The organism is Streptomyces sp. NPDC055239 (assembly GCF_053606205.1).
This window is the reverse complement of the sequence record NZ_JBSGRD010000010.1, coordinates 57,672-113,332: the sequence shown is the minus strand read 5'-3', so window position 1 is coordinate 113,332 and position 55,661 is coordinate 57,672. Positions and strand designations below refer to the sequence as shown.

Genomic DNA, 55,661 nt, shown 5'->3' with positions numbered 1-55,661 from the left:
ATGGCACTGTTCGGCAACGCGCACACGATCAATCCGGCGACCGCACAGCAGGACTACGCACGCCTGTTGGGCCACGGCGAACAGGTGCAGGCCGCTTTTCTGCTGATCCGCGACACCATGATCTTCACCGACCGCCGTCTCCTCCTCATCGACAAGCAGGGGATAACCGGCAAGAAGGTCGAGTACCACTCCATTCCGTACCGCAGCATCTCGCACTTCTCGGTGGAGACCGCCGGGCACTTCGACCTCGACGCCGAGCTCAAGATCTGGATCTCCAGCGCCCAGGAGCCGATCCAGAAGACCTTCACCAAGGGCGTCGACATCTACGAAGTACAGGCGATCCTCACGCAGTACGTGGCGCGCTGAGCGATTACGTCTGAGGTGACGCGAGGCCGGAAGCACTCCCCGGTGTCTTCTCACGCGCGTGCGTCTGTGCTTGCCTTGGGGCCGCTCGGGGGGCCGTGAGGCCTCTCTCGGTCGCCCGGACGGGAGTTGGCGTATGCGCAAGTCGTGGGTCGGGGGAGTGCTGGGCGCCGCGCTGCTCCTCGGGGCGTGCGGCGACCCCGGCTCGTCCGAGGCCGCCCCGGCCCCCGCCCCGGGCCCCTCCACGACCAGCGCCACCGCCACCGCCACCCCACCCCCCTCGCCGCGCTCGTCGACGGTTCGCCCCCGCGTTGCGGAAAAGTCCCGGACAAAAGCCCCAAAGGTCCTCTATCTCGGGGACTCTCTCGCAATGGAGAACCAGACCGCCCTCGGCGACCAGCTCCGCTCCGACCTCGGCGCCCGCTACACCAGCGCCCCCTACTCCGGCACCACCCTCTGCGACTACCTCGACGGCACCGGCGAGGACTCCCTCGTACCGGACAAGGACAAGGCCGCCGCGCTTGTGCGTGCGGAGCGGCCGGATGTCGTGGTGCTCCAGTTCTGGGGCAACGCGTGGGGCTATACGCCGTGCATGGACGGCATCACGTACGACAAGGCGCGGGCGAAGTACTTCGACCGGTACGCCGCCGACGCGAAGGCGCTGACCTCGCAGATCGACGAAGCCGCGGGCGGGGCGGGCCGGACGCGCGTCGTGTGGGTGCTGCAGGGACCCGACCCGATCACGCCCGATCGCGTACGGCGCGTCAACGGCATCTACGAGACGCAGGCCCGGACATCGGGCGGGATCGTCGCCGACGCGGGCCGCACGGTCGCCCCGGCGTCGGACCGGCACACCTGGGTCGAGAAGCTGCCGTGCACCACGTACGAACGGAACCATCCCGCGTACTGCACCGAGCCGGGCCGTGGCCGCACCGCCCTGCATCGCGGCGACGACTACCTGCACTTCTGCCTGGCGCCCACCACCGCCAAGTCCCGCCCCTGCCCGACCCGTTCGCCCGGCATCCGGCGGATGGCGGCGGAGATCACCCGGGCTGTCGCCGACGCGCGCCAGTGATGCTGTCGCTGACGCGCGGGCAATGCTTCGGGACGCGCCCGAGTGATTCCGGGCGCCGAGGGTGAAGTCATCCCCATTCGGCCTAATACCGCTCGCGCACCCCCGGAGAGCTGTCACACGCTGTGAACCCCGTCGACAGAAAAGAGGGGCCATGAGCAGCAGCGGTGACAGCGGCAGCAGTAGCAGTAGCAGCGGCGGTACGAGCAACGCCCCCAGCGGCGAGAGTCTCTGGGCATCCGGCGGCACGATGTTCGCGGGTGTCCTGATGCTGGTCAACGGCATTCTCGGCATCCTCGAAGGCATCGCGGGCATCGCGAAGGACGACGTCTACGCGCGCATCGGGGACTACGTCTACAAGCTCAACCTCACCGCGTGGGGCTGGCTGCACCTGATCCTCGGCATCCTCGTCGCGATCACCGGCTACGGCATCCTCAAGGGCGCGGCCTGGGGCCGGGTGAGCGGTATCGCGCTTGCGTCGCTGGCCGTGGTCCTGCAGTTCCTGTGGCTGCCGTACCAGCCGATCTGGGCGCTGATCTCGATCGCCATCGGCGTCTTCGTCATCTGGGCGCTCTGCACGGACCACCCGGACCGTCACCGGGACCGTGACCGTGGCGTTCCGTCGGGCGGCACGGCGGCGGGCGGCTGGGACCCCAGGCCCACCTCCAGCGGCCCCGGCCCGTTCGCCGAGGGCTCCGGTGGCTCGGGTAGCCCCGCTGGTACCGGCCCCACGCCTCCTCCCACCGCCCACTGACCGGACGCGAGGCAGAGGTGGGCGCGAAGAGGCCCATGACACCGCAGGCCCGCGCCCTGCTCCCGCTCGTCGTGCCCGCCCTGCTCGTCGGTGTCGGGTCCAGCCTGCTCCTGCTGCTGCTCAGCCTGGTCGCCGAGCGGTTGCAGGATCTGCTGTGGGACACGTTGCCGGACGCGGCCGGGGTGTCAGGGACGTCAGTGGGGTGGATCTTCGGCGTGCTCACCGCGGCGGGGTTCGTCGTCGGTCTGATCGTGTGGAAGGTCCCCGGGCACGCCGGGCCCGATCCCGCGGCACTCGGCCTCGTCGATCCGCCGCTGCCCGTGCGGGTGCTCCCCGGTATCGCGCTCGCCGTCATCGTGGGGCTCGCGGGCGGCGTCAGCCTCGGCCCGGAGAACCCGATCACGGCGATCAACATCGCCCTCGCCTACGCACTCGGCATGAAAGCCATGCCCCGCACGCCCGCGAGCGACTGGGTCGCACTCGCCGCCGCGGGGACCATCGGCGCCCTCTTCGGTACGCCGGTGGCGGCGGCGCTCGTCCTCTCCGAGACCGTCACCGCTCAAGGGGGCGACCCGCGCCCCCTGTGGGACCGGCTGTTCGCGCCGCTCGTCGCGGCGGGCGCGGGGGCGCTGACCACCGTCCTCATCGCGCACCCGTCGTTCCAGATCGACGTCGAGGCGTACGGCGGGCCGCGCTGGATCGACGCACTCTCCGCCATGGTCATCAGCACGGGGGCGGCCGCGATCGGGCTGTGCGCCGTGTACGCCTTCCCCTACCTCCACCGCGCCTTCCGCCAGCTCGGGCACCCCGTGCTGATGCTGACCATGGGCGGTCTCGTGCTCGGCGCCCTGGGTGCGCTCGGCGGCCCGCTGACCCTCTTCAAGGGCCTGGACGAGATGAAGGAGCTGACCACGCACGCGTCCGACCACGACGCGGGCAACCTGCTGCTGCTCGCCGTGGTCAAACTGCTCGCGCTCTGCGTGGCCGCGACCTGCGGATTCCGGGGCGGGCGGATCTTCCCGGCGGTCTTCGTGGGCGTGGCACTCGGCATGTTCGCGCACGCCCTGGTCGACGCCGTACCGCCCTCCCTGGCGATCACGTGCGCCATCCTCGGCATCCTGCTCGCCACGACCCGGCAGGGCTGGCTGAGCCTGTTCACGGCGGCCGTGGTGGTGATGGACCTCGAACTGCTTCCCGTCCTGTGCCTCGCGGCCCTGCCCGCCTGGCTGTTGGTGACGGGACGCCCGGACATGCTGATCAAGGAGGAGGAAGAGGTCCACCCAACGGCCTCATGAGCAGGTCAAGCAGGTCAGGGGCGGTTCAGGCCCGGCACCCCCAGCGCCCCGAGCCCGTCGAGGACCAGGTCCACGCCGACCGCCGCGAGGAGCAGGCCGAGCAGCCTGCCGAAGAGCTCGATCGTGGCGTGATGTGTGTTGCGCAGGACGCGCGCGAGGAGGACCACGCAGACCAGATCCAGGGCGACCACGGTCACGTACGCGCCGACGACGGTGGAACGCCAGGTCCAGGTGTCGCGGGCCGCCGCCTCGATCAGTACGGCGGTCATGGCGAGCGGGCTCACGATGTACGGCATCAGCAGTTCGCGTACGCCGCTGACGAGATCGGGGGCGTCCTGGTTCGCGTGGTCCGAGCCGAGGTGGACGCCGAGTACGAGCCCGACGGCGTAGATGAAGAAGATGACACCGCCCGCGAGTTGCAGAGCGGGGGTGGAGATGTGGAAGAGCTCGAGGAGCCAGGGCGCGGTGATGCCCGCGATCAGGCCCACCACGACGGCCGCCCCGGACGAGACGAGGGCGATCGTGCGCAGCTCGCGGACCGGGTGGTTCTGCGCGAGGCCGCCGAAGGCGAGCAGCACCTTGGGCGGGCCGACGACGGAGAAGAAGGTGATGAAGGCGGCGGAATAGGTCAGGGCAGCGGTCACGCACGGCATCCTGTACCGCGCGGCGCCTAGAACGCTGCGGGTCCGCCGTTCGCCGCGACCGTGTCGCGCACCGCGCGGACGAAAGCGTCCAGGCGCGGGGTGCCCGCGGCGGCCGTACGCGAGATGAGCGCGACATCGGCCGACGGAACGCCGTCCAGGGGTACGAAGGTGATGTCCGGCCGTGAGTAGTACTTCTCCACGGACGCGACGACCGGCGAAACCCCCTGCCCCGTGGCGACCAGCGTCATCAGCTCCTGGAAGCCGGCGACGGACCGGCCGCGGCGGATCGGGAGGCCGCTGGGCGTGCGGGGCGGGATGTGGAAGTCCCACCAGTAGGCGGGCGCACCGTTGACGACGCCGAAGAAGGTCTCGCCCGCGCACTCTTCGAGGGACACGCTGTCGCGACCGGCGAAACGGTGGCCGAGGGGCACGGCCAGCATGCGGGGTTCGTTGATGACAACGGGCCCGACGGTGAGGTCGGGCTCCTCGACGGGCAGGCAGGTGAACAGCGCGTCGGCCTCGCCGCTGCGGAGCGCGCCGAGCGGATCCCCGTACTGGGTCTCCCGCATCCGGACGTCGCAGCGCGGGCAGCGCGCGCGGAACGTCTCCAGGATCGCGGAGGTGAGCGAGCCCGCGCCCGACCCGAGGAAGGCGACGGTCAGCTCGCCGTCGACACCGCGCGCCGTGTCCTTGGCGCGGGCGACCGCGGCCTCCATCCTCAGGTGCAGCGGCGCGAGATCGTCGTACAGCTGACGGCCCAGCGGGGACATCTCCACCTTGCGGCTCGTGCGCTCGAAGAGCGGGGCGCCGATCTTGCGCTCCAGCTTCTTCACGGTCTGGCTGACGCGCGCCTGGGAGAAGAGGAGGCGTTCGGCGGTGCGGCCGAAGTGGAGTTCTTCGGCGAGGGTCAGAAAGGTCTCGAGCTCTTGCCGTTCCATGCTTCTCCCCCACCTTGTACGGCTGTGACCTGCATCGATAAGCCTGAGCGTGGCGATCGTTTCACGGATCGCCGTTGATCGGGGGGTGGCGGGGGCGGATCTTGGAGGAGTCAGGTCCGCCGGTCCGGTCCACGGACGGCGTCGCTTCTCCAGAATTCCTCCAACTCCCCGGAGACTCACATGCTTTCGCGCACTCGTACTCGTACTTCCGCTGTCGCCGCCGCTGCCGCGCTCGCTCTGACGGCCGGTGTAGCCGTCACGGGGGCCCACGCATCGGGCGCCGAGTCGTCGCCCGGCCAGACCTGGACCGCCGCCTGGGCGGCCTCGCCGCAGCGCGCAAGTACGGGGTTCAAGCCCAACTGGTCGGAGGACGGATTCTCAGGCCAGACCCTGCGCCAGGTCGTACGCGTCACGCAGGGCGGCGACAGAGCCCGCATACGGCTCTCCAACGCGTACGGCACATCGCCGCTGCACATCGCGGGCGCGACCATCGCGCGTACGGAGAAGGGGGCCGCCGTCGAGGAGGGCTCGGTGCGGCGGCTCACGTTCGAGGGGAGGCGGTCGGTCTCGATCCCGGCGCACGGCCAACTCTCCAGTGACGAGGCGGGCTTGAACCTCAAGCCCTTCGAGTCGGTCACCGTCACCCTGCACCTCGCCCGCACGACGGGCCCCGCCACGTTCCACGCGCAGTCGTTCGCGACGAGTTACCGGGCGGAGGGCGATCATGTCGGGGACTCCGGGGCGGGGGCGTTCGACGAGTCGACGGAGTCCTGGTACTTCCTGTCGGGCGTGGACGTGAGTGGCCATCTCCGTGGTGACCGCGCTCGCCGGAACGACGGCGTCGTCCTCTTCGGCGACTCCATCACCGACGGTTTCGCCTCCTCCACCGACCTCAACCGCCGCTGGTCCGACGCCCTCGCCGAACGCCTCGCCAAGGCGGGCACGCCCCGTCCGGTGCTCAACGCCGGCATCGGCGGGAACCTCGTTCTCAACGACTCGGCCTGGTACGGCGAGAGGGGTACGGCCCGGTTCGGGCGGGACGCGCTCGACCTGCCGGGGGTGGGGACGGTCGTCGTCCTCGAGGGCCTGAACGACATCGGCTTCAGCGAGAGCGATACGCCCACGTACAAGCCCGCGCCGAAGGTGAGCGCGGATGAACTCATCGCGGGCCACCGGAAGTTGATCCGGGCCGCACACGCGAAGGGGGTCAAGGTGGTGGGGGCTACGTTGCTGCCGTTGGGGGGCTCTGATCACTATGGGGAGCGGGCGGCGAAGGTGAGCGACGAGTTCAATGAGTGGGTGCGGTCTTCGGGGGAGTACGACTCGTATGTCGACTTCGACAGGGCGCTTGCGGATCCTGCGGACGGGGAGCGGATCGCCCCCCAGTACGACAGTGGGGATCACCTGCATCCGAATGACGCGGGGTATCTGGCGATGGCTCGGGCGGTGAACCTGAAAGAGCTCTAGTCCCCAACCCCGCCCCTTCCCGAGAACCCGCTGGCGCGGGGGCCTTGGTGGGCGTTGATCACCGGCTACGCCGAGTTCGTCCTCAATCGCCGGACGGGCTGGAAACTCCAGCCCGTCCGGCGATTGAGGACATCTTGTCGTGGGTCACCCCCGCGGCGAAGCAATCGCCCGCGCAGCGACCACCTCCTGCCGAAGCTGCTCCAGAACACTCCCCTCGGGCCCGATGGTGAACGAGATCGGGACCTCCTCGAGGGTCTCGGAGTCCCTCAACCCCGCAGCCAGCTCACGGAGTTGCCGAGCGACCTCCCCCACCTCGGTCAGCGTCGGCTCCCCCGCCCCGTGCCCGATCCGCACCCGCGCAGCGGTGGTCGCGTCGACGATCCGCTCGACGGCGATCACCAGCGGCCACCACGCCGCGGCCCGAGCCCCCATCGGGGGCGGCTCGGTCAGCGCACGCTGGAACTCCGTCCGGACGACGGACAGATCCCGGTAAAGACCGCGCCGCATCCGCGCCCGAGCGGCCGCGTCCACGGCCGTGCCGAACGCGCTCTCGACGTACGACGCCGTATCGGCGACCGCGTCCGCGAGCCGGTCGCCGATCCGGGTGTGCCAGCTCTCCGGCCAGAGCAAGTACCCCGCCACCAGCGAGATCCCGCAGCCGATCAGGCTGTCGAGCAAGCGCGGGGCGACGAGGCCGAAGCCCTGGTGGTTCAGGACGTCGGAGAGCAGCAGGATCACCGGAGTGATCGCCGCCGTCTGGTACCCGTACCCCCTCGGCGTGAACGCCGGGATCAGCGCCGCGAGGACCATCATCACCGGCACGTCCCACCAGCCCCGGGGCACCTGGGACAGCACGGCCGCCGCCACCACGAGCCCGGCGGCCGTGCCGAGCGCCCGCAGCACCGCCCGTGAGAAGACCGAGCCGAAGTCGGGCTTGAGGACGAAGGTGACGGTGAGCGCCACCCAGTACGAGCGGGGCACGTCGATCAGCGACACCAGGGACTGGGCGATCCCGATGCAGAGGGCGAGCCGCAGGCCGTAGCGCCAGGACGCGCTGGAGAGCATGACGTTGCGGGCGGCTCGGCGGGCTCGTACGCGCAGGACCGCGGGGCGGCCCAAGCCGTCGGTGTCGGCCCCGGTGTCGGCCCCGCTGTCGGCCTTGATGTGCACGATGCCGTGCGGGTCGGAGTCGTTGAGGAGTTCGGCGACGTGCCGCAGGGCGTGGTCGACGGCGTCCGTCGAAGGGTCGGGGGGCGGGGGCAGGTCAGGGCCGGCGATCGGGGTCGCGGCGCGGCCCGCCACCGCGTCCGCGAGGCGCCGCACCTCCGCGGGGAACTCCGGCGGCATCGGAACCCCGCACTGGTGCGCGGCGGGCGCGGCCTCGATGACCGGCGTGATCGCGTTCAACTGGGCGACCAGGCGCACCAGATCGGGGTTGCGGCCGTGCGCCCGTGTGCGCCGGGCGAGGACGAGGTCGTACGACTGGTTCAGGGATGTGGTGACGGCCGCGCGCGCGTCGTCGTAACGGTCGGTGCCCGCGGCTTCGAGCAGCGCGGCGACGCTGCGGTAGGTCGCCGCGACGGCGGCCCGTTCCGGGATGCCGGACCGCAGCGGCCAGGCGAGGAGGGCGAGGGTGAGGACGAGGAGACCGCCGCCGGTCATGAGGGCGGGGGCCAGCCACCACTCGCCCGGCATCGGAAGCCCCGCGCCCACCACGGAGTTGAGCAGCAGGAGCAGCCCTGACACGGAGGCCACGGCGCCGATCGTGGACATCATCCCGGAGACGAGGGCGACGAGCGTGACGACGCCGACCGCCACCCAGCCGTGCCCGAAGACGAGCGAGCCGATGGTGACGCCGATCGCGCCGAAGAGCTGCGGTACCGCGATGTTGAGGATCCGCATGCGGTACGCGTCGGCGGTGTCGCCGATGACTCCGGAGAGGGCGCCCATGGAGGCGAGCGCTCCGTACGCGGGCTGCCCCGCCGCCAGGCCCACGAGGAGCGGCAGCGCCAGGGCGATGGACGCGCGCGCCACCGCGGCCCAGGGGATCGGCGCGGCCTGCGGCTTGAGTGTCCTGACCAGCCAGGGGGGTGGGGCGAGGCCGCTCAGAGAGCGAGGGCCCGGTACCGGTGGTGCGGGAGGGTCCGGTGGTGCGGGTGAGTCGCGGCGGCGCATGCGGCCATTTTTACCGGTCCCCTCCGTGCAGCGTCAGATCCACCACCAGGGCCCGGTGGTCCGTGTCGCCGATCTCCAGGAAGCGGGCGTCGCGCGCCGAGAAGTCCGGGGTGGCCAGGACGTGGTCGATCTGGGTGCCAAGGGGGGACATCAGGTCGGCGGGCCAGCTGGGGGTGCGGGCTGACCCGGCGAGGCGGGCGGCGTCGCGTACTCCGCCGGTGTCCAGGATGTCGCGGAACGCCGCGTGGTCCTGGGTGGCGTTGAAGTCGCCCGCGATGATCGTGGACCGGTTCGCGCGCTTGCCCTTGGCGGCGTAGTCGCGGATCTCGGCGAGTTCGGTGCGCCAGGTGCCGAGTTGCTTGGGCAGCGGCGGCATCGGGTGGGCGAGCTGTATGCGGACCTGCTGGCCGTCCTCGAGATCGGCCACGGCGCCGGGCATGCCGAGCGTCCCCGCGAGGCCGCTCGCCTTCTTCAGGGGCAGCTTGCTGACGATCACCGAGCCCTCGGCGCCGCCTGCCTCGCTCGCGGTGCGGTAGGGGTAGTCGGCGCGGGGCAGTTCGTCGCGCAGGGTGTCCGAGCAGGTGTAGTCGCACTCCGGGACGAAGAGGAGGTCGGGTTTCTCCTTGCGGACCGCCTTGAGCAGGCCGTGGGTGGCCTGGCCGAACTGCACGTTCGACGCCATGACGCGGATCTCGGCGACGGCAGGGCCTTTGGGGTCGTCCGTCTTGCCGTACGGCTCGAGGAACCAGGCGACGCCGCCGAGCACGATGACGCCCCAGACGAGGCCGACACGCCAACGGGCGAGCGCCGCGAGCAGCAGGGCGACGATCGCCGGGGCGAGGAGGAACGGCAGGAAGGCGAGGATCTGCGGTACGGGGGTGACGCCGTCGGAGTCGGCGATGCGGAAGCCGAGGATGGCGCTCACGCCTGCCAGGAGGAGGGCGGCCAGCCATGCGGCGGGCCGTCGCCCGGGTCGCCTCTTCGCCTGCGGCTCGGGCCAGTCGTCCTGGGAGGCCGTCCTCGCTGCCGTTGCGCTGTCCAAGGCCGGCCTCTCCGCTCTGGGGTCCTGGGCGAATCTAGCTCTAGAGACGGCGGGGGGTGCGGGAGGGTTGCATCTCCCCGACCACGCCCCGGACTCCGCTCCTCAAACGCCGGAAGGGCTGGACCTGCCGCCTGATCCGCGGCGCCCCAGCAGCCACGCGGCCAGCGCGACCGCGATACCCACCCCCAGAATCACCCACGCCGCCACACTCAGGGAAGACGTCAGCGCGTCGTACACCGCCTCCGCCGCCGGGCGGGAGACATCCTTCGGCAGGTCGTCCAGGGTCAGGCCCCGGCCCACCGCGATCGCGACGGCGAGTACCGCCCCGCCGAGGGCCGCGCCGAGCGCCGTGCGGATGATCGCGCGGCGGCGGCGCACCGCCAGGAAGATGCCGGCCACGGCGAGGAGCACCGCGGCGACCGGGAGCCAGAGGCCCGCCACCTGGAGCATGTGGAATCCCTTCCCGAAGGGACCGAGGTCCGAGGACTGCATGAGCGTCACTTCGGTGTGCTCGACCGGGATGCGGTCCGCGAACGGCACGTCGTCGTCGGCCAGTTGTTTCTTGACCTGCTCGGTGATCGGTGCGAGGTCGATGGTGACGGCGCCCCCGTCGGCCTCGTCGGTGAGGGCGTCCTGCACCGCGGCGTGCGCCTCGCGGTTCGCCGACTTCCAGGCCGTCTTGAACGCCGCTGTCCCGGTGAAGGACCGCACCGCGTCCCGTACGAACGACTCGACCGTGCCCTGCAGCGGTCCGACGTCGATCTCCTTCATCACCCCGTCCGTGACCGCGTCGGCCACCGCGTCCCGCACCGCGGGGTCGGAGGCGAGCGGCGCCATCGTGGCGACGTACTGATCGGCGTCCTGGATCTCGTACTTCGCCCAGGTGGAGAGCGCGCCGAGCGGCACGAGGACACAGGCGAGCACGAGCAGCAGGGCGGACAGCGGACGTCTGAGCATGAGCACGTCTCAAGCCGAAGCCCCGGTCACGCCTGGCGCGACCGGGGCGGGTGCAGATGGGGCAAGGAACTCCTACTTGCGGTTGTAGAGCCGCATCGTCACCGGCCCGAACACCGCCACGAGCAGCACCACCCAGCCCAGCGCCCACGCGAGCGACGAACCCGGCGCCGCGCCCGCCATCAGCTCGCGGACCGCCGACGCGAGATGCGTGATGGGGTTGTTGTTGACGAAGGCCTGCAGCCAGCCCGGCATCGTCTCGGGCTTCACGAAGATGTCGCTCAGGAACGTCAGCGGGAAGATCACCATCATGCTGACCCCCATCACCGACTTCTCGGTGCGCAGCAGCAGACCGAACATCGTCCACACCCAGGAGAAGGCGAAGGAGAAGACGAGCAGGAGCAGTACGCCGCCCACCACGCCGAGTACGCCGCCGTCGGGGCGGAAGCCCAGGATGATGCCGACGGTCAGCATGACCACGGACGCGATCGCGTAGCGCAGGGCGTCGCCCAGGAGGTAGCCGACCATCACCGACGGGCGCCAGATCGGCAGCGTACGGAAGCGGTCGAAGACGCCCTTCTCGATGTCGGTGTTGACCGAGACGCCCGTGTACATCGTGATCATGACGACGGACATCACGAGGATGCCGGGCAGCAGGTACTGGATGTACTCGCGCGGCGATCCGGCGAGCGCACCCCCGAAGAGGTACGTGTACATCAGCACCATCATGATCGGGAACGCCGTCACGTCGAAGAGCTGCTCCGGCACGTGCTTGATCTTGAGCATGGCCCGCCAGCCGAACGTCAGGGACGCGGAGATCGCACTGGGGCGCGGCGGCCGGTCACCGGCGACGAGCAGTTCGGCGAGGGACTCGGTCCTTACGGGCGCCAGGTCCTGGGCCTCGGATGTGGTGGTCGCGGTGCTCATGCCTTCGCCTCTTCCTTCGCCTCTTCCTTCGTCTCTTCCTTCGCCGTGCCCGATGCGTGTGAGTGCTGGGGAGCGCCGGTCAGGGCGAGGAAGACCTCGTCCAGGCTGGGCTGGCCCAGGGAGAAGTTGTCGACGGTGATCCCGGCGCGGGCGAGCTCCGCCAGGGCCCGGGACGCCTTCTCGGCGGCGCCCACGCCGTCACGCTCGCCGTCGCGTTCGCCGTCCCGCTCGCCATCGCCGACGCGTGCGGTGAGGGCGACCGGATCGGGCTCGAGCTGGACCTCCGCGTCGAGCGCGAGCCGCAGCAGCGACGCGGCGTCGGCCCGCTGCCCCGGGTCCCGGAGCCGCACGTGCACCGAGCCCGCGCCGACCGACGACTTCAGCTCGCCCTTGGTGCCCTCGGCGATGACCTTGCCGTCGTCGATGACGGCGATGCGGGACGCGAGGTGGTCGGCCTCGTCCAGGTACTGCGTGGTCAGCAGGACCGTCGTGCCGTGGGCGACGACCGCGCGGACGATGTCCCACACCTGGTTGCGGCTGCGCGGGTCGAGGCCTGTCGTCGGTTCGTCGAGAAAGAGCAGGTCAGGGGTGTTGAGGATGGACGCGGCGATGTCGATGCGGCGGCGCATGCCGCCGGAGTAGTTCTTCACCTGGCGGGCAGCTGCGTCGCTAAGACCGAAGGCTTCCAGAAGCTGTCCGGCCCGTCCGTACGCCGCCTTCTTGCCGTGTCCGGTGAGGCGGGCGAGGAGCACCAGATTCTCGGTGCCCGTCAGGTCCTCGTCGACCGAGGCGTACTGACCGGTGAGACTGACCTTGCTGCGTACGGCGTCGGCCTCGCGCACGACGTCGTGGCCGAAGACGTGGGCGTCGCCGCCGTCCGGGCGCAGCAGGGTGGCGAGCATCTTCACGGTCGTGGTCTTGCCCGCGCCGTTCGGCCCGAGCAGGCCGTAGACCGTACCGGCCGGGATGGTGAGGTCCACGCCGTCGACGGCGCGGTTGTCGCCGAAGGTCTTCACCAGGCCCGCGGTCTCGATGGCCACGCTGTTCATGTCGTACGCCCTCTCCACGTCAGTGGTTCGTCACGAAGGCAGACCGCCCCTGAGGCACAAACTCATCGTCCGGTGGAGCGTTCGCCCGAACGGGTGTTTGCTGGAAGGTGAGAAAAGAGGGACAGGGGGACAGGGGGAACGAGGAGGTCGATCATGCGGACCACTCCGGCCCTGAGAACCACTCCGGCCGCCCTGGGAACTCTCGCCGCCGCACTCATGACCGCGGGTGCGCTCTCCCTCGGAGGTGCCTCGTCGGCATCCGCCTCGGCGCCACCCGCGCACAACGACCACGAGGTGGTCTGGGGGACGATCGTCGCCCCCGTCGACCTGAAGATCCGGGACATGCCGTCCACCAGCGCCACGATCGTCGCGAGACTGCCTGCGGAGAGCCAGGACCGCGTCGAGTGCGAGACGCAGGGCACGAGCGTCTGGGGCGAGACGTCCTGGTACTGGCTCGGCGGGGTGCAGGGCTGGGCCAGCGCCGCGTACGTCGATATCGGCGGCCAGCATGTGCCCAGCTGCGGGTCCGCGGGTCCCTGCAAGGAGTACAAGCCGTGCTGGGACACGTGCCAGGGCGGCTACAACCGTTACCACTGAATCCGCCGAGTCGGAGGAATCGTCATGGCTCATGTGGCACCCACCTCATCAGTACCCCACGTGCTCGGCGGCTCCGCCGTCACAAGGATCGCGACGGCCGCCGTGCTCCTGGGCCTCGTCTACGGCGTCTGGGCGGCGGGAATGGCGCGCGACGCGGGGCCCATCACCACCGGCAACGTTCTCCTCGGCGTCGTCGCCGGAGTCGTCGTCGCCGCGGTCTTCATGGGCCTGCGCAGGATCGCGCCGGGTCTGCCGCGCGAGCTGCGCGCGGCGGCCTGGGCGGGCTTCGCCGGAATCGCGTTCGGCTACCTGTACAGCCTGAGCGACGCGACCGTCCTGCGGTCCACGGTCATGGCGCTCGCGGTGGCGGCCGGGGTCTTCGCGGTGTGAGTGAGTGAGGGCTCAGGGCCGCTCCCAGAACCCCTGAACACCACTGTGCCCGTCAGCGCCGAGCGCGCTGACGGGCACAGTGAGGGGCAGGCAGGTAGGGCAGGTTCAGCGGGTCAAGCGGGGGAGGCCCGGACTCAGCCGACCTTCTCCGCTCTGTCCAGCTGCTTCATCGCCTTGGCGAGACCGTTGGCCCACAACTGGTTGACCTGGGCCTTCTCGTTCGCGTCCGGCTGCGAGTTGGTGCACGAGGTGCCGGGACCGCCGCCGGACATCAGCTCACTGCACGGGCCTTCGTAGTGGTCCGGAAGGCCGAGGACGTGCCCCGTCTCGTGCGCCGTCACGCGCGTCGAGTCGTACTGCTGGTTCTGGGCGTAGTCCAGGAAGACGTACCCGTTGCCGTGGCCGTCCGTGCTCGCGTACGAGCCGCGCGAGTCGTTGCCCTCGCGGTACTCGAAGCTCGCACCGCTGCTCCCCGCCTGGAGCTTCACGTTGGACACCGCGCTGTTCCAGATGGAGGTGCTGCTGGCTATCTGCTGCGCGAAGGTCGGGGCACCGGAGGCGTCGTACACCACCGTGACCTGCTTCGTGCCGGGGTTGGCGGCACGCTTCTCGGCGACCGACTTCACGACGGCCTCGAAGAACGCCTTGTTGGCCGCGGCTTCCTCGCCGGAGCCCGCGTACTTGGCGTACGAGGCGGTGGTGGACGGCGCGGTGGGGGTCGCGGCCGTCGCGGTCGTCGAACCGAGACCTGCGGCGGCAAGGCCGAGGACGGCGACGGCGGACAGGTAACGCTTGTTCATGTGGGGGGCTCCCTACTCGTTCTGTGAAAGGTGAACGGTTCGGTAACGGGAGTGTCAGGTAGCCGTGGGCGTCTGCGGATGATGGCAAGTGGCGATAGCGCCGAGCTATCACCCGCCTTCCGGCCCACTTCCCGGGCGCTTCCCCCTGTGCCCAAATCAGCCGGTTCCCATGGGGTTTGTGAGTCTGGTGCGGCGCCGCCCACCGCTCTACGCTCACAGCCATGGAGCTCGAGGTGAGGCACCTCCGCGCGCTGTGCGCCATCGCCGATACCGGCAGCCTGCACAAGGCTGCACGTCAACTCGGCATGAGCCAACCCTCGTTGACGACTCAGCTGCGCCGCATCGAGCAGGAGATCGGCGGCCAGCTCTTCGCCCGCGAGCGCACCGGCTGCCGCCCGACCCCGCTCGGCCGCGTCGCCCTCAGCCGCGCCCGCCCCCTCGTCAGCGAGATGCGGGCCCTTGTCAGCGAGACCAAGGCCGCCGCCGCCCGCGCCTCCGAGGGCCCGCAGCTACGCATCGGCTCCACGGCGAACGTCGCCATACCGGGCTGGCTGCGCCGCCTCCGCGTACGCCTGCCCGCCACCGAGACCTCGCTCCAGATGGACGTCTCCGCGAACGCGCTGCTGCGGATGGTCGCGGGCGGCCAGCTCGACGTGGCCTTCGTGCACGAGGTGGAGGGGAGTCCGCTGCGGCTTCCGGAAGGGCTGCGGCGGCGCGTACTTGTCGAGCGGGAGCCGCAGTTCGTCTTCCTCTCCGCCGATCACCCGGCGGCGGCACAGCCCGTCGTCCACCTCACCGACCTCGCCGCCGACCGCTGGATGGTGGACCCGACGGTGGACGGCGAGTGGGACGGGCTGCTCCGGGTCCTTCGCGAGGCCGGTCTCAACCCCCGTGTCCTGCACGGCGATTACCTCACCGCGTCCTCCCTCGTCGCCACCGGCGAGGTCGTCACGGTCTGCCAGCCGACCTCGCGCGCGAGACCCGACATGGTGGTCCGGCCGTTGCACGGCGACCCGCTCGGCGTACGACTGCTCGTGACCGCCCGTACGGAGAAGGAGCTCGACGCGGTGTACGGGGAACTGGAGGCCGCGTACTGGGAGGCGGCACGCCAGGCGCCCGCGTACGGGGAGTGGCTCGCGGGGCAGGCGGCAGCGGCGTGATCCCGGCGCCCGAACCGGGTGACCCAGCCAGGTGACCCAGCCGAGCGACCTAGCCGGGTGACCTAGGTCCCTGCCAACTGATGGCCTTCGTCCACACCACCCCTGACCTGCACTTTCACCACCTTCACAGTTCCGCGTGACCGTGTGCGGCCGGTTGTTACGTTCCCTACGGATGACGCACACACGGCGCCCGTAGCTTCATGCCTGTCGCCGCCGCAAAGAGGCATAAAGACGGACAGTTCGACCGACCAGTCATAAGGGATTCGCTATGCGCGCCACCCGCCGTACCTTCCGCACCGCCGCCGTCGCCACCGGAGCGATCGCCGCCCTCGCCGTCCCGACGACAGCGGCCTTCGCCGCCGACACCCCGCCGAACCCGCAGGGCCAGATCACCCCGGACGACGGAACAGGCGCCACGGACCAGGACCAGACGGGTCAAGACCAGACGGGTCAGGACCAGGACAAGCCCGTCCCCGGCGGCTGGGTCTCCAAGGGCACGACCGACCTCGGCAAGGGCTGGACCGCGAAGATCGACGTGAACGCCTCCACCCGCAGCGCCAAGGCCGAGATCAGCCACGACGACTCCGTCAAGGGCTCCCTGAAGGCGTACATCAACCCGTCTAAGACCAAGATCGACGGCAGCACCTTCACGCTCTCCGCCGACGGCACCATCACCCGGACGGGCGCCAAGCCGCAGCCCGACGGCAAGCGAGCCTACGTCCGCACCGCCAAGCTGGCCGACGGCTCCACAGCCAAGATCTACAAGCTCGGCCAGAACCACTACCAGGCCGACATCTACGCCAAGGGCGTCAAGCTCGACACCCTCGACGCCAACGGCAAGTCCGCGACCGGCCAGAACAACGGTCTGCACGTGGTCCTCAACCCCGACGGCACCATCAAGTCCTGGGTCGACGGCAAGACCGGCTCCGGTTCCACGGTCGTCCCCAAGGGCGGCGTCAAGGCCGGTGCCGAAGGCGTGCACCCGGCAGGCGAGAGCACCCCACTGATTGCGGCGGGCGGCGGCATGGCGGCGCTCGGGGCGGCGGGTCTCGGGTTCGCGCTGTACCGCCGCAAGCAGGACAACTGAGCTAGCGGGAGCGGCGGTACGGCGGCGGGGCACCCCCTGGGGAGAGGGTGCCCCGCCGCCGTACGCGTACCGCTACCGCTACCGCGCTACCGCTCAGACGCCGATGTCGCTGCCGTCCTTGCGCCAGACGGAGACGACCGAAGGACGGACGATCTTGCCCGCCCCGTCGGGCCACGCGCTCGCGGGCTTCTCGACGGACGCGCCGTCGACCTCGCCCGGGTGCTGCACGGAGACGAGTACGCGGCGGTCCTGGACCAGCGGGCCGCAGGTCTCCGCGCCGGTCGGCATGGTCAGGAACTGCTTGAGCTCACCGCGCCGGTCACCCTTGGTCGCGACACCGAACAGGCCGTCGTGCGAACCCAGTTGGTTGCCGTCCGTCGAGATCCACAGGTTGCCGTGCGGGTCGAAGGCGACGTTGTCCGGGCAGGAGATCGGGCTGACCTTGTCCTTGGGGAAGCCCGCGAAATACGTGGCCGGGTCCTCGGGGTCGCCAGCGACGAGGAAGAGCGACCAGGCGAAGGTGGTCGACTCAGGGCGGCCCCGCCGCTCGGTCAGTTCGAGAATCTGCCCGTGCTTGTTGAGGTTGCGCGGGTTGGCCTCGTCCGCAGCGGCCTTGCCCGCCTTGCCGCGGTCGGAGTTGTTCGTGAGCGCGACGTAGACCTTGCCGGTGTGCGGGGACGGCTCGATGTCCTCGGGGCGGTCCATCTTCGTGGCGCCGACCTTGTCACCGGCCTGGCGCGTGAAGACGTACACCTCTTCGGCGGTCATGCCGTCGACGTGCGAGACGGCGTGGCCCTTGGGGCCTGCGGTGGCGATCGGGATCCAGACGCCGCTGCCGTCGAACTCACCGTCGGCGGGCAGCTTGCCCGTGCCGTCGATGTCGCCCGCCGGGGAGTCGCCGGTCAGCTTGGCGACGTACAGGGTGCCTTCGTCGAGAAGGGTGAGGTTGTGCGCGTGCGCGGCCCGCGACTTCCCCTTGGCGACGCGCTTGCTGCTGACGAACTTGTAGAAGTAGTCGAACTTCTCGTCGTCGCCCATGTAGACCACGGGGCGGCCGTCGTGCGTGAGACGCGGCTGCGCGGCCTCGTGCTTGAAGCGGCCGAGCGCGGTGCGCTTGCGCGGGGTCGATTCGGGGTCGTACGGGTCGAGTTCGACGACCCAGCCGAAGCGGTTGGCCTCGTTGGGCTCCTTGGCGAGGTCGAAGCGGTCGTCGAACCGCTCCCACTTGCGCTCGGAGGCGGCACCTATGACGCCGTAGCGCTTGAGGCGGGTTGCGGCGGCCGGGTCGGTGACCTTCTCCGCGTTGGCGAAGTACTGGTTGAAGTTCTCCTCGCCGTGGAGGGTCGTGCCCCACGGGGTGGTGCCGCCGGCGCAGTTGTTGAGGGTGCCGAGGACGGTGGTGCCGCGCGGGTCGGCCTTGGTACGGACGTACTCGCTGCCCGCGGCGGGACCGGTGAGCCGGAACTCGCTGGTGACGGTGAGGCGGCGGTTGAGCTGGTGGCGGCTGACGGCGCTCAGCTTGCCGCTCCTGCGCTCTTCCTCGACGACCACGACGGAGAGGCCGTGGGCGGCCCAGGCGATCTCGACCTGCTCGCGGGTGGGCTTCGCGGCGTCGTACCCCTTGAACATCAAGATTTCGTCGGTGTACTCGTGATTGGCCACGAGGACCTGACGCCCGCGCTCGCTGTGCAGCGGCAGCAGGGAGAGGAAGTCGTTGTTGTACCCGAACTGTCCGGCCTGCGCCTTCGCGGTCTGCTTGTCCGGATCGAAGGCGGGGGCGCCGCGGAGGATGGGCTCGCCCCAGCGGATGACGACGTTCTGGGCGTAGCCGTCCGGGATCGTGACGGAGTCGGCGGTGTTGGGCGCGACGGGCGTGAAACGGAGACCGCGCGCCCCTTTTTTGCTTTTGTGCGACGCCGGTTTCTGGGGTGCGGACGCGGCGGCGGCTGCCGCTTCCGGGGCGGCGGGGCCCGCGATGACGGCGCTGCCCGCGGCGGTGGCCACGGTCACGACCGCGGCGGCCCGCATCATCGAGCGGCGGCTGAGCGCACCGGCTATGACGTCGCCGACGTACTCGTTGTCGCTGGTGTTGGGCACCTCGTGGAAGCAGGCGTCACCACAACGGAACCGGCAGGTCATGGCGGAACGGCCGCCGCTCCCCTGGTGCGAGGTGATGATCGGCAGCAGTTTGCGCACGGTTCCTCCGTTGTGTGGTCGTATCTCTCGGCGTGGCTTGATTCCGCCGTGACGCTAGGCGCGGAGGTCGGCAGGGCGACGGCCTGAGAGTGAACGGGAGGTGAACCGGGAGCGCACATAGGGCAGTTGAGCTGCGGGGGACGTGCGCGTGCGCGGCAAGGGTGACGGTTGGGCGACCCTCACCAAGATCGCCTATCGCGGCGGCTAACCTTACGTGTCCGCCCTGGCCAGGGGTTATCGGGAATCAACTCACGCGAAGGGGTGCACCCATGGGCATTCTGAGTGTCCTGCGGAATGCGTTCGGACGGTCGTCACGCAAGGGGGACCAGGCTCCGGAGCCTGAGGCAGTGTCCTCGGAGGCTCCGGAGACCTCGGAGGCCCCGGAGACGGCCCCCGCCTCCGCATCCGCATCCGCTTCCGCATCCGCGACGGTGCCGGCGCCCTCGTCCGAGCGGGTGCCTCCGGCGGCTGAGCCGAAGGCGACGGTTCCGGGACCGTCGTCCGAGCCTTCGCCTTCGGCGGTCGACGATCTCGTCGCGGCGGCGTTCGACCGCGAGCGGGTGACGGTCCCGTCCCCGTCACCGGAACCGACGCCGGAGCCTGCGACTGAGGCCGAGGCGGTCGCCCCGAAGCCCGAGCCGGTTCCTTCCGACGCCGCTGACTCAGAGCCGTCAGTTGTGCCCGCCCGTCCCGCCGAGCGGGACAATCGCCCACAACAGGAAACCCCCGCAGAACCTGAGCCGACAGCAGCCGCCGAAGCTGAGGCCGAGGCCCCTGCCGCCACTCCCGAGCCCGAGCCGGAAGAGGCACCCGCCCCCGTAACCGCGCCGGAAGAGGCCACTGCCACCGCCGCTGTCGCCTCGCCCGAAGCGGGCGCGGAAGATGACGCCGCCGCCGCCGCTGCTGTGGGCAATCGTCCCGCTGGGCGAGTGGGGTCTCCCCTGCTCGAGCGAAGCCGAGAGCTTGGGGAAGGGTGGGCACAGCCCTCTACGCCGGGTGCGGATGAAGAGGCGGAAGTAGCAGTGCCCTCGGCGGAGCCGGAAACGCCGGTCGCCAAGGCAGAGGCGGAAGCCACAGCCGCCCAGGCGGAGCCGGAAGCTTCCGTCGCCCCGACAGAGGCAGAGGCAGTAGTCACCGCACCCCCCGCAGAGCCGCAAGCCCCCGTCGCCCCGGCAGAGGCAGAGGCAGTAGTCACCGCACCCCCGGCAGAGGCAGAGGCAGAAGCAGAAGCAGAAGCCCCCGCACCCCCGGCGGAGCCGCAAGCCCCCGCAGCCGCAGAGGCTGAAGGCGTCCCCGCCAGCAGCCCCGCCAGCAGCCCCGCCCTCTCAGCAGCCAAGCTGAAGACCCAGGCCCCGGGCCTGGCCACCGCCTACAAGGCGGCAGGCGCAGCTCTCCAGGAGCGGGACCTCACCGGGGTCCGCGCCCCCGTGTACCTCGTACTGGACCGCTCAGGATCCATGCGCTCGTACTACAAGGACGGCTCCGCCCAGAGCCTGGGCGAGCAGGTCCTCGCCCTGGCGGCGCACACGGACCCCGAGGCAACCGGCCCCTCCGGCCCCTCCGTCCACGTCGTCTTCTTCTCGACGGAGATCGACGGCACCGGCACCCTCACGCTCCCCGAGCACGAGGGCCGTATCGACGAGCTGCACGCGGCAGCGGGCCGCATGGGCCGCACCAGCTACCACGCAGCGATCGAAGAGGTCGTGGCCCACTACGAGAAGTCGGACCACAAGGGCAGCCCCGCCCTCGTCGTCTTCCAGACGGACGGCCCCCCGGACGCGAAGGGCCCCGCCAACCAGGCCCTCACGGACGCGGCCAAGCACCCCCTCTTCTTCCAGTTCGTCGCATTCGGCGAGCACGAGGCGAAGGGCTTCGACTACCTCCGCAAGCTGAAGGCGGAGAACGCGGCCTTCTTCCACGCGGGCCCGACCCCCCGCGAGCTCACGGACGCCGAGCTCTACGAGGGCCTGCTCGCGACCTGGCGCCCGTAACCCCCACGGGGTGGACCCCAGGGGGTGGACCTCCTGGGGTCCACCCCCTGGAATCGAGGTGAATCGCCCCCTCCATGGCCGTTAGGATTTCGACCATGGCGGCCACTGGATCCGAGAAGCAGGGGACGAGCGAAGGCGCAAAGGCGTTCTACGTATCGACCCCCATTTACTACGTCAACGACGCTCCTCACCTGGGCCACGCCTACACGACCGTTGCAGGGGACGTGCTCACGCGCTGGCACCGTCAGCGCGGCGAGAAGGTGTGGTACCTCACCGGCACGGACGAGCACGGTCAGAAGATCATGCGCACTGCCGAAGCGAACAACGTCACGCCACAGGAGTGGTGCGACAAGCTCGTGGATGAGGCCTGGCGGCCTCTCTGGGAGCACCTGAACATCGCGAACGACGACTTCATCCGTACGACGGAGAAGCGCCACACGGACCGCGTGCAGGAGTTCGTCCAGGATCTCCACGACAAGGGCGAGATCTACAAGGGCGGCTACGAAGGCCCGTACTGCGTGGGCTGCGAGGAGTACAAACTCCCCGGCGACCTGATCGACGGCGAGGCCGGGGGCGAGTTCGAGGGCCAGAAGCTCTGCCCCATCCACAAGAAGCCGGTGGAGCTCCTCAAGGAGGAGAACTACTTCTTCAAGCTGAGCGAGTACGGCCCCAAGCTCCTCGAGCACTACGCGGCCCACCCCGAGTTCATCCAGCCGGAGTCGGCCCGCAACGAGGTCGTGAACTTCGTCAAGCAGGGCCTTCAGGACCTCTCCATCTCGCGCTCGACGTTCGACTGGGGCGTCAAGGTCCCGTGGGACGACAAGCACGTCATCTACGTCTGGGTCGACGCGCTCCTCAACTACGCCACGGCCGTCGGCTATGGAGCGGACGAGGAGAAGTTCAAGACAACTTTCCCCGCCGACGTCCACCTGGTCGGCAAGGACATCCTCCGCTTCCACGCGGTCATCTGGCCCGCGATGCTGATGGCGCAGGGCCTCCCGCTGCCCGGCCGTATCGCGGCGAACGGCTGGCTGATGGTCGGCGGCGAGAAGATGTCGAAGTCGAACCTGACGGGCATCAAGCCGCAGGACCTCACCTCGCACTTCGGCGTGGACGCGTACCGCTGGTACTTCCTGCGTGCCATCTCGTTCGGCCAGGACGGCTCGTTCTCCTGGGAGGACTTCTCCGCCCGCTACACGAGCGAGCTGGCGAACGACTACGGAAACCTCGCATCGCGCGTGGCGGCCATGGTCGGCAAGTACTTCGGCGGCGCGCTTCCCGAGGCGACGTCGCCCGGTGCCGCCGAGCAGGCGGTCCAGGAGGGTCTCGCCAAGGCGGTCGCCACGGCCGACCTGAAGATCGGCGAGGAGCTGGACTTCCAGGCCGGCATCCTGGCGGTCTTCGCCTTCGTCAAGCAGGTCAACGGCTACATCACGGAGCAGGAGCCGTGGAAGGTGGCCAAGGACGAGTCCCCTGAGGGCAAGGCCCGCCTGGCGACGATCCTCTACACGGCGGCGGATTCGCTGCGCGCGGTGGCCGTCCTGCTGAACTCGATCATGCCGGAGACCTCGCAGAAGCTGTGGGACTCGCTCGGCGCGGAGGCCTCGCTCGGCGCGCTCGCCGAGCAGAAGGTCCAGGACGCGGGTACGTGGGGGCAGCTGCCGGTGGGGGCGACGGTGACGAAGGGTGCGGTGCTGTTCCCGCGCCTCGAGGAGCCGAAGCAGTCGTAAGCGGTAGTAAGCAGTCGTAAACGGCAGCAATCGGCCGACTCCGACGACCTTAAGTTGCACTGAACTACGCTGAAGGGGCTCGCGATTCACCTCGCGGGCCCCTTCTTCTTGCCCAACTTGGCTGATTCATGCGGGTCAAATAGCGATACCGATCACATTCGACCAGAACTCACGCCGTCTTCACATCTTCATACGTACGCTTCACTCTATGACCACGACTCCCGACACCCCGGCCCGGCCGCGCTCAGCGGCCGAGGTGAACGAGGAGATACGCGCGCTCTGGCTGAGTACGGGCGGGTATCTGCGCCCCGAGCAACACCTTGAGTACGAGAAGCTCGTGGCGGAGTGGGCCGAGGCGACGTCAGCCGCGGCAACACACTCCTCGGCTGCGTGACCTACACCGCACACCCGACCGCAGCAGCTTCATCCGGCAGCCTCACCCTCGTACGACCCCACGAGCCGCGCCAACTGACGCCCCACCGCCCGTAGCGGCTCCTCGCTGCGGGTGACCTGGGCGGTGACCTCGGCCCCCTCAAGGGCGCTGATCACCGTGGTCGCCAACTCCCGCGCGTCCCCGGCGGCAAAGCCGGACCCGAGCAGCTTCTCCTCGACGAGCCGCTCCCAACTCCCCAGCGCGGCAGCACAGACCCGCTGGATCTCGGACCCGTCCACGCCCAACGTCTCCAGGGCCGCGGCGGTGACGGGACACCCGTCGACCCATCCGGACTCCCGCAGCCCCACGGCGAGTTCCGCGACACAGGCCTGGATCGCGGCGCCCGGGTCGTCGGCGGCAGCGAGTCCGTCCCTCAGCACCTCGGCGAACTCCTCACCGCTGTAGGTGATCGCGGCCACGGCGACGGCCTCCTTCCCACCAGGGAAGAAGTGGTAGACGGACCCGAGCGTGGCCTCCGCTTCCTTCGCGATCTGCTTGATGCCGGTACCGACATACCCCTGCCGCTGCAGCAGCCGTGCGGCGGCGATGACGATGCGGTCGCGGGTTCCGACGGCGTTGGTCTGAGCCATGCGGCGAGCATACCCCGCCACTAATTAGAGCGTTCGCTCCAGAGGCGTGCTACGTTCTCCTCACTCTCTAGATAGAGCGCTCGTTCTAGACATCTGAGCCAGTCTGCCCCAGGAGGACTCACATGAACGCCACCCCTCTCACCCTCATCGGCCTGGGCCCCATGGGCCACGCGATGGCGACGACGCTGCTCGACAAGGGCCACCAGGTCACCCTCTGGAACCGCACCGCGTCCCGCGCGGACGACCTGGTGGAGCGGGGCGCGATACTCGCCGCCACCCCCGAGGAGGCGGTCGCCGCCAACGAGCTGGTGATCCTGAGCCTCACGGACTACGACGCGGTGTACGCGGCCCTCGAACCGGCAGCGGCCGCGCTGCCCGGCCGGGCCATCGTCAACCTCAGCTCGGACACCCCGAACAAGGCCCGCGAGGCGGCGACCTGGGCCGCAGGCCACGGCGCCGCCCACCTGACCGGCGGCGTGCTCGTCCCGCCGAGCGGCATCGGGAAGCCGGAGTCCTCGACCTTCTACAGCGGCCCGCGCGAGGCGTACGACAAGCACCGCGCGACCCTTGAGGTACTGACGGGCGAGACGGACTACCGGGGCGAGGACGCGGGCCTGGCGGCGCTGATGTACCAGCTCAACATGGTCATCTTCTGGACGAGCGTCTCCAGCTACTGGTACGCGGTCGCCCTCGCGAAGGCCAACGGCCTGTCGGCGACGGACATCCTCCCGTACGCCTCCCTGAACATGACCGGGATGCCGGAGTTCCTGTCCTTCTACTCGTCACGCATCGACGCGGGCAACCACGAGGGCGACGTGGACCGCCTCGCCATGGGCCTGGCCAGCATGGAACACGTGGTGGACACCCACACCGACGCGGGCGTGGACGCGGCGCTGCCGTCGGCGGTGGCGGACCTGTTCCGGCGCGGGATGGAGGCGGGACACGGGGCGGACAGCTTCTCCAGCATCGTGGGGCTGCTGGGCGTGACATCCCAAGACAACAGATGACACCGCGATGCGGACTTTCCCCGCTCCGACTACCTCACTGTCGAACACACGGAAATCTATGTTGGCTGGAGTAGACATTGGCCAGTGGTGTGGTTACTGTTTCTCTTGTAGCCGAGATCGAGCAGGGCCCGGCAGGGACGAACTGCCGGGCAGCAGTACCCGCAAGTGCAGTACGTAGGACGGTGCGGTGGTGGAGTTCCGAAGCCAGGGCTGTTGCAGGACGGCGACGGGACTGACGACCGGACCGGGTGGCCCGCAGTGATCAGGGGCCGCCGCAAGCAGAACCGCAGTAACCGCAGCAAGTGATCCAAGAGGGAAGAACGGAGGAGCCAGGCGCCATCAGGATCGCCCGGGCGGAAATCTTGAGCCCGGGTACCGCAGGACATCGATAGTGAGGTGGTCTCCGGTCAAGCAACCGCGATCCCCGCAATCCCGACGACTTCCAGGTCGGGTCAGCGGACACAGAAGGCCGGCGCAGTATCAAGATCAAGGCCGGCAGATGGTGTAGCAGTTCCTTCGGGGCCCGGGTGCACACAGCACCCGGGCCCCTCCACGCGTGTTCCAGAGAGGTGCAGATGACAGCAGGCGACTCGTTCGACCGTCTCGATGACGACGATTACCCCGCCTACACCATGGGCCGGGCCGCCGAGATGCTCGGCACCACCCAGGGCTTCCTGCGCGCCATCGGCGAAGCCCGCCTGATCACCCCGCTGCGCTCCGATGGCGGCCACCGGCGTTACTCCCGCTACCAGTTGCGCATCGCCGCCCGCGCCAGGGAACTCGTCGACCAGGGCACCCCCATCGAGGCCGCCTGCCGCATCGTCATCCTCGAGGACCAGCTCGAGGAAGCTCAGCGCATCAACGCCGAATACCGCCGCACGGACGGAACCGCACACCCCACCACCGCGGTCTGAGACGGCTGAGCTGACGGCGACTGTCAGTGCGGACTGCCAGACTCGCGCGCACGACTGACACCGGGCACGATCAGATTGCGCCAACTCCCCAACATTACGCACCCCGTTGGACCGGCGACACCCGCGAGCCCCCGCCGAACACGGGTGGCGAGCGGGAGGCGCTGACGGCATCCCTGGACTGGCACCGGGCGACCTTCGAGCTCAAGTGCGCCGGGCTGACGCAGGAGCAGCTGTCCGAGCGCTCGGTGGAACCGTCCGGGATGTCGCTGCACGGCCTGGTGCGGCATCTGGCGGGGGTCGAGCGCTGGTGGTTCCGCATCCAACTGACGGGTGAGGAAGTCCCGTTGCTGTACTACTCCGACGACGCCCCGGACCAGGACTTCGGCGACCTGGCGGGCGACGCCGGGGAGGCGTTCGCGGTGTGGCACGCGGAGTGCGAGCGCTCGCGCCGGAACGTGGAGGCGGCGGAGTCGCTGGACGTGACGGGCACCCGCAGGTCCACGGGTGAGCCGATCTCGCTCCGCAGGATCCTGATCAACATGATCGCGGAGTACGCGCGGCACAACGGGCACGCGGATCTGCTGAGGGAGCGGATCGACGGCGCGACGGGAATGTAGGGCCTCCCACCTTTGACATGCAGGCAAATACCTGCATGATGGAGAGGTGAGTACGAGCGAGAGCCCGAGCCCCGAAGCAGGCAGTGGGGTCGACAAGGTGAACCAGGTCTTCAAGGCCCTGGCCGACCCCACCCGCCGCTATCTCCTTGACCAGCTCCACGCCCACAACGGCCAGACGCTGGGCGAGCTGGCCGACCGCGTGTCGATGACGCGCCAGTCGGCCACCCAGCACCTGGCCCTTCTGGAGGCAGCGAACCTGGTCAGCACGGTGCGGCGAGGGCGCGAAAAGCTCCACTACCTGAATCCCGTGCCTCTGCACGAGATCCAGGAACGATGGATCGACAAGTTCGAGGACCCGCGTCTACGAGCACTCAGCACCCTCAAACAACAGGCGGAGGCCGCCATGACCACCACAAAGCCGACGTACGTCTACGTCACCTACATCGAGAGCACCCCGGAAAAGGTCTGGCACGCCCTGACCGACGCGGAGCTGACAGCCGCGTACTGGGGCCACGCCAACGTCTCCGACTGGAAGCAGGGCTCCACCTGGGAGCACCAGCGGACGGACGGCTCGGGCATCGCGGACGTGGTGGGCGAGGTGGTGGAGGCGACCCCGCCGAAGCGCCTGGTGACGACGTGGGCGTACCCGAACACGCCCCCCGGCTCGGCCGATCCCTCCCAGGTCACGTACGACATCGAGCCGCACGGCGGGATCGTGCGCCTGACGGTGACGCACGAGAACCTAGCGAGCGAGAAGGAGCGGGAGGACGTGGGTTCGGGCTGGCCGGCGGTCCTCTCGAACCTCAAGTCCCTCCTGGAGACGGGCTCCCCGCTCCCGGAGGAGCCGTGGCTGGTCCCGGGCCACTAGCCAGGGGGGTTGCAGGAAAGTCCCACGACACGCCGAGGAGGGGCGGAGAGCGGCGGGACTTTTCTGCAGTCGGCCCCTTCGGGGGGGGAGGATGCCGTGGGTCAGGGGGCCTCGGCCCGTATGTGGCGCATCAGCGCTGCGAGTCCCGCCGGGGTGGCTGTCAGCACACGGGCGGGGGCGTCGCTCTCGCGGAGGAGCAACGCGCCGTTGGGGAGCGCCAGTTCCAGGCACTCGTTGCCATCGCCTCCGCCGGAGAACGACGACTTCTGCCATGCGGCCGTCCCCATACTGATCAACTCCGCCCGGCCACCCGGACATGACGTATGAGGGCCGCGAGGCCTTCCGGGGTGGCTGTCAGCACCCGGGTGGGGTCGTCGCTCTCGCGGAGCAGCAAGCTGCCGCTAGGAGCGGCCAGCTCCACGCATTCGTTGCCGTCGCCGGGGCCGGAGAACGACGACTTCTGCCACGGGATCACGTCTTACAGTTCCTTCGCCACACGGTGGATGAACTCGCGCGACTTGGCGGGCTCAAGCGATACTGCCTCCACCTTACGGAAGAGTGTTCGCATGGCCAGGAGTTGAGCAGGCGCATCAAGCAACGCTGTGCCGTACGGCGCGTCACGCTGAACAGTGTCCAACGCCTCCACTGAACCGCCCGCGTACAGCATCATCGAGCTGGCGCCAGCGAACCCGTCCACGTCAAACGGGATCACCCGCACGGAGACGTTCGGACGCTCCGACTGTCGTAGTAGCTCATCCAGTTGCTCGCGAGCGACCCGCCTGTCGGCAACGCGCGTACGCAGCACGGACTCATGCAGCACTGCCTCGAACGAAACCGCGCCTTCGCGGGATAGAACCGACCTGCGTCGCACACGATGCGCCACCCTCGGCTCCAGCTCAGTCTCCGGAAGTTCCGGAACCCGGTATGAGAGCACCGCACGCGCGTAATCGTCGGTCTGCAGCAGCCCCGGCACATGCGCCGTGCCCACGACCTGCATGAAGGTCGCGAAGTGCTCCAGTTCCGCCAAGTCGAGGAACACAGGGGGCAGTACCTCCCGGTACTCCTCCCACCAACCCCGCGTCCGGTCCACCGCCATGGCAACCAGCGCATCGATCAACGCCTCGTCCCCACAGGCATAGTGCGCCGCGAGACTCCGCACGCGCTGCTCGCTGACCCCTGCGATCCCCGCCTCCATCTGGCTCATCTGAGCCGAGGTCGAGCCCAGAAACTGGGCCACCTCCTTGGCGGTCATCCCGGCAGCGTCCCTCATTCGGCGCAGCTCAGCACCGAGTCGCACCTGGCGTGCGGTCGGCTGACTCCTGGGAGGCATGCGGCCCTCTTCCTCTCAACAGAGCTGGCTGTCGGCCCTGTTGGCGTCCCTCTTACGGGGTCAGATTACGCGAGGGAGTTGCAGTGGCAGAAATTAATGCCTTACGTTCTGTACTGCGTCGACCACCCGTAGCGATCCCCGGGAACCCGGAAGCGCACCGCACCGCCATGCCATGGCGGCCGCGACACAGCCACCGCCGCCCGCAGGGCGCCACGCACGTCAACTCCCTCCGCATGTATCGGAGTTCGCCATGTCCGCATCCGCATCCGCATCTGCAACGACAGACGGAGGCACCTCCCAGCCCTGGGAGTACAGCCTCTACGTCCCCAACGACCCCCGCTCCGTCACCATCTGCCGCCGCACCCTCCGTCTGATCCTGGCGATACACGGCCGCCCCCACCTCGCCGAAGTGGCGGAACTCGTGGCGACGGAGCTGGTCGCGAACGCGGTGCAGCACACGAAGGGCCCGGCAGCTCTCCGCATCCGCTGGGCCCACGGCGTGCTCCGCATCGGGGTGTGGGACGCCGACCCCACGCCACCCCAACCGACGCCACCGGCAGGCGTGCTCGCCGAGGCGGGGCGGGGACTCGACCTGGTGCGAGGGTGCGCGGACGAGTGGGGCTGGTACGCCCTCGGGCCCGCCCAACTACCCCGCAGCAACGGCAAGTTCGTCTGGTGTGAGCTGACCTCGGCGGCGTGAACGTTTCATCCGCACTCGAAAGAGTGCGACCTGATCGAAGTGTGCCTGGGGGAGACCCCGGCCGGAGAGAACTGGAGAAAGCTGATGGGGTTCGTCACCTATTTCCCCGGGCGGGGCACGGTCCGCGAGACGGCATACCTCGAAGGGAAGGCCGAAGGCATCGCTGAAGGCCTTGCCGAGGGCATCGCCGAAGAGCGGGTCGTCACCATCCTGCGCATCCTCGAACAACGCCGCGTCCCCCTCCCTGACGACGCGCGCGAACGCATCACCACCTGCACCGACCTCGACACCCTCGCCCGCTGGCGCGACCGGGCCATCACCGTCAGCGACGCGGAAAGCCTGTTCGTCCCGGAAGAGGAAGAGGGCTGACGTCCGGGCCCGGGGTCGACAGACCCCGGGCCCCTCGCCGCTCCCGCCCCTACGTCCCGTCCTGCGTCTCGTCCGGGTCCACGCCCATCGTGATCGATCCGATGACGCCCTTCTCGATGTGCCCCTTGCGGTACTTCAGTTTCAGGAGGCCGTCCTGTGTGCCGCCGCCTCCGTAGATCGTGTCCTCGTCCAGCGTCGTGCGCGTCGTCGTGCTCGTGGAGTACGGGGTCACCTCGGCCGAGGCCAGCACCGCCGTCTCCGCGAAGAAGAACTGGCCCGTGTGACAGGCGTGGCCGCCCTCGTAGCCGGTGTCGGTCAGCTTGCCGCCCACGTGGACCTTGGTGTGGATGTGCACGGCTCGGCCCTGGTACCAGCCGGGGAAGACCGTGCGGAACTCCACGTAACCGTGCTTGTCCGTGAGTTGCGTGCCCCGCAGGTAGCGCTCGTCGTCCGTGGGCTCCTGGTGGCCACCGCCGCCACCCGGGCCACCCGGGTCGCCCGGTTCTCCCGACGGCGGGGGGCCGGTCGGTGCGTCCGTCGGCGGGGTGCCGCCACCGCCGCCGCTCATCGCCTCGTACCCCGAGTAGATCCCCAGCGCGTCGCAGTGCCAGATGTCCACGGCCGCTCGCTTCAGCGGCTTGCACGTGTCGGAGTCGATCACCTTGAGGCGCAGGGTGAAGGGGATGCCCTGTCTGTCCTCCGTGATGTTCTTGCGGATCTTGTCGGCGTCTATGTAGTACGGGCCCTCGGTCGTTTCGCCGGTCAGGCGGTAGCAGGTCTCGGCGGACGAGGCCTCCACCCCCTCCGCGGACGCGGAGGCCGACGCGCTCGCCGCCACCGCGCCGCCCACCCCGACCGCCGCCACCGCGGCCCCGGTGGCGAGAACGACCTTACGACGCGTCAAGTCCCGTTTGTGGGCGGGGCCTTGGGGTTTCTCCGGGTGCGTATCGCTCTTCTCTGTCATGCCCCGGACGCTAAGCACCCCGCCTGTCAGGAACATGTGCGTCGACTGTGGCTGCGCACAGCAAGAGGGCCCGGAACCTATTCCGATCAGGATAGGTTCCGGGCCCGACTCAGCGACCAGCGCTACTACTTGTCCGCCTCACCCTTGCCGGAGGCAACCGGCTTGCGCAGCTGGATGTTCAGCTCGCGCAACCTGCTCTCCTCCAGCTCGGAGGGCGCGCCCATCATCAGGTCCTGCGCGTTGCCGTTCAGCGGGAACGCGATCGTCTCGCGGATGTTCGGCTCGTCCGCGAGGAGCATGACGATGCGGTCGACGCCGGGGGCGATGCCACCGTGCGGCGGGGCGCCGAGGCGGAAGGCGCGGAGCATGCCCGCGAACTCCTGCTCGACGGTCTCGGCCGCGTAGCCCGCGATCTCGAAGGCCTTGAGCATGACCTCGGGCTCGTGGTTACGGATGGCGCCGGAGGACAGCTCGATGCCGTTGCAGACGATGTCGTACTGCCAGGCGAGGATGTCGAGGGGGTCCTTCTCCTCCAGGTCCTTCATGCCGCCCTGGGGCATCGAGAAGGGGTTGTGGGAGAAGTCGATCTTGCCGGTGTCCTCGTCCTTCTCGTACATCGGGAAGTCGACGATCCAGCAGAAGCGGAAGACGCCCTCTTCGAAGTGCCCGGCGCGCTTGGCGGCTTCGACGCGCACCGCGCTCATGATCTTCGAGACCTCGTCGAACTCGCCCGCGCCGAAGAAGACCGCGTGGCCGGGGGCGAGGGAGAGGCGCTTGGTCAGTTCCTCTACGTTCGCCTCCGTCAGGAACTTCGCGATCGGGCCCGTCAGCGAACCGTCCTCGGCGACGCGCACCCAGGCCAGGCCCTTCGCGCCCTGCTCGACCGCGTAGTCACCGAGGCCGTCGAAGAACTTGCGGGACTGCGACGCCGTGTCCGGCACCGGGAGGGCGCGCACGTGCTTGCCCGCGAACGCCTTGAACTCGGAGGCCTCGAAGATGTCCGTGATGTCGGTCAGTTCGAGCTTCGCGCGCAGGTCGGGCTTGTCGTTGCCGTACTTCAGCATGGATTCCCGGAACGGGATGCGCGGGAACGGGGACGTGACCTCGCGGCCGTTGCCGAACTCCGTGAAGATCTCCGTCATCAGCTTCTCGATGGGCTGGAAGACGTCTTCCTGCTCCACGAAGCTCATCTCGACGTCGAGCTGGTAGAACTCGCCCGGCGAGCGGTCGGCGCGCGCGTCCTCGTCGCGGAAACACGGCGCGATCTGGAAGTAGCGGTCGAAGCCCGAGATCATGAGCAGCTGCTTGAACTGCTGCGGGGCCTGCGGCAGGGCGTAGAACTTGCCCGGGTTCAGGCGGGACGGCACGACGAAGTCGCGGGCGCCCTCGGGGGACGTCGCGGCGAGGATCGGCGTCGCCATCTCGTTGAAGCCGAGGGCCACCATCTTCGAGCGGATCGAGGCGATGACGGACGAGCGCAGCATGATGTTGCGGTGCATGCGCTCGCGACGCAGGTCCAGGAAGCGGTACTCCAGGCGCCGCTCCTCGTTCACGCCGTCGTCCGCGTTGATCGTGAAGGGGATCTGCTGGGCGGCGCCGAGCACCTCGACCTCGGCGGCCTCGATCTCGATCTCACCGGTGGGCAGCTCGGGGTTCACGTTCTCCGTGCCGCGCGAGACGACCTTGCCGTCGATACGGACGACCGTCTCCTTGGAGAGCTTGTCGAGCGTCTCGGCGGCAGCGGTGCCGGGGCGGGCCACCAGCTGCGTGATCCCGTAGTGGTCGCGCAGATCGATGAAGAGGATGCCGCCCAGGTCTCGGCGATTGTGCAGCCAGCCGCTCAGCCGGACGTCGGAGCCGACGTCAGAGGCGCGGAGCTCGCCGCAGGTGTGGGACCTGTACCGATGCATCTTCGTTCATCCAGTCTTCGCGTATAGGGGTTCGCGTATAGGGGAGAGAGCAGGCAGGGCCCAAGGCTACCGTCCGGGCGGAGATCGCTTTCCGGATTAATCCCCGGACCACCCTGAAAGGGGGCCGCCCTCGACCCCGACAGGGGGCCACCCCCGACGCCCCAGGGGCCACTCCCGCCACCCCGGCGGTGGCGACTTGCCCCCCGATCTTCCTAAAGTGGGTCAATGCGCAACGACGATCCCTTGCAAGAGGCGGGGGACGAACCCCTTCCTCCCGTACGGGACGTCCTGGCCGCCATCGCGACCGGCCTGTGGCGCTGGGACAACGCGGCCGGCACCGTCACGCTCGACGCCGAGGCCGCCCGGCTCCTCGGGCTGCCCCCGCACGCCCAGGCCCTCACCGAGGCGGGCGTGCGCTCGCGCTTCCATCCCGTCGACTGGAACGAGATCGACGGCATCGTCCAGCTCGCCGTCGCCGAGGGCACCCTGGCCGAGGCCCGCCTGCGGATCATGGACGACCAGGGGCGCGTCGTTCGCATCGTGCGCAGCCGCTCCAAGCCGATCATCGACGAGGCGACACACTCGTACGAGCTCATCGGCACCCTCCAGGAGGTCACCGAGCCCCCGCCGGGTGCCGCGGCGCGCAGTCCGGTCACCGGTGACTGGCGGCGCTCCCGCGAGGCCTTTCTGCTCGATGCCGGTCGTGCGCTCGCCGAGGCGCGGTCGACGGAGGAGGTCCTTCGGGTCGCCAGCGGGCTCTCCATGCCGGGGTTCTCGCCGGACGGGCTCGGTGTTTTCGGGGTCGAGGGCGACCGACTCAAGATCATCGGGCATTACGGGCACAAGCCCGGCGACGACGTGCCCTTCTCGGCGATGCCCCTGGACACGGACTATCCGGCCGCCGAGGTGGTGCGCACGGGCCGCGCGGTCTACCTCTCCTCGCCCGACGAGTACCACCGCCGCTACCCCGCCACCTGGCCGCTCGCCCAGCCCTTCGACCGGCAGTCGTGGGCGTTCCTGCCGCTGACGGTCGCGGGCCGCACGATGGGCGCGTGGCTCGCTGCCTTCGCCTACCCCGTCTCGTTCACGCCCGACGAGCGCTCCGTCCTGACGACGGTGGCCCGGATGCTGGCCCAGGCCCTGTCGCGGGCCGGGGTAGCCGAGTCGGAGAAGGAGCTGACGGAGGGTCTTCAGCGCTCGATGCTGCCGCTGCTCGGGCCGCGCATCCCGGGGATGACGGTGGCCGCGCGGTATGTGCCGACCGGCGGCGGGCTCCAGGTGGGCGGCGACTGGTACGACATGATCCCGCTGCCCAACGGGCGCATCGCCTTCGTCATCGGCGACGTACAGGGGCATGACGTGCGCGCGGCGGGCCTGATGGGGCAGCTGCGGATCGCTCTGCGCGCCTACGCGTCCGAGGGCCACCGGCCCGACGCCGTGCTCTCCCGGGCTACCCGCTTCCTCTCGGGCATCACGGACGGCGTCACTATCGGGTCGGCAGGCGACGTCGGGGGCGACCCCGCCGACCCGCGCTTCGCGACCTGCCTCTACGTGGAGGCCGACCCGGTCACCGGCATCCTGGAGATCGCCCGCGCAGGCCACCCGGAGCCCGCGATACGGATGACCGACGGAACGGTTCTCCTGCGCCCCACTGCGGGCGGCCTGCCGCTCGGCATCGACCCGGACGCGGACTACCCCACGACCCGCCTCGTCCTGGAGGCCGGCGAGACGATGCTGGTCTGCACCGACGGCCTCATCGAGACCGGCGGCCACGACCTGGACAGCGGCTGGAAGCGGATCCGCACGATCCTGGAGGAGTACGGAGGCGACGACGGCGACGACGGCTTGGAAGGGCTCGCCGACAACCTCGTACAGGCCGTGCACGGGCCCTCCTCGCACCACACCACGGGCCCCCTCGTGGACCGCCGCGAGGACGACATCGCGGTCCTGCTCCTGCGCAGATACGGCCACCCCGCCCACCGCACGCCCGCCCGCCGCACCGTCCTGACGGTCGCGCAGGCCGAGCCGGAGCGCATCGCGGGGGCGCGGCGGCACATGCGGGAGCTGCTGCACGACTGGGCGGTCGCCGATCAGGTCGACTCGGCGGTCCTGATGGTCTCCGAGATGATCACGAACGTACTCGTGCACACGGACGGCGACGCCATGCTGGTCGCCGAGGTCACGGGTGAGCCGGGATCGCGCCGCCTGCGGGCCGAGGTCTCGGACGGCAGCGACGACCTGCCGCACAAGCGCCACCCCGGCGAACTGGCCTCGTCCGGGCGGGGGTTGGTGCTCATGGAGCTGCTCGCCGACGAGTGGGGGGTGGACCCCAGGGGTGAGGGCAAGAGCATCTGGTTCGAGCTCTACGAGGGTGCTGCCGGGCCCTCCGCCGACGACGCCGATCCCGCCGATCCCGCCGCCCCCTCCGACGAGCCCGACCCGCCCACGGAGGATTCCGACCCGGCCAAGCCCTCCGGATAGCGTTCCCGCAGCTCCGAAATCACCCCGAACACCGCCGCGGTCACCGGCACCGCGAGCAGCATCCCCAAGATCCCCGCCACGGACGCCCCCGCGGTGATCGCCAGCATCACGACCGCCGGATGCATCTGCACGGTCCGGGACTGGATCACCGGCTGGAGCACGTGCCCTTCGAGGACCTGCACGGCGAGTACGACACCCAGCGCCCACAGCGCGATGATGAAGCCGCGGTCGGCGAGCGCGACGAGGACGGCGACGGCGCCGGAGATGAAAGCACCCAGATAGGGGATGTAGGCGCCGATGAACACGAGCGCGCCGAGCCCCAGCGCCCCCGGCACCTGAAGGATCAGAAGCCCGACGGTGATGCAGATGGCGTCGATCAGGGCGATGAACGTGGTCCCGCGCATGAAGCCCTCGACGGCCTCGAAGGCACGTCGGCCCATCGCCTCGACGACGTCGGCGGTGCCGCGCGGGGCGAGCGAGCGCATGGAGTTCACGGCCCGGTCGGAGTCGCGCAGGAAGAAGAAGACGAGCAGCAGCGCGAGGACGGCCATGGCGGTCATCTCGCCGACGACGCTGAGGCCGCTGAGCACGCCGGAGGCCGCGGAGCCGCCGAACTTGCCGAGCAGTTCCTTGGCGTTGGACGCCATGTCGTCCAGGGAGGTCCCCGCCGCTCCGAAGTGGTCGGACAGGTCGGTCGCGGCCTGCTTCAGGGAGGCGATGATCTGGTCGCCGGTGTCGATCAGGGCCTTGACCACGATGTACACCGCGCCGCCGACGACCGCGACGACGGCCGCGCAGGTCAGCCCCGCGGCCAGCGAGCGCTGCACCTTCATCTTCAGGAGCCATCGGTAGACGGGTCCGAGCAGTGCGGTGCCGAGGAGGGCGAGCAGGACCGGCGTGACGGCCGTCTTGAAGGTGACGAAGAGCCAGATCGCCACGGCGGCCACGCCGGCGACGAGCAGGAGGACGGCGCACCAGGCGGCGGTACGACGTACGGGCTCGGGCAGAAGGGCGCCAGGGGTGCTCACCCTCCTACCCGAGCACGGCCTCATCGGCCCCGCACGTCGTGTAGCCCAACCGGCACGCAACCGGCGCCTATTTGGCGCCTACATGCCGTGCACGGCCGGAACCGTACCGAGCAGGCCCTTCTGGAAGTCCTCGAACGCCTGCTGGAGCTCGGCCTGACTGTTCATCACGAACGGTCCGTAGTGCGCCATCGGCTCACGGATCGGCTGCCCGCCGAGCAGCACGACCTCCAGGTCGGGGGTGTTCCCGTCCTGCTTCTCGTCCGCGCGGACGGTCAGCGAGGAGCCGGTGCCGAAGACCGCCGTCTGGCCCTGGTGCACCGGACGGCGCTCGGCACCGACCGTGCCGCGCCCCGCGAGCACGTACGCGAGGCCGTTGAAGTCCTCGCGCCAGGGCAGCGTGACCTCGGCACCGGGGCGGACCGTCGCGTGGATCATCGTGATCGGCGTGTGCGTGATGCCGGGGCCCTCGTGCCCGTCGAGCTCACCGGCGATGACGCGCAGGAGCGCGCCGCCGTCGGGCGAGGTGAGGAGCTGGACCTGGCCGCCGCGGATGTCCTGGTAGCGGGGGTCCATCATCTTGTCCCGCGCGGGCAGGTTCACCCACAGCTGGAGGCCGTGGAAGAGGCCGCCGGACTGGACGAGGGACTCCGGCGGCGCCTCGATGTGCAGAAGGCCGGATCCGGCGGTCATCCACTGGGTGTCGCCGTTCTGGATGGTGCCGCCGCCACCGTTCGAGTCCTGGTGCACGAAGGTTCCGTCGATCAGGTACGTGACGGTCTCGAAGCCGCGGTGCGGGTGCCAGGGAGTCCCCTTCGGCTCACCGGCTCCGTAGTCCACCTCGCCCATCTGGTCCATCATGATGAACGGGTCGAGGTACTTGTAGTTGATCCCCGCGAACGCCCGGCGCACGGGGAAGCCCTCACCCTCGAAACCGCTCGGCGCGGTCGTCACGCGGAGCACGGGGCGGGCCACGGCGTCGGCGGACGCGGCCACACGGGGCAGGGTCAGCGGGTTCTCGACGGTTACAGCGGGCATGTCGGTGCCTCCTTCTTCGTACGTCCACTTTAGTTGAACGTAGAACTTCTTGCCACCGGGAACGCGAGACGCCCGGAGGGAATTCCCTCCGGGCGTCTCCACACGTCAGCGCGGGCGGCTAGCCGTACATCCGCCGCATCGCGAAGTCGACCATCTGTTCGACGGCCTTGGCGTCGAACACCATGCGGTGCTCGCCCTCCATGTCGAGGACGAAGCCGTAACCGGTGGGGAGGAGGTCGATGACCTCGGCGCCCGTGATCACGAAGTACTTGGACTCCTTGCCCGCGTACCGGCGCAGCTCCTTGAGCGACGTGAACATCGGGATCACGGGCTGCTGGGTGTTGTGCAGGGCGAGGAAGCCGGGGTTGTCGCCGCGCGGGCAGTAGACCTTCGAGGTGGCGAAGGCCTGCTGGAAGTCCTCGGCGGACATCGAGCCCGTGGTGAAGGCGCGCACCGCGTCCGCGAGGGACGGGGGCGACGGCTCGGGATAGAGCGGGGGCTGCTGCTGGGCGTACCCGCCCGCGCCGCCCGGCATCTGCTGCGGCGGCGGCTGCGGCGGTGCGTAATTCTGCCCGGCGCCCGCTTGTTGGTCGTAGCCGTACATGGGGTCAAGCCTACCGAGGCCGGACGGGGCGCTGCTCACACTTGGGGGATCAGGGGTTGCGTCTTATTACCGGCGGGTAGCATTATCGGTAGCTACTAACTGGTACGTGGTTTTTTCGCTTACGCGGACCCGCTGACGCAGACCCGCTTACACAGACCGCCTGAGGATCCCGCCTCCCCGACCCAAACGGAGCCGTCGCCATGGGGCACTACAAGTCCAATCTCCGCGACATCGAGTTCAACCTCTTCGAGGTGCTCGGCCGCGACAAGCTGTACGGCACCGGCCCGTTCGCGGAGATGGACGTCGACACGGCCAAGACCATCCTCGACGAGCTGCGCCGCCTCGCCGAGAACGAGCTTGCCGAATCCTTCACGGACGCCGACCGCAACCCGCCGGTGTTCGACCCCGAGACCAACACCGCGCCGGTACCGGCGTCCTTCAAGAAGAGCTACCAGGCCTTCATGGACTCCGACTACTGGCGTCTGGGCCTGCCCGAGGAGATCGGCGGCACGACCGCTCCCCGCTCCCTGATCTGGGGTTACGCGGAGCTGCTTCTCGGTGCCAACCCGGCGGTCTGGATGTACTCCTCCGGTCCGGCGTTCGCGGGCATCCTGCACGAAGAGGGCAACGAGGCGCAGAAGAAGGTCGCCTCCATCGCCGTCGACAGGCAGTGGGGCTCGACGATGGTCCTGACCGAGCCGGACGCCGGTTCGGACGTGGGCGCGGGCCGCACGAAGGCCGTGCAGCAGGACGACGGTTCCTGGCACATCGAGGGCGTGAAACGCTTCATCACGTCCGGTGAGCACGACATGTCGGAGAACATCCTCCACTACGTCCTCGCCCGCCCCGAGGGCCACGGCCCCGGCACGAAGGGCCTCTCGCTCTTCCTGGTCCCCAAGTACGAGTTCGACTGGGAGACCGGCGAGCTGGGCGAGCGCAACGGCGCCTACGCCACGAACGTCGAGCACAAGATGGGCCTCAAGGCGTCCAACACGTGCGAGATGACGTTCGGCGACCGCCACCCCGCCAAGGGCTGGCTGATCGGCGACAAGCACGACGGCATCCGCCAGATGTTCATGATCATCGAGTTCGCCCGCATGATGGTCGGCACGAAGGCCATCGCGACGCTCTCGACGGGTTACCTCAACGCCCTGGAGTACGCCAAGGAGCGCGTGCAGGGCCCGGACCTTGCCCAGTTCATGGACAAGGCCGCGCCGAAGGTGACGATCACCCACCACCCGGACGTACGCCGCTCGCTGATGACGCAGAAGGCGTACGCGGAGGGCATGCGCGCCCTGGTGCTGCACACCGCTGCCGTCCAGGACGACATCCAGATCAAGGAGGCGGCGGGAGAGGACGCGTCGGCGCTCATCGCCCTGAACGACCTCCTCCTGCCCATCGTCAAGGGCTACGGCTCGGAGAAGTCGTACGAGCAGCTCGCGCAGTCGCTCCAGACGTTCGGCGGCTCGGGGTACCTCCAGGAGTACCCGATCGAGCAGTACATCCGTGACGCCAAGATCGACACCCTCTACGAGGGCACGACGGCCATCCAGGGCCAGGACTACTTCTTCCGGAAGATCGTCCGTAACCAGGGTGCCGCGCTGAACGGTCTCGCCGAGGAGATCAAAAAGTTCCTCGCGGTCGACACGGGCGGCGAGAAGCTGGCCGGGGCCCGCGAGGAGCTGGCCAAGGCCGCGGTCGAGCTCGAGGCCATCGTCGGCGTCATGCTGACGGACCTCGCGGCCACCGAGCAGGACGTGAAGTCCATCTACAAGGTGGGCCTCAACACGACCCGCCTCCTGATGGTCTCGGGCGACGTCGTCGTCGGCTACCTCCTCCTGCGGGGTGCGGCGGTCGCCACCGAGAAGCTGGAGTCGGCATCGGCCAAGGCTGTGTCCTCCAAGGACAAGGCCTTCTACGAGGGCAAGATCGCCGCGGCCAAGTTCTTCGCGGCGAACGTCCTGCCGGGCGTCGCCAACGAGCGGAAGCTCGCCGAGGGCGTGGAGCTGGACCTGATGGAGCTGGACGAGGCGGCTTTCTAGCCACCACGACGCTTGAGGGTGGCCCGCTCCCGTTTCGGGGGTCGGGCCACTGTCGTACGCGGGGTGAACGGGTGCGCGGGAGGTAAAGATCCGCCCAGAAGCGGCGGTACAGGCCCCCCGGATACGGGCACATCCGGTACAGAACCTCCCGGAAAAGGCCCCCCGCGCCATAGATAACTGCTAGCTAGGCTGGAAGCCATGAGCACACCTGCCCGCTTCGACCGCGGCCACTCCGACGACCTCTTGACCTTCCTGGCGGCAAGCCCCTCCCCTTACCACGCAGTGGCGAGCGCCGCGGAGCGGCTGGAGAAGGCCGGATTCCGGCAGGTCGAGGAGACCGACGCCTGGGACGGGTCGACGGGCGGGAAGTACGTGCTGCGCGGCGGCGCGATCGTCGCCTGGTACGTCCCTGAAGGCGCGTCCGCACACACCCCGTACCGCATCGTCGGCGCCCACACCGACTCCCCGAACCTCCGCGTCAAGCCGAAGCCGGACGCGGGCGGGCACGGCTGGCGGCAGGTGGCCGTCGAGATCTACGGCGGCCCGCTGCTCAACTCCTGGCTCGACCGCGACCTCGGCCTCGCGGGCAGGCTCTCGCTGCGGGACGGCTCGACGCGCCTGGTGAACATCGACCGGGCGCTCCTCCGGGTCCCGCAGCTGGCGATCCACATGGACCGCGGAGTGGTCGCCGACGGCCTCAAGCTCGACAAGCAGAAACACATGCAGCCCATCTGGGGGCTCGGCGACGACGTACACGAAGGCGACCTCATCCGCTTCGTGGAGGAGGAGGCGGGGCTCGCCCACGGCGAGGTCACCGGCTGGGACCTGATGACGCACCCCATCGAGGCGCCCTCCTACCTCGGCCGCGACCGTGAGCTCATCGCGGGCCCGCGGATGGACAACTTGCTCTCGGTACACGCCTGTACGGCGGCGCTCGCCGCCGTCGCCACGGCACAGGGCGCCGGCTCCCTCCCGTACATCCCCGTCCTCGCCGCCTTCGACCACGAGGAGAACGGCTCGCAGTCCGACACGGGCGCGGACGGCCCGCTGCTCGGCTCGGTGCTCGAACGCTCCGTCTTCGCGCGCGGCGGCACGTACGAGGACAAGGCCCGTGCCTTCGCGGGCACCATCTGCCTCTCCTCCGACACGGGCCACGCCGTGCACCCCAACTACGCGGAGCGGCACGACCCGACGCACCACCCGCGCGCCAACGGCGGCCCGATCCTCAAGGTCAACGTCAACAACCGGTACGCCACGGACGGCGCCGGGCGTGCCGTGTTCGCCGCCGCGTGCGAGAGAGCCGGCGTGCCGTTCCAGAGCTTCGTGTCGAACAACGCGATGCCCTGCGGCACGACCATCGGGCCGATCACTGCGGCACGGCACGGCATCAAGACCGTCGACATCGGCGTCGCGATCCTCTCGATGCACAGCGTGCGCGAGCTGTGCGGGGCGGACGACCCGTACCTCCTCGCCAACGCGTTGGTGGCGTTCCTGGAAGGCTGATCCCCCCATCCCCGTGTGGGTCCGGCGCACCCGGGTACCCGGGTGCAACGCCACGACTTCACGACTTAGGGAGGCGGTCCACATGGGCCTGGGCGGATGCATCATCTTGATCGCCGCGGGTGCCATCCTCGCGTTCGCCACCGACTGGGAGATGGACGGCATCAATCTCACCGTCACCGGCCTGATCATGATGGCCGTGGGCGTGATCGGTGTTGCCGCGTTCACCAACGCGCGCCGCAAGACGGTCGTGCCGCCGGGCGCGACCGTGGTCGAGACGGACCACGACCACCACCACGGCCTCTGATCACGGCCTCTTGACAGCCATCGTCGGGCCCGGCAGCCACTCCTGTGGCCCGCCGGGCCCGACGGCATGTGGCCACTTCACGGTGAACTCCCCCGCCTCCCCTTGTGCCGAGCGCGTCGCGGGGTAGTCATGGCTGCATGAAACTTCTCGTACGCGACCGGCTGCTCGGCATCGGTGACGACTACTGGATCGAGGACGACCAGGGCCAGAAGGTCTTCTTCGTCGACGGCAAGGCGATGCGCCTGCGCGAGACCTTCGAACTCAAGGACATGCGGGGCCGCGTCCTCATCGACATCCACGCCAAAATGCTGGCGCTGCGCGACACGATGGTGATCGAACGGGACGGCGAACCGCTGGCCAAGGTCAAGCGCAAGCGTCTCTCGCTCCTGCGCAACCACTACCGCGTGGAGCTGGTCGACGGCACCGAGCTCGACGTGAGCGGCAAGATCCTGGACCGCGAGTTCGCCATCGAGTACGACGGCGAACTCCTCGCCGACATCTCGCGCCGCTGGTTCACGGTCCGCGAGACGTACGGCCTCCACATCACCCGCGACGACGCCGACGCCTCCCTGCTCCTGGCCGTCGCGGTCTGCGTGATCCGCCTGGCGGAGAAGGAGCGGGGCGACGACTAGGACGACTGGACGGCGACCGACAGCAGGCCGGGGCCTTCAGGGCCGCGGGACGTCCATCCCGAGCAGCCGGTCCTTCAGCGCCGGGAACTGCTCACGCGTGGCGGCCACCTTCGCCGGGTCGAGCTCGACGGTGAGGATCTCCTCGCCGTCCCCCGCCTCGGCGAGCACCTCGCCCCACGGGTCGACGACGATGCTGTGCCCGGCCTGCGGCACACCCGCGTGCGTACCGCCGGTGCCGCACGCGAGGACGTACACCTGGTCCTCGACCGCGCGGGCCCGTGCGAACAGCGTCCAGTGCTCACGCCGCCGCGCGGGCCATCCGGCGGGGACGACGAACATCTCGGCGCCCGCGTCGACGAGCCCGCGGAAGAGCTCGGGGAAGCGGAGGTCGTAGCAGGTGGCGAGTCCGATCGTCACGTCGGGCGTGCGCACCGTCACGAGGTCGCTGCCCGCCCCCATCAGGACGGCCTCGCCCTTGTCGAAGCCGAACCGGTGGATCTTCCGGTACGAGGCGGCGAGTTCACCCTGGGGCGAGAAGACGAGCGAGGTGTTGTAGAGGTCCCCCGACGCGACCCGCTCCGGGACGGACCCCGCGTGCAGCCAGACGCCCGCGTCGCTCGCGGCCTTGGCCATCGCGTCGTACGTGGGCCCTTCCAGCGGCTCCGCCTCGCTCGCGAACAGTTCGTAGGCGAAGGCGCCCGTGGTCCACAGTTCGGGGAGAACGACGAGATCCGGCCGCTCACGCTCGGCTACTTCTCGTACCAGTGAAGAGACCCGCGAGCGGCGGGAATTGACCGATTCGCCCTCGTCTACGGCGATCTGGATGAGGGAGGCGCGCACACTACCACCGTCCTGGCATTCGAGCCGTCAATGCGGGCCTACGATCGTCACACGAAAGCACTGCCGGGGTGCCTGTGGGCAGCGTAACTTAGCGTCTCAGACACCCACCGCCCGCGTACGACCGCCGAGGGGTCCCGTGAGTCTCCATCCCAGCCTTCAAACCTACGCCGACGCCTGGACCCAATCCGTATCAGCCATATCCGAGCTGGTGTCTCCGCTCGCCGAGGCAGAGTGGAACTGGGCCACGCCCTGCCCCGGCTGGTCGGTGCGGGATGTCATCTCCCACGTCATAGGCCTGGACTGCGAGATGCTGGGCGACCCGCGCCCCATCCACACCCTGCCCCGCGACCTGTACCACGTACAGACCGAGGGCCAGCGCTACATGGAGATACAGGTCGACGTCCGGCGCCACCACACCGCGCCCGAGATGACCTCCGAGCTGGAGTACACGGTCATCCGCCGCACGCGTCAGCTGCGGAACGAGTCGCGCGAACCGTCGCACAAGATCCGCGGCCCGCTCGGCACGGAGCAGACCCTCGAACTGGCCATGCGGACGCGCGCGTTCGACGTCTGGGTGCACGAGCAGGACCTGCGTACGACGCTGAGGAAGCCCGGCAACCTGGACTCCCAGGGTGCGTACGTGGCGCGCGACCTCCTCCTCCAGGGCCTCGCCAAGGTGGTCGCCAAGAAGGCCCAGGCGCCGGTGAATTCAGCGGTCGTCTTCGATGTGAGCGGCCCCGTCGAGTTCCTGCGCACGGTCCGCGTCGACACGGACGGCCGCGCCACGGTCGACAGCGCCCCCTCGCTCGGCCCGCTCGCCACGCTGAGCCTGGACTGGGAGACGTACTTCCGCCTCGCGTGCGGCCGTATCGCGTACGAATCCGTGACCGACCGGGTCAAGATCGAGGGCGATCACGGCCTCGGCGAGGCGATCATGCGGGAGTTCGCGGTCACGCCGTAGCCGTTCCTCTTTGGGTGACCCCTCAGACGGGGACGTGCACGGCCTCGACGCGGCTGGCGACAAGCCGCTCCTTCTCCCGGCGCACCGCACGCGTCCGCAGCCGCAGGATCTGGCTGAGGCCCACCGCTTCGAGGACGAAGACGGCGGAGAAGGCGATCCGGTAGTTGTCGCCGGTCGCGTCCAGGAGAACGCCGATGGCGAGCAGCGTCGTCATGGAGGCGACGAAGCCGCCCATGTTCACGATGCCGGACGCGGTGCCCTGGCGCTCCGGCGGATTCGCGGGCCGCGCGAAGTCGAAGCCGATCATGGACGCGGGGCCGCAGGCGCCGAGCACGGTGCAGAGAGTGATGAGCAGCCACATCGGGGCGTGGTCACCGGGGTAGTGGATGGTGACCGCCCACATCGTGGCCGTCGCCGCGACGGTGCCGATGGCGATGGGCGTGCGCGCCGCGTGGTGCCGGGCGACGATCTGGCCGTAGACCAGGCCCACCACCATGTTGGAGAGCACGACGAGGGTGAGCAGCGTCCCGGCCGTGGCGCGCGTGAGACCCTGCGCCTCGACGAGGAACGGCAGGCCCCACAGGAGCAGGAACACCATCGCGGGGAACTGCGTGGTGAAGTGCACCCACAGGCCGAGCCGGGTGCCGGGCTCGCGCCAGCTCAGGGCGATCTGCTTGCGCACGAAGGCACCGCCGGTGTGCCGCACCGGCTCCGGGGCGTGCCCCTCGGGGTGGTCCTTGAGGAACAGCGTCATCAGTACGAGGACGAAGACGCCGCAGAGCGCGCTGCCCGCGAAGGCCGCGGTCCAGCCGACGGAGTGCAGGAGCCGGGCGAGGACGAGGGTGGAGACGAGGTTGCCCGCCATGCCGACCAGGCCGGCGAGCTGGGCGACCATCGGGCCGCGCCGGGCCGGGAACCAGCGGGTGCCGAGCCGCAGCACGCTGATGAAGGTCAGCGCGTCACCGCAGCCGAGCAGCGCACGGGACGCGAGCGCCATCCCGTACGAGGGCGAGAACGCGAAGCCGAGCTGCCCGAGCGTGAAGAGCACGACTCCGATGGTCAGCACGCGCTTGGTGCCGAGCCGGTCGACCATCAGGCCGACGGGTATCTGCATGCCCGCGTAGACGAGCAGCTGGAGGATCGAGAAGGTCGAGAGCGCGGACGCGTTGACGTGGAACCGGTCGGCGGCGTCGAGCCCGGCGACGCCGAGGGAGGTCCGGAAGATGACGGCGACGAAGTAGACGGCGACGCCGATGCCCCAGACGAGGACGGCCTTCTTGCCGCCGGGGGGATCGCCGGGGAGGGAGAGGGACGCCGAACTCATCGGACATCGCCCCGAGCGAGATTCTGGAACCACCCGACGTGCCGGGCGACCACCGCCTCGGCCGCTTCCACGTCCCCGGACGTCAACGCGTTCAGGAGTTCCTCGTGCTCGGCAAGCGTTTTGGCGATCCGGTCGGGGTGGGAGTGCATGACGGCGACGCCCATCCGCAGCTGCCGGTCCCGGAGCTGATCGTAGAGGCGGGCCAGAATCTCGTTCCCCCCGCTGCGCACGATCTCCGCGTGGAAGCAGCGGTCAGTCACAGCGGCAGCGGAGAAATCACCCGCGGCGGCCTCCTCCCGCTGCTGCCGCAGCAGCCCCTCGAGCCGCTCGATCAGCGCCGGAGGCGCCGGTACCGCCTTGCGCACCGAGTGCGTCTCCACCAGGAGCCGCGTCTCGACGACGTCGGCGATCTCCTGCACGGACACCGGCAGGACGAGGGCCCCCTTCTTCGGGTAGAGCCGCAGAAGCCCCTCCACCTCCAGCTTCAGGAGGGCCTCGCGCACCGGCGTGCGGGACACCCCGACGGCCTCGGCGAGCTCGCCCTCGGTGAGCAGCGTGCCGCCCTCGTACCGACGGTCGAGCACGCCCTGCTTGACGTGCGCGTACACGCGCTCGGCGGCGGGTGGCTGCTTGAGGCCTTGAGCGGGGGTTTGAGCGGGGGCTCGCGTGGAGGACGAGGCGGGTGCGACAGGCATGCGCACAGCATAGATACAACACGTACCCATGAGGACGTCCATTCCACGATCCGGACATCACCCTCGCGAGCGTGCATCCATTCGCCACTCTCGTGAGTCTTAGTATCGAGCGGCACTCTCATGTGGCCGCATTCCAGGGGCATTTGGTCAATTTGGAGCATTGAACTTGAAAACCCGCATTAAGGGCATTCGCCGCGCGTCGGCCGTCATCGTCACCACAGGTGCGGTACTCGCGGGCGGAGCCCTCACGGCCCCGGCCCATGCGGCCGCGCTCCCGAAGCCGTCGATCGCCGGCAAGGGCGGTTACGTGATGAACAACGGCACGGGCAAGTCGCTCTTCACCAAGGCCGCCGACACCCGTCGGTCCACCGGCTCCACCACCAAGATCATGACGGCGAAGGTGGTGCTCTCGCAGACCAACCTCAACCTCGATTCCAAGGTCAAGATCGAAAAGGCCTACAGCGACTACATCGTCAGGAACACCGCCTCGTCGGCGCGCCTGATCGTCGGCGACAAGGTCACCGTCCGCCAGCTCCTGTACGGCCTCATGCTGCCGTCCGGCTGCGACGCGGCGTACGCGCTCGCGGACAAGTTCGGCAAGGGATCCACCCGCGCCGCCCGCGTGAAGTCGTTCATCGGCAAGATGAACACCCAGGCCAAGACCCTCGGCCTGACCAACACCCACTTCGACTCCTTCGACGGCATCGGCAGCGGGAGCAACTACTCCACGCCCCGTGACCTGACGAAGCTCGCCAGCAGCGCGATGAAGAGCTCCACGTTCCGTACGGTCGTGAAGACGAAGTCGACGAAGCAGAAGGTCACCACGAAGAGCGGTGGCTACCGCTACATGTCGTGGTCGAACACGAACAACCTGCTCAGCAGCTACAGCGGCGCCATCGGCGTGAAGACAGGCTCGGGCCCGCAGGCCAAGTACTGCCTCGTCTTCGCCGCCACCCGCAGCGGCAAGACCGTCATCGGCACGGTCCTCACCTCGACCTCCGTGGACGCCCGCACGAAGGACGCGAAGAAGCTGATGGACTACGGCTTCAAGAAGTAGCCCGGCGCTACCCCCCGACGGGGGTACGACGAGGGGGCCCACCGCGAGCTGCGGTGGGCCCCCTCGTCGTACTTCGCCCGTGTCACCTACGCCCAGGTGATGAGCCGCTTGGGCTGCTCCAGGATCGCCGCCACGTCGGCGAGCACCTTGGAGCCGAGCTCGCCGTCGACCAGGCGGTGGTCGAAGGAGAGCGCGAGCGTCGTCACCTGACGCGGCTTGACCTTGCCCTTGTGGACCCAGGGCTGGAGCTTGATCGTGCCGACCGCGAGGATCGCGGACTCGCCGGGGTTCAGGATCGGCGTCCCGGTGTCGACGCCGAAGACGCCGACGTTCGTGATGGTGACCGTGCCGCCCTGCATGGCGGCCGGCGACGTCTTGCCGTCGCGGGCCGTGGACACCAACTCGCCGAGCGAAGCGGCCAGTTCCGGCAGCGTCTTGGCGTGCGCGTCCTTGATGTTCGGGACGACCAGGCCGCGCGGTGTCGCGGCGGCGATGCCCAGGTTCACGTAGTGCTTCTGGACGATCTCCTGATTCGCCTCGTCCCAGGCCGCGTTGACGTCCGGGTTGCGGCGGATCGCCACGAGCAGCGCCTTGGAGATGAGCAGGAGCGGGTTGACCCGCAGGCCCGCGAAAGCCTTGTCCTGCTTCAGCTCCTCGACCAGCTTCATCGTCCGCGTCACGTCCACCGTCACGAACTCCGTGACGTGCGGCGCCGTGAAGGCCGAACCGACCATCGCCTGGGCGATGACCTTGCGTACGCCCTTGACGGGGATGCGGGTCTCGCGGGCACCGGCCACGGGGGCGGGAGCGGCGGCTTCGGCGGCCACCGGCTCCGGCGCCGACACGGGGGCGGGCGCCGAGGCCGGGGCGGCCACGGAGGCCTGAGCCACTGCCGCGTGCACGTCCTCGCGCGTGATGATCCCGTCGGCGCCGGACGGGATGATCGCCGTGAGGTCGACTCCCAGGTCCTTGGCGAGCTTGCGCACCGGCGGCTTGGCCAGCGGCCGGGTGCCCGCGGGGGCCGACGGGGCAGCGGATGCAGCGGGTGCCGCGGAGACGGCAGCAGTGCCGGAGCCGTTCAGCTCGGCCTGGACCGCCGCCGCGTAGTACGTACCGGCGGCATCGGCCTGGTCCTGCGCGGACTTGCGCGCGCGGCGCTTCGTCGAGGACTCGGCGACCCCATAGCCGACGAGCACGGGCTGACGGCCCTTGGGAGCGGCCTCCTCCTCGGGGGCGGCTTCGGGGGCCGCCTCCTGTGCGGGAGCTGCGGCTGCCTCCCCGGGCGTGGCGGGCGCGGCGGCAGCGCCACCGCCGGACACGTCCACCGCGATGATCACCTGGCCGACATCGACCGTGGTGCCCTCGGGGAAGCGCAGTTCGCTCACGACACCGTTGAACGGAATGGGCAGCTCGACGGCGGCCTTGGCCGTCTCGACCTCGCACACCACCTGCCCGTCGGTGACCGTGTCGCCGGGCGCCACGAACCACTTGAGGATCTCTGCCTCGGTGAGCCCCTCGCCCACGTCGGGCATCTTGAACTCGGCCAGCGCGGTGTCTGTCATCGTCGTCACGACCCTCTCCCTCAGTACGCCAGCGAGCGGTCGACAGTGTCGAGCACCCGGTCGAGGCCCGGCAGGTACTCCTCTTCCAACCGCGCCGGCGGATACGGCGCGTGGAAACCGCCGACCCGCAGCACGGGAGCTTCGAGGTGGTAGAAGCACCGCTCGGTGATGCGGGCCGCGATCTCCGCGCCCGTACCGAGGAAGACCGGGGCCTCGTGGACCACGACGAGCCGCCGCGTCTTCTCGACCGAGGCCTGCACGGTGTCGAAGTCCATCGGCGACATGGAGCGCATGTCCACCACTTCGAGGGACTTGCCCTCTTCGGCGGCGGCCGCGGCTGCCTCAAGACAGACCTTCACCATCGGGCCGTACGCGGCGAGCGTCAGGTCCGTGCCCTCGCGGGCGACCCGGGCCTTGTGCAGCGGCGCGGGGATGGCTTCGGTGTCGACCTCGCTCTTGTCCCAGTAGCGGCGCTTCGGCTCGAAGAAGATCACCGGGTCGTCGCTCTGGATGGCCTGCTGCATCATCCAGTAGGCGTCCGACGAGTTCGAGGGCGAGACGACCTTGAGGCCCGCCACGTGCGCGAACAGCGCCTCGGGCGACTCGCTGTGGTGCTCGACGGCGCCGATGCCGCCGCCGTACGGAATGCGGATGACGACCGGCATCTTGATCTTGCCGAGCGCGCGGGCGTGCATCTTCGCGAGCTGCGTGACGATCTGGTCGTACGCGGGGAAGACGAAGCCGTCGAACTGGATCTCCACCACCGGGCGGTAGCCCCGCAGGGCCAGGCCGATGGCCGTGCCGACGATGCCGGACTCGGCGAGCGGGGTGTCGATGACACGGTCCTCGCCGAAGTCCTTCTGCAGGCCGTCCGTCACACGGAAGACACCGCCGAGCTTGCCGACGTCCTCGCCCATGATGAGGACCTTGGGGTCGGTGTCGAGCGCCTTGCGCAGCGATTCGTTGATCGCCTTGGCAAGGGGAAGTTTCTGTACGCCCATGGTTACTTGCCCTCCCCGCCGTCAGAAGCGTCCGCGAACGATGCCTGGTACGCCAGGAACTGCGCGCGCTCCTCGTCGACCAGCGCATGCCCGTCCGCATACGCGTTCTCGAAGATCGCCATCAGATCAGGATCCGGCATCGCCCGCACCACCTCTCGCACTCGCTTCCCCAACGCTTCGCTCTCCGCGTCGAGTTCCGCGAAAAATCCCTCATCCGCGTGACCTTCGGACTCGAGGTGGGTCCGCAGGCGCAGGATCGGGTCCTTCGCCTCCCAGGCCACGCGCTCGTCGTCGCTGCGGTACTTGGTCGGGTCGTCGGACGTGGTGTGCGCGCCCATGCGGTAGGTGAACGCCTCGATGAGCGCAGGACCCTGGCCCGTACGCGCCCGCTCCAGGGCCCACTTGGTGACGGCGAGCACGGCGAGCACGTCGTTGCCGTCGACCCGCACACCCGGGAAGCCGAAGCCCTGTGCGCGCTGGTAGAGCGGCACGCGGGTCTGCTTCTCGGTCGGCTCGGAGATCGCCCACTGGTTGTTCTGGCAGAAGAACACCACGGGGGCGTTGTAGACCGCGGAGAAGGTGAACGATTCGGCGACGTCGCCCTGGCTGGAGGCGCCGTCCCCGAAGTACGCGATCACGGCCGAGTCAGCGCCGTCCTTGGCCACGCCCATCGCGTACCCGGTCGCGTGCAGGGTCTGCGAGCCGATGACGATCGTGTACAGATGGAAGTTGTTGGTGTTCGGGTCCCAGCCGCCGTGGTTCACGCCGCGGAACATCCCGAGCAGGTTGGTCGGGTCGACCCCGCGGCACCAGGCGACGCCGTGCTCGCGGTAGGTCGGGAAGACGTAGTCGTCCTCGCGCGTGGCCCGGCCCGAGCCGATCTGGGCGGCCTCCTGGCCGAGCAGCGACGCCCACAGGCCCAGCTCGCCCTGGCGCTGCAGGGAGGTGGCCTCGGCGTCGAAGCGGCGGGTGAGGACCATGTCGCGGTACAGGGCGCGCAGTTCGTCGGCGGTGATGTCCGCGACGTACGAGTCGTACTCGGCGTTCTTGACCCGCTTGCCCTCAGGGGTCAGCAGCTGGACAAGCTGGGGCTCCGTGCTTTTCTTCGGCGCGGCCTTCTTGGCGCTCGCGCGCTTCCCGCCGCTGGTTGTGCTGCGGCGCGGTGTGCGCGCGGCGGTGCTCTCCACGGTCACGTGTGCTCCTCCGTCGGTCCGGCCCCCGGGATTACCGGGTAAGCCAGTGCGGCTCGCCTGATCCGTGCCCGCGCACGGGGTGGGTGCGACTCGGCCGGGAACAGGCGTGACAGGTGCCCCGGCGAGCGCCCTGCACAATGCACGTTACCCAGTGCTTCCCATTTCTGTGAAACCCCATCTGACCTGCGAATTTGCTTGGATTTCCAAGTATCTGACTGCTTGGATTTCCGAGTAAATCCAGAAAGTCGGGAACAGTTCCTGGTCACAGCACTGATCACAGCCTGGCAGGGGGCCGGAACACCGGCACGTTATCCCGGGCACCCCGCGCACGGGAAGAGTTCAGCTGGGGCACAAGAAGAGATCGTGTGTGAGACTGGCTCCGTGCGCGAAGACGGAAAAATTACGGTATTTCTCCTCGACGACCATGAAGTGGTGCGGCGAGGAGTCCATGAGCTGCTCTCCGTGGAGTCCGATATCGAGGTCGTCGGCGAGGCGGGGACAGCGGCGGACGCTCTGGTCAGGATCCCGGCGACACGACCGGACGTGGCCGTGCTCGACGTGCGGCTTCCGGACGGCAGCGGGGTCGAGGTCTGCCGTGAGATCCGTTCGCAGAACGAGGACATCAAATGCCTGATGCTCACCTCGTTCGCGGACGACGAGGCCCTCTTCGACGCGATCATGGCGGGCGCTTCCGGCTATGTCCTGAAGGCCATTCGAGGCAATGAACTGCTCTCCGCCGTACGTGATGTGGCGGCCGGAAAGTCCCTGCTCGACCCCGTCGCCACGGCCCGGGTCCTGGAGCGCCTTCGCGACGGGAACACCCCCAAGGGCGACGACCGCATGGCGAACCTGACGGACCAGGAGCGCAAGATCCTCGACCTGATCGGCGAGGGCCTGACCAACCGGGTGATCGGCGAACGACTGCACCTCGCCGAGAAAACGATCAAGAATTACGTCTCCAGCCTGCTCTCCAAACTGGGCATGGAGCGGCGCTCGCAGGCGGCGGCGTACGTGGCGCGCATTCAGGCGGAGCAGAATCACTGAAGCGGGGCAGAATCACTGAAAGTGATCCCGCAATACGTTTCGTGATCCGAAACGGGACTTACGTCCTCGTCCCCTAGGGGCCAGATCCCCTTCCCCGGCACCCCGCCGGTGCCAGAGGGTGGACGTATGCCCACCGACGATCAGGAACAGGACGAGCGGCTCGCCTTCGAACTGCTCGGCCGCACCGACTACGGCCGGGTCGCGACCAGCATGCGCGCGCTGCCCTTCCTCGCCGCCGCCCGCCACGTGGTCGTGGACGGGCGCATCCTCCTGCGGATGCACAAGGGGTACGGGTACCACGAGGCCTGCATCGGCAGCGTCGTCGCCTACGGGGCGGACAACCTCAGCGCCGAGACCGCGCGCACGGGGCAGTGGACGGTGCAGTTCGTCGGCCTCTGCGAGGTCATCGAGCCGACCAACGAAGAGCTGGAACTCTTCGGCCCCGGGCCGCACTACGTGGACGGCGAGCTCTACGACCCGGTCTATATGCGCATAGAGCCGCAGCTGGCCACGGTGCACACCTTGCAGGGCGGCCGGAACCGGCAGCTTCAGCGCACACGGTGACCCCGCCTGCCTCCTGGGGCCCGTACGCCCTGCAGTGCCCGTGTACAGCCCCCTCTGACGACGCACGCGCGCGTGGTGCCCTTCCGGGCTCCACGCGCGCGTGCGTATGCGTAGGGGGCTTCTCGCCTCTGCTCAGCCGTTGCCCTCGTCGCCGGCGCCGGCGACGTCCCCGCCCTCGGTGCCGCCGTTCGTCACCGGCGGGTCCGGGGTCGTCGGGTCACTGGCGTCCCCGGTGGGCGTCGTCGGGTCGTCCGTCGGCTCGGTGGGGTCGTCGGTGGGCTTCGTCGGGTCGTCCGTCGGGTCGTTCTCGGTGGGTGTGTCAGGAGTGGTCGGGCCGGTGGTGTTCGGCGCGGACGGGCTCCAGTCACCCTGACCGCCGGAGCCGTCACCGGGCTGAGCGGTGTCCCCGTCCGAGGTCTCCTCGTCCGAGCTCTTGCTCGGCTTCTTCGTCTCCGACGACTTCGTCGGAGACTTCGTCGGGGTGTCCGTGTTCTTCGACTTGTTGTCGTTCGCCGACATCGCGAACGCGACGCCCACGGCGATCGCGATGACCGCGAGCACGGCGAAGATCCACATCTTGCCCCGGCCGCCCCGGCCGTTCCCGTCGCGGTGACTGCCGTCGAAGCCGCCGTCGTCGCCACCCGGCGGACGCAGCATGGCGCCCGGGATCTGCGCGGTGCCCGAGTCGCCGGGGTGCTGCATCGCGGTGGTGCCCGCGACGCCCATCGCCGGGGTGCTGCCGCCCTCGTGCATGCCCGCGACGTCGACGGGACCGGTGTTCCAGGTCCCGGTGTGGCTGCCCTGCTCGTGGAGCATCTGCAGCCCGTACTGGACCAGACCGCGCATCTCCTCGGCGGTCTGGAAGCGGTCGTCCGGGTCCTTGGCCAGCGAACGCATCACCAGGCCGTCCAGCTCCGGCGGCGACCCGTCGGAGGTCTCCGACGGCGGTACGGGGATGTCCTGGACGTGCTGGTAGACCACGGAGAGCGGCGTCTCACCGGTGAACGGGGGCCGCAGCGCGAGGAGTTCGTAGAGCAGACAGCCGGTCGCGTACAGGTCGGAACGGTGGTCGACGGCCTTGCCGAGCGCCTGCTCCGGGGAGAGGTACTGGGGCGTGCCCATGACCATGCCGGTCTGGGTCATCGTCGACTGCGCGCCGTGCAGGGCACGGGCGATGCCGAAGTCCATCACCTTCACCGCGCCGGTGTCGGTGATGATCACGTTCGCGGGCTTGATGTCACGGTGCACGATGCCGTGCTGGTGCGAGTACGCGAGCGCCTCGAGCACCCCGGAGACGATGATCAGGGCCTGCTCGGGGCCCGGCGCCTCCGCGTTGAGCAGCAGATCGCGGATCGTCCGGCCCTCGACGATCTCCATGACGATGTACGGGACGACGCTCGGCCCGACGACGTCCTCACCGGAGTCGTAGACCGCCACCACAGCGTGGTGGTTGAGTCCCGCGACCGACTGGGCCTCGCGCGTGAAGCGGGCCTTGGAGACCGGGTCCTCCGCGAGATCGGAGCGGAGCAGTTTGACGGCGACCGTCCGGCCCAGACGTACGTCCTCGGCCGCGAACACCTCTGCCATGCCGCCCCGGCCGAGTCTGTAGGTCAGCCGATACCGGCCATCCCCGACGAGACCGCCGTTACCCCACAACTCGGGCGCATCAGACATACCGCCGCCAGTCGCCTCGGGGTCGGACGGGCCCTGAGCGCGCTGCGTCTGTGCCATCAGTCCTCGCCGTCGATTCTGGTCGTGGTGCTTGGTGGTACCGGGAGAGCCCCGCCGGGTCACGCTACAGCCTTCAAGCGTCCCGGCGGTTCGAGGTGGACCGGACATCAAACCCGCCGGGTACCCTCACGCGCAAACTTGTAACGCTTCCGAGACGCTTCTTGCGCGTACGGTCACGGAACGGGCATCGAGCTTGACGTAGCAGGGCCCTCGGGCAGACTTGGCCAGGAATAGCGGGAATGGATCACCGACCGCGGAGCCGTCCGGCACACCGCGCCGATGGGGGACGCACGACATGAGCAGCCAGGACGGCGTACAAGGACGGTATGCGGGACGCTCGCTGGCCGGTGGCCGGTACCAGCTGCGTGATCTTCTCGGTGAAGGCGGCATGGCCTCCGTTCACCTCGCTTACGACTCCGTGCTCGATCGTCAAGTCGCGATCAAGACGCTTCACAGCGAGCTCGGCCGCGAGCAGTCCTTCCGCGAACGCTTCCGCCGCGAGGCCCAGTCGGTGGCCAAGCTCACTCACACGAACATCGTCTCGGTCTTCGACACGGGCGAGGAAGACCTCGACGGCGCGACGATGCCGTACATCGTCATGGAGTACGTGGAGGGCAAGCCGCTCGGCTCCGTGCTCGACGCGTCCGTCGCCCAGTTCGGCGCGATGCCGTCCGACCAGGCGCTGAAGATCACCGCCGATGTCCTCGCCGCACTCGAGATCAGCCACGAGATGGGCCTGGTCCACCGCGACATCAAGCCCGGCAACGTGATGATGACGAAGCGCAACGTCGTCAAGGTCATGGACTTCGGCATCGCCCGCGCCATGCAGTCCGGCGTCACCTCCATGACGCAGACCGGCATGGTCGTCGGCACCCCCCAGTACCTCTCCCCGGAGCAGGCACTCGGCCGCGGCGTCGACGCCCGGTCCGACCTCTACTCCGTCGGCATCATGCTGTTCCAGCTGACCACCGGCAGGCTGCCCTTCGAGGCGGACTCGCCGCTGGCCATCGCGTACGCGCACGTCCAGGAGGAGCCGGTCGCTCCGTCCTCGATCAACCGCGCGCTGCCGCCCGCGGTCGACGCGATCATCGCCCGCGCGCTGAAGAAGAACCCGAACGAGCGTTTCCCGACCGCCGAGTCGATGCGCGACGAGTGCCTGCGCGTCGTCCAGTCGCTCCAGGTGGCCGCGCCGAGCATCGTGCCGGGCGCCCAGACGGCGAGCGGTGCGGGCGTCGGCGCCGCGGTCTTCCCGCCGGTCGACAGCTCGATGCCGCAGAGCGGCAACGTCCAGACTCCGTACCAGCCGGGTGCCTACGGCCCGCCCACTCCCGCTCCGGGCCCCGTGACCCCGGGGTACGGCTACCCGCAGCAGGGTGGCTACCCGACTCCGGCGCCCGTGAACGCGTACGCCCAGCAGGGCGCGCAGACCCCGCCGCCGTACTCGATCTCGCCGCAGCAGGGGCAGACGTCCGTGCAGGGGCAGGGCGGGTCCGGGTCGGGTGGCGGCAAGCGGAACATGCCGGTGATCGTCGGCTCGATCGTCGTCGCGCTGATCGCCGTCGGCGGCCTGATCACGGCGCTGTCGATGAACAAGGACGACGAGGGCGGCAACGCGGGCAAGCAGACGGAGTCGAGCGCGCCCGCGGAAGGGTATCGGGGTCCGGACCGGTCGCAGACGGTGGAGACCAGCGTGTGCACCGATCCCGAGACCGCGTACAACGACGAGA

At 69.4% G+C, this 55,661-nt stretch carries 52 protein-coding genes and 1 pseudogene (1 of these 53 only partly in view); 28 read left to right on the top strand and 25 right to left on the bottom strand.

Going from position 1 to position 55,661, the window contains the following annotated elements:
- The 4 genes and pseudogenes from ACWFRJ_RS28795 (at position 1) to ACWFRJ_RS28780 (ending at position 3,484) form a co-directional block, all read left to right on the top strand.
- Complete coding sequence (locus tag ACWFRJ_RS28795) at positions 1-366, top strand: PH domain-containing protein (protein ID WP_453537019.1); 366 nt, start codon at positions 1-3, stop codon at positions 364-366.
- A gap of 133 nt (positions 367-499) precedes the next feature.
- Entirely contained in the window at positions 500-1,438 is a 939-nt protein-coding gene (locus ACWFRJ_RS28790) for an SGNH/GDSL hydrolase family protein (protein WP_453537016.1), read from the top strand.
- Between the two features lie 247 nt (positions 1,439-1,685).
- Positions 1,686-2,018, top strand: a pseudogene (locus ACWFRJ_RS28785) (DUF7144 family membrane protein); the annotation flags it as partial.
- Positions 2,019-2,224: 206 nt separating this feature from the next.
- The gene (locus ACWFRJ_RS28780) at positions 2,225-3,484 is read left to right on the top strand and encodes an ion channel protein (RefSeq protein WP_453537013.1); all 1,260 of its coding nucleotides are present in this window, start codon (positions 2,225-2,227) and stop codon (positions 3,482-3,484) included.
- Between the two features lie 14 nt (positions 3,485-3,498).
- Here the strand turns inward: ACWFRJ_RS28780 and ACWFRJ_RS28775 are convergent, their stop codons facing one another.
- Complete coding sequence (locus ACWFRJ_RS28775; RefSeq protein WP_453537010.1) at positions 3,499-4,128, bottom strand: MarC family protein; 630 nt, start codon at positions 4,126-4,128, stop codon at positions 3,499-3,501.
- 26 nt (positions 4,129-4,154) lie between these two features.
- On the bottom strand, positions 4,155-5,066 hold the full coding sequence (locus ACWFRJ_RS28770; protein ID WP_453537007.1) for a LysR family transcriptional regulator: 912 nt from the start codon (positions 5,064-5,066) through the stop codon (positions 4,155-4,157).
- A gap of 180 nt (positions 5,067-5,246) precedes the next feature.
- Here ACWFRJ_RS28770 and ACWFRJ_RS28765 point away from each other — a divergent pair, with 180 nt between their 5' ends.
- Positions 5,247-6,533, top strand: a complete 1,287-nt coding sequence (locus ACWFRJ_RS28765) for an SGNH/GDSL hydrolase family protein (RefSeq protein ID WP_453537004.1) — start codon at positions 5,247-5,249, stop codon at positions 6,531-6,533.
- A gap of 144 nt (positions 6,534-6,677) precedes the next feature.
- Here the strand turns inward: ACWFRJ_RS28765 and ACWFRJ_RS28760 are convergent, their stop codons facing one another.
- The 5 genes from ACWFRJ_RS28760 to ACWFRJ_RS28740 all read right to left on the bottom strand — a co-directional run bounded on the left by ACWFRJ_RS28760 (position 6,678) and on the right by ACWFRJ_RS28740 (position 12,680).
- A complete protein-coding gene (locus ACWFRJ_RS28760; protein ID WP_453537001.1) occupies positions 6,678-8,708 on the bottom strand; it encodes an FUSC family protein in 2,031 nt (676 codons plus the stop codon).
- Between the two features lie 10 nt (positions 8,709-8,718).
- On the bottom strand, positions 8,719-9,750 hold the full coding sequence (locus ACWFRJ_RS28755; protein WP_453536998.1) for an endonuclease/exonuclease/phosphatase family protein: 1,032 nt from the start codon (positions 9,748-9,750) through the stop codon (positions 8,719-8,721).
- 102 nt (positions 9,751-9,852) lie between these two features.
- A complete protein-coding gene (locus tag ACWFRJ_RS28750) occupies positions 9,853-10,707 on the bottom strand; it encodes a hypothetical protein (protein WP_453536996.1) in 855 nt (284 codons plus the stop codon).
- A 72-nt stretch (positions 10,708-10,779) separates the two neighbouring features.
- Positions 10,780-11,631, bottom strand: coding sequence for an ABC transporter permease (locus ACWFRJ_RS28745; protein WP_453536993.1), 852 nt, complete (start codon positions 11,629-11,631; stop codon positions 10,780-10,782).
- Positions 11,628-12,680, bottom strand: coding sequence for an ATP-binding cassette domain-containing protein (locus ACWFRJ_RS28740; RefSeq protein WP_453536990.1), 1,053 nt, complete (start codon positions 12,678-12,680; stop codon positions 11,628-11,630). Before ACWFRJ_RS28740 ends, ACWFRJ_RS28745 begins: the two co-directional genes overlap by 4 nt.
- Positions 12,681-12,833: 153 nt before the next feature.
- On the opposite strand from ACWFRJ_RS28740, the gene ACWFRJ_RS28735 reads away from it, so the two are divergent.
- A complete protein-coding gene (locus ACWFRJ_RS28735) occupies positions 12,834-13,277 on the top strand; it encodes an SH3 domain-containing protein (protein WP_453536987.1) in 444 nt (147 codons plus the stop codon).
- A 24-nt stretch (positions 13,278-13,301) separates the two neighbouring features.
- Positions 13,302-13,667 (top strand): hypothetical protein, encoded by a 366-nt coding sequence (locus ACWFRJ_RS28730; RefSeq protein ID WP_453536984.1) that lies wholly within the window; start codon positions 13,302-13,304, stop codon positions 13,665-13,667.
- 134 nt (positions 13,668-13,801) lie between these two features.
- On the opposite strand, the gene snpA is transcribed toward ACWFRJ_RS28730, so the two are convergent.
- Entirely contained in the window at positions 13,802-14,467 is a 666-nt protein-coding gene (gene snpA, locus ACWFRJ_RS28725; RefSeq protein ID WP_453536981.1) for a snapalysin, read from the bottom strand.
- Between the two features lie 221 nt (positions 14,468-14,688).
- Between snpA and ACWFRJ_RS28720 the strand changes: the two genes are divergently transcribed.
- Together ACWFRJ_RS28720 and ACWFRJ_RS28715 are read left to right on the top strand one after the other, a co-directional pair.
- Entirely contained in the window at positions 14,689-15,627 is a 939-nt protein-coding gene (locus tag ACWFRJ_RS28720; RefSeq protein WP_453536978.1) for a LysR family transcriptional regulator, read from the top strand.
- A 268-nt stretch (positions 15,628-15,895) separates the two neighbouring features.
- A complete protein-coding gene (locus ACWFRJ_RS28715) occupies positions 15,896-16,714 on the top strand; it encodes a hypothetical protein (protein WP_453536975.1) in 819 nt (272 codons plus the stop codon).
- Positions 16,715-16,807: 93 nt separating this feature from the next.
- Here ACWFRJ_RS28715 and ACWFRJ_RS28710 read toward each other — a convergent pair whose 3' ends face one another.
- Positions 16,808-18,910 (bottom strand): PhoX family protein, encoded by a 2,103-nt coding sequence (locus tag ACWFRJ_RS28710; protein ID WP_453536970.1) that lies wholly within the window; start codon positions 18,908-18,910, stop codon positions 16,808-16,810.
- A gap of 1,022 nt (positions 18,911-19,932) precedes the next feature.
- On the opposite strand from ACWFRJ_RS28710, the gene ACWFRJ_RS28705 reads away from it, so the two are divergent.
- The 3 genes from ACWFRJ_RS28705 to ACWFRJ_RS28695 all read left to right on the top strand — a co-directional run bounded on the left by ACWFRJ_RS28705 (position 19,933) and on the right by ACWFRJ_RS28695 (position 23,025).
- Complete coding sequence (locus ACWFRJ_RS28705; RefSeq protein ID WP_453536967.1) at positions 19,933-20,901, top strand: VWA domain-containing protein; 969 nt, start codon at positions 19,933-19,935, stop codon at positions 20,899-20,901.
- A 95-nt stretch (positions 20,902-20,996) separates the two neighbouring features.
- Positions 20,997-22,631, top strand: a complete 1,635-nt coding sequence (gene metG / locus ACWFRJ_RS28700) for a methionine--tRNA ligase (protein ID WP_453536964.1) — start codon at positions 20,997-20,999, stop codon at positions 22,629-22,631.
- A 208-nt stretch (positions 22,632-22,839) separates the two neighbouring features.
- Entirely contained in the window at positions 22,840-23,025 is a 186-nt protein-coding gene (locus ACWFRJ_RS28695) for a hypothetical protein (RefSeq protein ID WP_453536961.1), read from the top strand.
- Positions 23,026-23,054: 29 nt separating this feature from the next.
- On the opposite strand, the gene ACWFRJ_RS28690 is transcribed toward ACWFRJ_RS28695, so the two are convergent.
- Complete coding sequence (locus ACWFRJ_RS28690; protein ID WP_453536958.1) at positions 23,055-23,654, bottom strand: TetR/AcrR family transcriptional regulator; 600 nt, start codon at positions 23,652-23,654, stop codon at positions 23,055-23,057.
- 122 nt (positions 23,655-23,776) lie between these two features.
- On the opposite strand from ACWFRJ_RS28690, the gene ACWFRJ_RS28685 reads away from it, so the two are divergent.
- The 4 genes from ACWFRJ_RS28685 to ACWFRJ_RS28670 all read left to right on the top strand — a co-directional run bounded on the left by ACWFRJ_RS28685 (position 23,777) and on the right by ACWFRJ_RS28670 (position 27,060).
- Positions 23,777-24,661: an NAD(P)-dependent oxidoreductase gene (locus ACWFRJ_RS28685; protein WP_453536955.1), complete on the top strand. Its 885-nt coding sequence runs from the start codon at positions 23,777-23,779 to the stop codon at positions 24,659-24,661.
- Between the two features lie 575 nt (positions 24,662-25,236).
- On the top strand, positions 25,237-25,575 hold the full coding sequence (locus tag ACWFRJ_RS28680; RefSeq protein ID WP_453536952.1) for a MerR family transcriptional regulator: 339 nt from the start codon (positions 25,237-25,239) through the stop codon (positions 25,573-25,575).
- A 26-nt stretch (positions 25,576-25,601) separates the two neighbouring features.
- A complete protein-coding gene (locus ACWFRJ_RS28675; protein WP_453536949.1) occupies positions 25,602-26,192 on the top strand; it encodes a DinB family protein in 591 nt (196 codons plus the stop codon).
- A gap of 97 nt (positions 26,193-26,289) precedes the next feature.
- Positions 26,290-27,060: an ArsR/SmtB family transcription factor gene (locus tag ACWFRJ_RS28670; protein ID WP_453537645.1), complete on the top strand. Its 771-nt coding sequence runs from the start codon at positions 26,290-26,292 to the stop codon at positions 27,058-27,060.
- A gap of 101 nt (positions 27,061-27,161) precedes the next feature.
- On the opposite strand, the gene ACWFRJ_RS28665 is transcribed toward ACWFRJ_RS28670, so the two are convergent.
- From ACWFRJ_RS28665 to ACWFRJ_RS28655, 3 genes are read right to left on the bottom strand one after another with little or no spacing between them, the layout of a single operon-like run.
- Positions 27,162-27,347 carry a DUF397 domain-containing protein gene (locus tag ACWFRJ_RS28665; RefSeq protein WP_453536946.1) on the bottom strand — a complete coding sequence of 62 codons (186 nt, stop codon included), beginning with the start codon at positions 27,345-27,347 and terminating at the stop codon, positions 27,162-27,164.
- Between the two features lie 5 nt (positions 27,348-27,352).
- Positions 27,353-27,535: a DUF397 domain-containing protein gene (locus ACWFRJ_RS28660; RefSeq protein ID WP_453536943.1), complete on the bottom strand. Its 183-nt coding sequence runs from the start codon at positions 27,533-27,535 to the stop codon at positions 27,353-27,355.
- Between the two features lie 3 nt (positions 27,536-27,538).
- Complete coding sequence (locus ACWFRJ_RS28655; protein WP_453536940.1) at positions 27,539-28,390, bottom strand: helix-turn-helix domain-containing protein; 852 nt, start codon at positions 28,388-28,390, stop codon at positions 27,539-27,541.
- 250 nt (positions 28,391-28,640) lie between these two features.
- Between ACWFRJ_RS28655 and ACWFRJ_RS28650 the strand changes: the two genes are divergently transcribed.
- Positions 28,641-29,090, top strand: coding sequence for an ATP-binding protein (locus tag ACWFRJ_RS28650; RefSeq protein ID WP_453536938.1), 450 nt, complete (start codon positions 28,641-28,643; stop codon positions 29,088-29,090).
- A gap of 84 nt (positions 29,091-29,174) precedes the next feature.
- Positions 29,175-29,459 carry a hypothetical protein gene (locus tag ACWFRJ_RS28645; protein WP_453536935.1) on the top strand — a complete coding sequence of 95 codons (285 nt, stop codon included), beginning with the start codon at positions 29,175-29,177 and terminating at the stop codon, positions 29,457-29,459.
- Between the two features lie 49 nt (positions 29,460-29,508).
- Here the strand turns inward: ACWFRJ_RS28645 and ACWFRJ_RS28640 are convergent, their stop codons facing one another.
- Positions 29,509-30,423, bottom strand: coding sequence for an intradiol ring-cleavage dioxygenase (locus tag ACWFRJ_RS28640; RefSeq protein WP_453536932.1), 915 nt, complete (start codon positions 30,421-30,423; stop codon positions 29,509-29,511).
- Between the two features lie 125 nt (positions 30,424-30,548).
- On the bottom strand, positions 30,549-32,333 hold the full coding sequence (gene aspS, locus ACWFRJ_RS28635) for an aspartate--tRNA ligase (RefSeq protein ID WP_453536929.1): 1,785 nt from the start codon (positions 32,331-32,333) through the stop codon (positions 30,549-30,551).
- Between the two features lie 225 nt (positions 32,334-32,558).
- Between aspS and ACWFRJ_RS28630 the strand changes: the two genes are divergently transcribed.
- Positions 32,559-34,814 (top strand): SpoIIE family protein phosphatase, encoded by a 2,256-nt coding sequence (locus ACWFRJ_RS28630; RefSeq protein WP_453536926.1) that lies wholly within the window; start codon positions 32,559-32,561, stop codon positions 34,812-34,814.
- On the opposite strand, the gene ACWFRJ_RS28625 is transcribed toward ACWFRJ_RS28630, so the two are convergent.
- The 3 genes from ACWFRJ_RS28625 to ACWFRJ_RS28615 all read right to left on the bottom strand — a co-directional run bounded on the left by ACWFRJ_RS28625 (position 34,697) and on the right by ACWFRJ_RS28615 (position 37,481).
- The gene (locus ACWFRJ_RS28625; RefSeq protein ID WP_453536923.1) at positions 34,697-35,866 is read right to left on the bottom strand and encodes an AI-2E family transporter; all 1,170 of its coding nucleotides are present in this window, start codon (positions 35,864-35,866) and stop codon (positions 34,697-34,699) included. The two genes, ACWFRJ_RS28630 and ACWFRJ_RS28625, sit on opposite strands and share 118 nt — an antisense overlap.
- Before the next feature lie 54 nt (positions 35,867-35,920).
- Positions 35,921-36,877, bottom strand: coding sequence for a pirin family protein (locus ACWFRJ_RS28620; protein WP_453536920.1), 957 nt, complete (start codon positions 36,875-36,877; stop codon positions 35,921-35,923).
- A 118-nt stretch (positions 36,878-36,995) separates the two neighbouring features.
- Positions 36,996-37,481 (bottom strand): SseB family protein, encoded by a 486-nt coding sequence (locus tag ACWFRJ_RS28615; protein ID WP_383281299.1) that lies wholly within the window; start codon positions 37,479-37,481, stop codon positions 36,996-36,998.
- Positions 37,482-37,681: 200 nt separating this feature from the next.
- Here ACWFRJ_RS28615 and ACWFRJ_RS28610 point away from each other — a divergent pair, with 200 nt between their 5' ends.
- The 4 genes from ACWFRJ_RS28610 (at position 37,682) to ACWFRJ_RS28595 (ending at position 41,962) form a co-directional block, all read left to right on the top strand.
- Positions 37,682-39,523: an acyl-CoA dehydrogenase gene (locus ACWFRJ_RS28610; protein WP_453536917.1), complete on the top strand. Its 1,842-nt coding sequence runs from the start codon at positions 37,682-37,684 to the stop codon at positions 39,521-39,523.
- Between the two features lie 198 nt (positions 39,524-39,721).
- Positions 39,722-41,026, top strand: a complete 1,305-nt coding sequence (locus ACWFRJ_RS28605) for a M18 family aminopeptidase (RefSeq protein ID WP_453536914.1) — start codon at positions 39,722-39,724, stop codon at positions 41,024-41,026.
- Positions 41,027-41,108: 82 nt separating this feature from the next.
- A complete protein-coding gene (locus tag ACWFRJ_RS28600) occupies positions 41,109-41,330 on the top strand; it encodes a DUF6458 family protein (protein ID WP_453536911.1) in 222 nt (73 codons plus the stop codon).
- Positions 41,331-41,467: 137 nt separating this feature from the next.
- Positions 41,468-41,962 (top strand): LURP-one-related/scramblase family protein, encoded by a 495-nt coding sequence (locus tag ACWFRJ_RS28595; protein WP_453536908.1) that lies wholly within the window; start codon positions 41,468-41,470, stop codon positions 41,960-41,962.
- Positions 41,963-41,998: 36 nt separating this feature from the next.
- On the opposite strand, the gene ACWFRJ_RS28590 is transcribed toward ACWFRJ_RS28595, so the two are convergent.
- Positions 41,999-42,802, bottom strand: a complete 804-nt coding sequence (locus tag ACWFRJ_RS28590; RefSeq protein ID WP_453536905.1) for a carbon-nitrogen family hydrolase — start codon at positions 42,800-42,802, stop codon at positions 41,999-42,001.
- Positions 42,803-42,938: 136 nt separating this feature from the next.
- Here ACWFRJ_RS28590 and ACWFRJ_RS28585 point away from each other — a divergent pair, with 136 nt between their 5' ends.
- Positions 42,939-43,763 (top strand): maleylpyruvate isomerase family mycothiol-dependent enzyme, encoded by an 825-nt coding sequence (locus ACWFRJ_RS28585; protein WP_453536902.1) that lies wholly within the window; start codon positions 42,939-42,941, stop codon positions 43,761-43,763.
- Positions 43,764-43,785: 22 nt separating this feature from the next.
- Here ACWFRJ_RS28585 and ACWFRJ_RS28580 read toward each other — a convergent pair whose 3' ends face one another.
- Together ACWFRJ_RS28580 and ACWFRJ_RS28575 are read right to left on the bottom strand one after the other, a co-directional pair.
- A complete protein-coding gene (locus ACWFRJ_RS28580; protein ID WP_453536899.1) occupies positions 43,786-45,087 on the bottom strand; it encodes an MFS transporter in 1,302 nt (433 codons plus the stop codon).
- Positions 45,084-45,782 carry a GntR family transcriptional regulator gene (locus ACWFRJ_RS28575; protein WP_453536895.1) on the bottom strand — a complete coding sequence of 233 codons (699 nt, stop codon included), beginning with the start codon at positions 45,780-45,782 and terminating at the stop codon, positions 45,084-45,086. Before ACWFRJ_RS28575 ends, ACWFRJ_RS28580 begins: the two co-directional genes overlap by 4 nt.
- 166 nt (positions 45,783-45,948) lie before the next feature.
- Between ACWFRJ_RS28575 and ACWFRJ_RS28570 the strand changes: the two genes are divergently transcribed.
- Positions 45,949-46,839, top strand: coding sequence for a D-alanyl-D-alanine carboxypeptidase family protein (locus tag ACWFRJ_RS28570; protein WP_453536892.1), 891 nt, complete (start codon positions 45,949-45,951; stop codon positions 46,837-46,839).
- Between the two features lie 86 nt (positions 46,840-46,925).
- Here ACWFRJ_RS28570 and ACWFRJ_RS28565 read toward each other — a convergent pair whose 3' ends face one another.
- The 3 genes from ACWFRJ_RS28565 to pdhA are packed head-to-tail and all read right to left on the bottom strand — an operon-like array spanning position 46,926 to position 50,595.
- A complete protein-coding gene (locus ACWFRJ_RS28565; protein WP_453536889.1) occupies positions 46,926-48,410 on the bottom strand; it encodes a dihydrolipoamide acetyltransferase family protein in 1,485 nt (494 codons plus the stop codon).
- Between the two features lie 11 nt (positions 48,411-48,421).
- Positions 48,422-49,402 carry an alpha-ketoacid dehydrogenase subunit beta gene (locus ACWFRJ_RS28560; RefSeq protein WP_453536886.1) on the bottom strand — a complete coding sequence of 327 codons (981 nt, stop codon included), beginning with the start codon at positions 49,400-49,402 and terminating at the stop codon, positions 48,422-48,424.
- Between the two features lie 2 nt (positions 49,403-49,404).
- Positions 49,405-50,595, bottom strand: coding sequence for a pyruvate dehydrogenase (acetyl-transferring) E1 component subunit alpha (gene pdhA, locus ACWFRJ_RS28555; RefSeq protein ID WP_453536883.1), 1,191 nt, complete (start codon positions 50,593-50,595; stop codon positions 49,405-49,407).
- 381 nt (positions 50,596-50,976) lie between these two features.
- Between pdhA and ACWFRJ_RS28550 the strand changes: the two genes are divergently transcribed.
- Both ACWFRJ_RS28550 and ACWFRJ_RS28545 read left to right on the top strand, forming a co-directional pair.
- The gene (locus ACWFRJ_RS28550; protein WP_453536880.1) at positions 50,977-51,639 is read left to right on the top strand and encodes a response regulator; all 663 of its coding nucleotides are present in this window, start codon (positions 50,977-50,979) and stop codon (positions 51,637-51,639) included.
- Between the two features lie 126 nt (positions 51,640-51,765).
- Complete coding sequence (locus ACWFRJ_RS28545) at positions 51,766-52,203, top strand: pyridoxamine 5'-phosphate oxidase family protein (protein WP_453536878.1); 438 nt, start codon at positions 51,766-51,768, stop codon at positions 52,201-52,203.
- A 132-nt stretch (positions 52,204-52,335) separates the two neighbouring features.
- Here the strand turns inward: ACWFRJ_RS28545 and ACWFRJ_RS28540 are convergent, their stop codons facing one another.
- Entirely contained in the window at positions 52,336-53,934 is a 1,599-nt protein-coding gene (locus ACWFRJ_RS28540; RefSeq protein WP_453536876.1) for a protein kinase domain-containing protein, read from the bottom strand.
- Between the two features lie 295 nt (positions 53,935-54,229).
- Here ACWFRJ_RS28540 and ACWFRJ_RS28535 point away from each other — a divergent pair, with 295 nt between their 5' ends.
- Positions 54,230-55,661 carry the 5' portion of a protein kinase domain-containing protein gene (locus ACWFRJ_RS28535; RefSeq protein ID WP_453536873.1) on the top strand. It continues 212 nt past the right edge of the window, so the window shows 1,432 of its 1,644 coding nt (coding positions 1-1,432); its start codon is at positions 54,230-54,232; the stop codon falls past the right edge of the window.

What these genes read in the sequence shown, in the direction of transcription:
- aspS (WP_453536929.1), bottom strand. Translation starts at nt 32,333, where the DNA reads ATGCATCGGTACAGGTCCCACACCTGCGGCGAGCTCCGCGCCTCTGAC.
- ACWFRJ_RS28540 (WP_453536876.1), bottom strand. Translation starts at nt 53,934, where the DNA reads ATGGCACAGACGCAGCGCGCTCAGGGCCCGTCCGACCCCGAGGCGACT.
- ACWFRJ_RS28685 (WP_453536955.1), top strand. Translation starts at nt 23,777, where the DNA reads ATGAACGCCACCCCTCTCACCCTCATCGGCCTGGGCCCCATGGGCCAC.
- ACWFRJ_RS28575 (WP_453536895.1), bottom strand. Translation starts at nt 45,782, where the DNA reads ATGCCTGTCGCACCCGCCTCGTCCTCCACGCGAGCCCCCGCTCAAACC.
- ACWFRJ_RS28780 (WP_453537013.1), top strand. Translation starts at nt 2,225, where the DNA reads ATGACACCGCAGGCCCGCGCCCTGCTCCCGCTCGTCGTGCCCGCCCTG.
- ACWFRJ_RS28740 (WP_453536990.1), bottom strand. Translation starts at nt 12,680, where the DNA reads ATGAACAGCGTGGCCATCGAGACCGCGGGCCTGGTGAAGACCTTCGGC.
- ACWFRJ_RS28790 (WP_453537016.1), top strand. Translation starts at nt 500, where the DNA reads ATGCGCAAGTCGTGGGTCGGGGGAGTGCTGGGCGCCGCGCTGCTCCTC.
- ACWFRJ_RS28735 (WP_453536987.1), top strand. Translation starts at nt 12,834, where the DNA reads ATGCGGACCACTCCGGCCCTGAGAACCACTCCGGCCGCCCTGGGAACT.
- ACWFRJ_RS28680 (WP_453536952.1), top strand. Translation starts at nt 25,237, where the DNA reads ATGACAGCAGGCGACTCGTTCGACCGTCTCGATGACGACGATTACCCC.
- ACWFRJ_RS28760 (WP_453537001.1), bottom strand. Translation starts at nt 8,708, where the DNA reads ATGCGCCGCCGCGACTCACCCGCACCACCGGACCCTCCCGCACCACCG.
- ACWFRJ_RS28770 (WP_453537007.1), bottom strand. Translation starts at nt 5,066, where the DNA reads ATGGAACGGCAAGAGCTCGAGACCTTTCTGACCCTCGCCGAAGAACTC.
- ACWFRJ_RS28695 (WP_453536961.1), top strand. Translation starts at nt 22,840, where the DNA reads ATGACCACGACTCCCGACACCCCGGCCCGGCCGCGCTCAGCGGCCGAG.
- ACWFRJ_RS28715 (WP_453536975.1), top strand. Translation starts at nt 15,896, where the DNA reads ATGCGCGCCACCCGCCGTACCTTCCGCACCGCCGCCGTCGCCACCGGA.
- ACWFRJ_RS28620 (WP_453536920.1), bottom strand. Translation starts at nt 36,877, where the DNA reads ATGCCCGCTGTAACCGTCGAGAACCCGCTGACCCTGCCCCGTGTGGCC.
- ACWFRJ_RS28645 (WP_453536935.1), top strand. Translation starts at nt 29,175, where the DNA reads ATGGGGTTCGTCACCTATTTCCCCGGGCGGGGCACGGTCCGCGAGACG.
- ACWFRJ_RS28595 (WP_453536908.1), top strand. Translation starts at nt 41,468, where the DNA reads ATGAAACTTCTCGTACGCGACCGGCTGCTCGGCATCGGTGACGACTAC.
- ACWFRJ_RS28560 (WP_453536886.1), bottom strand. Translation starts at nt 49,402, where the DNA reads ATGGGCGTACAGAAACTTCCCCTTGCCAAGGCGATCAACGAATCGCTG.
- ACWFRJ_RS28580 (WP_453536899.1), bottom strand. Translation starts at nt 45,087, where the DNA reads ATGAGTTCGGCGTCCCTCTCCCTCCCCGGCGATCCCCCCGGCGGCAAG.
- ACWFRJ_RS28545 (WP_453536878.1), top strand. Translation starts at nt 51,766, where the DNA reads ATGCCCACCGACGATCAGGAACAGGACGAGCGGCTCGCCTTCGAACTG.
- ACWFRJ_RS28650 (WP_453536938.1), top strand. Translation starts at nt 28,641, where the DNA reads ATGTCCGCATCCGCATCCGCATCTGCAACGACAGACGGAGGCACCTCC.
- ACWFRJ_RS28765 (WP_453537004.1), top strand. Translation starts at nt 5,247, where the DNA reads ATGCTTTCGCGCACTCGTACTCGTACTTCCGCTGTCGCCGCCGCTGCC.
- ACWFRJ_RS28690 (WP_453536958.1), bottom strand. Translation starts at nt 23,654, where the DNA reads ATGGCTCAGACCAACGCCGTCGGAACCCGCGACCGCATCGTCATCGCC.
- ACWFRJ_RS28795 (WP_453537019.1), top strand. Translation starts at nt 1, where the DNA reads ATGGCACTGTTCGGCAACGCGCACACGATCAATCCGGCGACCGCACAG.
- ACWFRJ_RS28615 (WP_383281299.1), bottom strand. Translation starts at nt 37,481, where the DNA reads ATGTACGGCTACGACCAACAAGCGGGCGCCGGGCAGAATTACGCACCG.
- ACWFRJ_RS28630 (WP_453536926.1), top strand. Translation starts at nt 32,559, where the DNA reads ATGCGCAACGACGATCCCTTGCAAGAGGCGGGGGACGAACCCCTTCCT.
- snpA (WP_453536981.1), bottom strand. Translation starts at nt 14,467, where the DNA reads ATGAACAAGCGTTACCTGTCCGCCGTCGCCGTCCTCGGCCTTGCCGCC.
- metG (WP_453536964.1), top strand. Translation starts at nt 20,997, where the DNA reads ATGGCGGCCACTGGATCCGAGAAGCAGGGGACGAGCGAAGGCGCAAAG.
- ACWFRJ_RS28720 (WP_453536978.1), top strand. Translation starts at nt 14,689, where the DNA reads ATGGAGCTCGAGGTGAGGCACCTCCGCGCGCTGTGCGCCATCGCCGAT.
- ACWFRJ_RS28600 (WP_453536911.1), top strand. Translation starts at nt 41,109, where the DNA reads ATGGGCCTGGGCGGATGCATCATCTTGATCGCCGCGGGTGCCATCCTC.
- ACWFRJ_RS28730 (WP_453536984.1), top strand. Translation starts at nt 13,302, where the DNA reads ATGGCTCATGTGGCACCCACCTCATCAGTACCCCACGTGCTCGGCGGC.
- ACWFRJ_RS28640 (WP_453536932.1), bottom strand. Translation starts at nt 30,423, where the DNA reads ATGACAGAGAAGAGCGATACGCACCCGGAGAAACCCCAAGGCCCCGCC.
- ACWFRJ_RS28665 (WP_453536946.1), bottom strand. Translation starts at nt 27,347, where the DNA reads ATGGGGACGGCCGCATGGCAGAAGTCGTCGTTCTCCGGCGGAGGCGAT.
- ACWFRJ_RS28750 (WP_453536996.1), bottom strand. Translation starts at nt 10,707, where the DNA reads ATGCTCAGACGTCCGCTGTCCGCCCTGCTGCTCGTGCTCGCCTGTGTC.
- ACWFRJ_RS28745 (WP_453536993.1), bottom strand. Translation starts at nt 11,631, where the DNA reads ATGAGCACCGCGACCACCACATCCGAGGCCCAGGACCTGGCGCCCGTA.
- ACWFRJ_RS28605 (WP_453536914.1), top strand. Translation starts at nt 39,722, where the DNA reads ATGAGCACACCTGCCCGCTTCGACCGCGGCCACTCCGACGACCTCTTG.
- ACWFRJ_RS28610 (WP_453536917.1), top strand. Translation starts at nt 37,682, where the DNA reads ATGGGGCACTACAAGTCCAATCTCCGCGACATCGAGTTCAACCTCTTC.
- ACWFRJ_RS28655 (WP_453536940.1), bottom strand. Translation starts at nt 28,390, where the DNA reads ATGCCTCCCAGGAGTCAGCCGACCGCACGCCAGGTGCGACTCGGTGCT.
- ACWFRJ_RS28625 (WP_453536923.1), bottom strand. Translation starts at nt 35,866, where the DNA reads ATGAGGCCGTGCTCGGGTAGGAGGGTGAGCACCCCTGGCGCCCTTCTG.